General features: G+C 72.7%; 48 protein-coding genes. 31 read left to right on the plus strand and 17 right to left on the minus strand.

Annotated features, from left to right (window positions below):
- Positions 1 to 663: 663 nt before the first annotated feature.
- The 7 genes from ABT053_RS39845 to ABT053_RS39875 are packed head-to-tail and all read left to right on the plus strand — an operon-like array spanning position 664 to position 7746.
- The gene (locus ABT053_RS39845; RefSeq protein WP_350976612.1) at positions 664 to 1812 is read left to right on the plus strand and encodes an inositol-3-phosphate synthase; all 1149 of its coding nucleotides are present in this window, start codon (positions 664 to 666) and stop codon (positions 1810 to 1812) included.
- Positions 1812 to 2705 carry an SCO3242 family prenyltransferase gene (locus ABT053_RS39850; RefSeq protein ID WP_350976613.1) on the plus strand — a complete coding sequence of 298 codons (894 nt, stop codon included), beginning with the start codon at positions 1812 to 1814 and terminating at the stop codon, positions 2703 to 2705. Before ABT053_RS39845 ends, ABT053_RS39850 begins: the two co-directional genes overlap by 1 nt.
- On the plus strand, positions 2702 to 3634 hold the full coding sequence (locus ABT053_RS39855; RefSeq protein WP_350976616.1) for a sugar phosphate isomerase/epimerase family protein: 933 nt from the start codon (positions 2702 to 2704) through the stop codon (positions 3632 to 3634). Before ABT053_RS39850 ends, ABT053_RS39855 begins: the two co-directional genes overlap by 4 nt.
- Entirely contained in the window at positions 3631 to 4392 is a 762-nt protein-coding gene (locus ABT053_RS39860) for an EboA domain-containing protein (protein ID WP_350976617.1), read from the plus strand. The genes ABT053_RS39855 and ABT053_RS39860 overlap by 4 nt, the downstream gene beginning before the upstream one ends.
- Positions 4392 to 5246 carry a TatD family hydrolase gene (locus ABT053_RS39865; RefSeq protein WP_350976620.1) on the plus strand — a complete coding sequence of 285 codons (855 nt, stop codon included), beginning with the start codon at positions 4392 to 4394 and terminating at the stop codon, positions 5244 to 5246. Before ABT053_RS39860 ends, ABT053_RS39865 begins: the two co-directional genes overlap by 1 nt.
- Positions 5246 to 6373 (plus strand): metabolite traffic protein EboE, encoded by a 1128-nt coding sequence (gene eboE, locus ABT053_RS39870; protein WP_350976623.1) that lies wholly within the window; start codon positions 5246 to 5248, stop codon positions 6371 to 6373. Before ABT053_RS39865 ends, eboE begins: the two co-directional genes overlap by 1 nt.
- Positions 6370 to 7746: an alkaline phosphatase family protein gene (locus ABT053_RS39875; protein ID WP_350976625.1), complete on the plus strand. Its 1377-nt coding sequence runs from the start codon at positions 6370 to 6372 to the stop codon at positions 7744 to 7746. Before eboE ends, ABT053_RS39875 begins: the two co-directional genes overlap by 4 nt.
- A 108-nt stretch (positions 7747 to 7854) precedes the next feature.
- Here ABT053_RS39875 and ABT053_RS39880 read toward each other — a convergent pair whose 3' ends face one another.
- Complete coding sequence (locus tag ABT053_RS39880; protein ID WP_350976627.1) at positions 7855 to 8940, minus strand: Gfo/Idh/MocA family protein; 1086 nt, start codon at positions 8938 to 8940, stop codon at positions 7855 to 7857.
- Between the two features lie 154 nt (positions 8941 to 9094).
- Complete coding sequence (locus ABT053_RS39885) at positions 9095 to 9691, minus strand: CGNR zinc finger domain-containing protein (protein ID WP_350976630.1); 597 nt, start codon at positions 9689 to 9691, stop codon at positions 9095 to 9097.
- Positions 9692 to 9750: 59 nt separating this feature from the next.
- Between ABT053_RS39885 and ABT053_RS39890 the strand changes: the two genes are divergently transcribed.
- The 3 genes from ABT053_RS39890 (at position 9751) to ABT053_RS39900 (ending at position 11680) form a co-directional block, all read left to right on the plus strand.
- A complete protein-coding gene (locus ABT053_RS39890) occupies positions 9751 to 10176 on the plus strand; it encodes a nuclear transport factor 2 family protein (RefSeq protein ID WP_350976631.1) in 426 nt (141 codons plus the stop codon).
- A 128-nt stretch (positions 10177 to 10304) separates the two neighbouring features.
- Positions 10305 to 11315, plus strand: coding sequence for a hypothetical protein (locus tag ABT053_RS39895; RefSeq protein ID WP_350976634.1), 1011 nt, complete (start codon positions 10305 to 10307; stop codon positions 11313 to 11315).
- Positions 11315 to 11680, plus strand: a complete 366-nt coding sequence (locus ABT053_RS39900; RefSeq protein ID WP_350976635.1) for a GntR family transcriptional regulator — start codon at positions 11315 to 11317, stop codon at positions 11678 to 11680. The genes ABT053_RS39895 and ABT053_RS39900 overlap by 1 nt, the downstream gene beginning before the upstream one ends.
- Positions 11681 to 11756: 76 nt before the next feature.
- On the opposite strand, the gene ABT053_RS39905 is transcribed toward ABT053_RS39900, so the two are convergent.
- From ABT053_RS39905 to ABT053_RS39915, 3 genes are all read right to left on the minus strand, one after another.
- A complete protein-coding gene (locus tag ABT053_RS39905; protein ID WP_350976638.1) occupies positions 11757 to 12743 on the minus strand; it encodes a matrixin family metalloprotease in 987 nt (328 codons plus the stop codon).
- Between the two features lie 465 nt (positions 12744 to 13208).
- Positions 13209 to 13994 carry a hypothetical protein gene (locus tag ABT053_RS39910; protein WP_350976641.1) on the minus strand — a complete coding sequence of 262 codons (786 nt, stop codon included), beginning with the start codon at positions 13992 to 13994 and terminating at the stop codon, positions 13209 to 13211.
- A gap of 181 nt (positions 13995 to 14175) precedes the next feature.
- On the minus strand, positions 14176 to 17244 hold the full coding sequence (locus ABT053_RS39915) for an AfsR/SARP family transcriptional regulator (protein ID WP_350976643.1): 3069 nt from the start codon (positions 17242 to 17244) through the stop codon (positions 14176 to 14178).
- A gap of 356 nt (positions 17245 to 17600) precedes the next feature.
- Between ABT053_RS39915 and ABT053_RS39920 the strand changes: the two genes are divergently transcribed.
- From ABT053_RS39920 to ABT053_RS39955, 8 genes are all read left to right on the plus strand, one after another.
- Positions 17601 to 18038: an SRPBCC domain-containing protein gene (locus tag ABT053_RS39920; RefSeq protein WP_350976646.1), complete on the plus strand. Its 438-nt coding sequence runs from the start codon at positions 17601 to 17603 to the stop codon at positions 18036 to 18038.
- The gene (locus ABT053_RS39925) at positions 18031 to 18354 is read left to right on the plus strand and encodes an ArsR/SmtB family transcription factor (RefSeq protein WP_350976649.1); all 324 of its coding nucleotides are present in this window, start codon (positions 18031 to 18033) and stop codon (positions 18352 to 18354) included. Before ABT053_RS39920 ends, ABT053_RS39925 begins: the two co-directional genes overlap by 8 nt.
- 274 nt (positions 18355 to 18628) lie before the next feature.
- Positions 18629 to 18718: a K(+)-transporting ATPase subunit F gene (gene kdpF / locus ABT053_RS39930; RefSeq protein ID WP_344745511.1), complete on the plus strand. Its 90-nt coding sequence runs from the start codon at positions 18629 to 18631 to the stop codon at positions 18716 to 18718.
- 16 nt (positions 18719 to 18734) lie between these two features.
- On the plus strand, positions 18735 to 20396 hold the full coding sequence (kdpA, locus tag ABT053_RS39935; protein ID WP_350976652.1) for a potassium-transporting ATPase subunit KdpA: 1662 nt from the start codon (positions 18735 to 18737) through the stop codon (positions 20394 to 20396).
- Positions 20396 to 22540, plus strand: a complete 2145-nt coding sequence (kdpB, locus tag ABT053_RS39940) for a potassium-transporting ATPase subunit KdpB (protein ID WP_350976655.1) — start codon at positions 20396 to 20398, stop codon at positions 22538 to 22540. Before kdpA ends, kdpB begins: the two co-directional genes overlap by 1 nt.
- Positions 22541 to 23377 carry a potassium-transporting ATPase subunit C gene (locus ABT053_RS39945; protein ID WP_350976658.1) on the plus strand — a complete coding sequence of 279 codons (837 nt, stop codon included), beginning with the start codon at positions 22541 to 22543 and terminating at the stop codon, positions 23375 to 23377.
- Positions 23374 to 26145, plus strand: a complete 2772-nt coding sequence (locus tag ABT053_RS39950; protein WP_350976661.1) for a DUF4118 domain-containing protein — start codon at positions 23374 to 23376, stop codon at positions 26143 to 26145. The genes ABT053_RS39945 and ABT053_RS39950 overlap by 4 nt, the downstream gene beginning before the upstream one ends.
- Positions 26142 to 26810, plus strand: a complete 669-nt coding sequence (locus ABT053_RS39955; protein ID WP_350976663.1) for a response regulator — start codon at positions 26142 to 26144, stop codon at positions 26808 to 26810. Before ABT053_RS39950 ends, ABT053_RS39955 begins: the two co-directional genes overlap by 4 nt.
- A 20-nt stretch (positions 26811 to 26830) precedes the next feature.
- Here ABT053_RS39955 and ABT053_RS39960 read toward each other — a convergent pair whose 3' ends face one another.
- Positions 26831 to 27400: a TetR/AcrR family transcriptional regulator gene (locus ABT053_RS39960; RefSeq protein WP_350976666.1), complete on the minus strand. Its 570-nt coding sequence runs from the start codon at positions 27398 to 27400 to the stop codon at positions 26831 to 26833.
- 91 nt (positions 27401 to 27491) lie between these two features.
- Here ABT053_RS39960 and ABT053_RS39965 point away from each other — a divergent pair, with 91 nt between their 5' ends.
- Positions 27492 to 28418, plus strand: a complete 927-nt coding sequence (locus ABT053_RS39965) for an NmrA family NAD(P)-binding protein (RefSeq protein ID WP_350976669.1) — start codon at positions 27492 to 27494, stop codon at positions 28416 to 28418.
- A gap of 124 nt (positions 28419 to 28542) precedes the next feature.
- On the opposite strand, the gene ABT053_RS39970 is transcribed toward ABT053_RS39965, so the two are convergent.
- Complete coding sequence (locus ABT053_RS39970) at positions 28543 to 30072, minus strand: carboxylesterase/lipase family protein (protein WP_350976671.1); 1530 nt, start codon at positions 30070 to 30072, stop codon at positions 28543 to 28545.
- Positions 30073 to 30714: 642 nt separating this feature from the next.
- On the opposite strand from ABT053_RS39970, the gene ABT053_RS39975 reads away from it, so the two are divergent.
- Positions 30715 to 31098, plus strand: a complete 384-nt coding sequence (locus tag ABT053_RS39975) for a DoxX family protein (RefSeq protein ID WP_350976673.1) — start codon at positions 30715 to 30717, stop codon at positions 31096 to 31098.
- 269 nt (positions 31099 to 31367) lie between these two features.
- Positions 31368 to 32294: an RNA polymerase sigma-70 factor gene (locus tag ABT053_RS39980; RefSeq protein WP_350976675.1), complete on the plus strand. Its 927-nt coding sequence runs from the start codon at positions 31368 to 31370 to the stop codon at positions 32292 to 32294.
- Between the two features lie 214 nt (positions 32295 to 32508).
- On the opposite strand, the gene ABT053_RS39985 is transcribed toward ABT053_RS39980, so the two are convergent.
- From ABT053_RS39985 to ABT053_RS39995, 3 genes are all read right to left on the minus strand, one after another.
- Entirely contained in the window at positions 32509 to 34383 is a 1875-nt protein-coding gene (locus tag ABT053_RS39985; RefSeq protein ID WP_350976677.1) for a pentapeptide repeat-containing protein, read from the minus strand.
- Between the two features lie 314 nt (positions 34384 to 34697).
- Positions 34698 to 36047, minus strand: coding sequence for a cation:proton antiporter (locus ABT053_RS39990; RefSeq protein ID WP_350976680.1), 1350 nt, complete (start codon positions 36045 to 36047; stop codon positions 34698 to 34700).
- 667 nt (positions 36048 to 36714) lie between these two features.
- A complete protein-coding gene (locus ABT053_RS39995) occupies positions 36715 to 37275 on the minus strand; it encodes a TetR/AcrR family transcriptional regulator (protein ID WP_350976682.1) in 561 nt (186 codons plus the stop codon).
- 94 nt (positions 37276 to 37369) lie between these two features.
- On the opposite strand from ABT053_RS39995, the gene ABT053_RS40000 reads away from it, so the two are divergent.
- The 5 genes from ABT053_RS40000 to ABT053_RS40020 all read left to right on the plus strand — a co-directional run bounded on the left by ABT053_RS40000 (position 37370) and on the right by ABT053_RS40020 (position 41477).
- Positions 37370 to 38593, plus strand: coding sequence for an MFS transporter (locus ABT053_RS40000; protein ID WP_350976683.1), 1224 nt, complete (start codon positions 37370 to 37372; stop codon positions 38591 to 38593).
- A 49-nt stretch (positions 38594 to 38642) separates the two neighbouring features.
- Entirely contained in the window at positions 38643 to 39479 is an 837-nt protein-coding gene (locus tag ABT053_RS40005; RefSeq protein ID WP_350976686.1) for an aldo/keto reductase, read from the plus strand.
- A gap of 203 nt (positions 39480 to 39682) precedes the next feature.
- The gene (locus ABT053_RS40010; RefSeq protein ID WP_350976689.1) at positions 39683 to 39931 is read left to right on the plus strand and encodes a hypothetical protein; all 249 of its coding nucleotides are present in this window, start codon (positions 39683 to 39685) and stop codon (positions 39929 to 39931) included.
- Between the two features lie 45 nt (positions 39932 to 39976).
- Positions 39977 to 40405, plus strand: a complete 429-nt coding sequence (locus ABT053_RS40015) for an RrF2 family transcriptional regulator (RefSeq protein ID WP_350976690.1) — start codon at positions 39977 to 39979, stop codon at positions 40403 to 40405.
- A gap of 127 nt (positions 40406 to 40532) precedes the next feature.
- On the plus strand, positions 40533 to 41477 hold the full coding sequence (locus tag ABT053_RS40020; RefSeq protein WP_350976692.1) for a sulfite exporter TauE/SafE family protein: 945 nt from the start codon (positions 40533 to 40535) through the stop codon (positions 41475 to 41477).
- A gap of 235 nt (positions 41478 to 41712) precedes the next feature.
- On the opposite strand, the gene ABT053_RS40025 is transcribed toward ABT053_RS40020, so the two are convergent.
- From ABT053_RS40025 to ABT053_RS40040, 4 genes are all read right to left on the minus strand, one after another.
- Positions 41713 to 42783 carry a translation initiation factor eIF-2B alpha/beta/delta subunit family protein gene (locus tag ABT053_RS40025; protein ID WP_350976695.1) on the minus strand — a complete coding sequence of 357 codons (1071 nt, stop codon included), beginning with the start codon at positions 42781 to 42783 and terminating at the stop codon, positions 41713 to 41715.
- 210 nt (positions 42784 to 42993) lie between these two features.
- Positions 42994 to 43488, minus strand: a complete 495-nt coding sequence (locus ABT053_RS40030; RefSeq protein WP_350976697.1) for a DUF305 domain-containing protein — start codon at positions 43486 to 43488, stop codon at positions 42994 to 42996.
- Between the two features lie 241 nt (positions 43489 to 43729).
- Complete coding sequence (locus ABT053_RS40035; protein WP_350976699.1) at positions 43730 to 45625, minus strand: ABC transporter ATP-binding protein; 1896 nt, start codon at positions 45623 to 45625, stop codon at positions 43730 to 43732.
- Positions 45622 to 47478, minus strand: coding sequence for an ABC transporter ATP-binding protein (locus tag ABT053_RS40040; protein WP_350976701.1), 1857 nt, complete (start codon positions 47476 to 47478; stop codon positions 45622 to 45624). The genes ABT053_RS40035 and ABT053_RS40040 overlap by 4 nt, the downstream gene beginning before the upstream one ends.
- Before the next feature lie 421 nt (positions 47479 to 47899).
- Here ABT053_RS40040 and ABT053_RS40045 point away from each other — a divergent pair, with 421 nt between their 5' ends.
- Positions 47900 to 48973, plus strand: coding sequence for a GntR family transcriptional regulator (locus ABT053_RS40045; RefSeq protein WP_350976703.1), 1074 nt, complete (start codon positions 47900 to 47902; stop codon positions 48971 to 48973).
- Between the two features lie 173 nt (positions 48974 to 49146).
- On the plus strand, positions 49147 to 50451 hold the full coding sequence (locus ABT053_RS40050; RefSeq protein ID WP_350976706.1) for an MFS transporter: 1305 nt from the start codon (positions 49147 to 49149) through the stop codon (positions 50449 to 50451).
- A gap of 130 nt (positions 50452 to 50581) precedes the next feature.
- Here the strand turns inward: ABT053_RS40050 and ABT053_RS40055 are convergent, their stop codons facing one another.
- Together ABT053_RS40055 and ABT053_RS40060 are read right to left on the minus strand one after the other, a co-directional pair.
- Positions 50582 to 51544 carry an endonuclease/exonuclease/phosphatase family protein gene (locus tag ABT053_RS40055; protein ID WP_350976708.1) on the minus strand — a complete coding sequence of 321 codons (963 nt, stop codon included), beginning with the start codon at positions 51542 to 51544 and terminating at the stop codon, positions 50582 to 50584.
- Positions 51545 to 51695: 151 nt separating this feature from the next.
- Positions 51696 to 52754 (minus strand): LLM class flavin-dependent oxidoreductase, encoded by a 1059-nt coding sequence (locus tag ABT053_RS40060; protein ID WP_350976710.1) that lies wholly within the window; start codon positions 52752 to 52754, stop codon positions 51696 to 51698.
- A 283-nt stretch (positions 52755 to 53037) separates the two neighbouring features.
- Here ABT053_RS40060 and ABT053_RS40065 point away from each other — a divergent pair, with 283 nt between their 5' ends.
- The gene (locus ABT053_RS40065) at positions 53038 to 54021 is read left to right on the plus strand and encodes an NAD(+)/NADH kinase (RefSeq protein ID WP_350976713.1); all 984 of its coding nucleotides are present in this window, start codon (positions 53038 to 53040) and stop codon (positions 54019 to 54021) included.
- Between the two features lie 163 nt (positions 54022 to 54184).
- On the plus strand, positions 54185 to 54646 hold the full coding sequence (locus tag ABT053_RS40070; RefSeq protein WP_350976716.1) for a cupin domain-containing protein: 462 nt from the start codon (positions 54185 to 54187) through the stop codon (positions 54644 to 54646).
- A 206-nt stretch (positions 54647 to 54852) separates the two neighbouring features.
- Here the strand turns inward: ABT053_RS40070 and ABT053_RS40075 are convergent, their stop codons facing one another.
- The gene (locus ABT053_RS40075; protein ID WP_350976718.1) at positions 54853 to 55461 is read right to left on the minus strand and encodes a class I SAM-dependent methyltransferase; all 609 of its coding nucleotides are present in this window, start codon (positions 55459 to 55461) and stop codon (positions 54853 to 54855) included.
- 296 nt (positions 55462 to 55757) lie between these two features.
- On the opposite strand from ABT053_RS40075, the gene ABT053_RS40080 reads away from it, so the two are divergent.
- Positions 55758 to 56294: a hypothetical protein gene (locus ABT053_RS40080; protein WP_350976720.1), complete on the plus strand. Its 537-nt coding sequence runs from the start codon at positions 55758 to 55760 to the stop codon at positions 56292 to 56294.
- Positions 56295 to 56734: the final 440 nt, after the last annotated feature.

Genomic DNA, 56734 nt, shown 5'->3' on the forward strand with positions numbered 1-56734 from the left:
CGCCTGGACGGCGCCCCCGACGCGCTGGCCGTCATCCGCAAGCTCAACGCCATCACCCCGCCCACCGCCGCCTTCGACGCCGCCTTCTCCTCGGACTGAGGACCGAGGGCTGAGGACCGAGGGTGAGGACCGAGGGTGAGGACCGAGGGCCGAGGGCTGAAGCACCGAGGGCCGAACCCCGGACCGAGGTCCCGGGGCCGAACCTCCGGACCGAAGCCCCCGGACCGACCTCCCCGGACCGAACTCCCGGGCGGGGTCCCGGCCTGGAACCCCAGGTCGGGACCCGCCGGGAGACCCCGATCCGGAACCGAACCGAGACCCCGTCGGGGCGTACCTCCCGGCCCGGACTCCCCGGGCCGGGGTGCCTGACTGAGCCCGCTGACAGAATTTTCTTACGTTGAGCTGCTCTGACGGAAAAATATAGCCCTGAGACATATATCCGTAATATCCGCACAACGTACGATTCCTTGCACAAGCGGGTCGGACCTCCCGGCTCGACCCGCCGCGGGGTCGTCTCCTCCGTTTTAACGACCACGTAATGCCCGCCTGTGACATCCCCTCCGACCGGACGGCCGAAATGGTGATGTCATCGGCGCCGTCCGGCCCCGGCCGGGCGGATGAAGACCGTCATCCCCCAGGAGTCGACTCACCACAGGAGGCCAGATGCGTACGGGAGTGTGGCTGGTAGGAGCACGAGGATCCGTCGCCGTCACGAGTGTGATCGGAGCGCTAGCGGTGCGCGCCGGTCTCGCCCAGCCGACGGGCTGCGTGACGGAACTCCCCGAGTTCAGTAGTGCCGGGCTGCCGGGTCTGGGAGACCTGGTGTTCGGCGGGCACGACATCGTGCCGACCCCGCTGGAGAAGAAGGCGGCCGCGCTCGCCGGGGCCGGGATCGTCCCGGCCAGGCTGATCGAGCCGCTGCGCGACGAGCTCGCCCGGGTCGAGGAGAACCTGAGGCAGGTGCCGCTCGCCGAGAACCAGGCCGCGACCGCGGAGCTGATCAGCGCCGACATCACCGAGTTCCGGCTGCGGCACGGCCTGGAACGGGTCGTCGTCATCAACGTCTCGACCACCGAGCCGGCACCCGAGCCCCATCCGGCCTACGCTGACCTGGACCTGCTGGAGGCGGAGCTGGCGGTCTCCCAGGACCTGCTGCCGCCCAGCGCCCTGACGGCGTACGCCGCCTTCCGCGCGGGCTGCCCCTACGTGGACTTCACCCCCTCGACGGGCGCCCGGCTGCCCGCCCTGGACCGGCTCGCCGGCCTGGCGGGGCTGCCGTACGGGGGCCACGACGGCAAGACCGGCGAGACGCTCGTCAAGTCGGTGCTCGCCCCGATGTTCGCCCAGCGCAACCTGCGGGTCCGCACCTGGTCGGGGATGAACCTCCTCGGCGGGGGAGACGGCGCCAACCTCGCCGACCCCGCCGCCAACGCCGCCAAGGCCGCGAGCAAGCAGCGGGTGCTGGGCGAGACGCTCGGCTACACCCCGCAGGGCGAGACCCGCATCGAGTACGTGGAGGACATCGGCGACTTCAAGACCGCCTGGGACCTCGTCACCTTCGAGGGGTTCCTGGGCACGCCCATGCGCATGGAGTTCACCTGGCACGGCTGCGACTCCGCCCTCGCCGCGCCCCTGATCCTGGACCTGGCCAGGCTCACCGCGGCGGCGCACCGCTCCGGCCGCACCGGGCCGCTGGGCGAGCTGGCCTTCTTCTTCAAGGACCCGCTCGGGGTGGTGCCGCACGCGCTGGCCGACCAGTGGCGGACGCTCCGCGCGTTCGCGGGCACCCTCGGCGGAGAGGAACAGGTCTGATGCCGTCGCTGCGCGACCACGCGGAGCTCGTGCGCGCCCCCGCCGCCCTGTCCGTGCCCGGCGACGTCGTCGCCGGGGCCGCCGCCGGGCAGGTGCTCGGCGGCAGGACCCTCGGCCTGGCCTGCTCCTCGGTCTGCCTGTACTGGGCGGGGATGGCCGCCAACGACTGGGCCGACCGCCACCTGGACGCGGTGGAACGCCCCGAGCGGCCGATCCCGTCCGGCCGGGTGTCGCCCGGCGCCGCGCTCGGGATCGCCGCCGGGCTCACCGCCGCCGGTCTGGCCGCGGCCGGGCTCTCCGGCGGCCGGCGGGCCCTCGCGGTCGCCGTCCCGCTCGCCGCCGCCGTCTGGTCGTACGACCTGGTGGCGAAGAACACGGCGGCGGGGCCGCTGGCGATGGCGCTCTGCCGGGGCCTGGACGTGCTGCTGGGCGCCACCCCCGGGCGGAGCGTCGCGGAGGCGCTGCCCTCGGCGTTCACCGTCGCCGCCCACACGTACCTGCTCACCGCGCTGTCGCGCGCCGAGGTGTCCGGCTCCGACCGGAGCCTGCCGGTGGCGACCCTGGCGGGCACCGTCGCGCTCGCGGTGGCCACCGCCCTGGGACGCGGCGACGCCTCGCCGGAGCCGCAGACCGCGCGCGCGGCGCGGGTGGTGCGGGCCGTGCAGGCGGGGCTCACCGGCTGGTACGCCGCCAGGTTCGGCCTCTCCCAGGCCCAGGCGGTCGCCGAGCCGTCGGCCTCCCGGCTGCGGGCCGCCGTCGGCACCGGCATCGTCGCGCTGCCCGCCCTGCAGGGCGCGCTCGTCGCCCGCAGCGGCGCCACCCGCGAGGGCATCGCGGTCGCCGCCGCCGTCCCGCTCGGCCGGGCCCTCGCCAGGAAGGTGTCCCCCACGTGAGCCCCGGCGGCACAGGCCCGAGCGCCGGAAGCACCGGCCCCGGCACCGTCCCGAGTCCCGGCGGCACCGGCACCGGCACGGGCGCCGGGCCGAGGTTCGGCTACGGCACCAACGGGTTCGCCAACCACCGGCTCCCCGACGCGCTCCGGGTCATCGCCGACCTCGGCTACCAGGGGGTCGCGCTCACGCTCGACCACGACCACCTGGACCCGTACGAGGAGGGGCTGGCGGGCAGGGTCGCGGCCACGGCCGACCTGCTGCGCGACCTCGGGCTCGGCGTGGTCGTCGAGACCGGGGCCCGCTACCTGCTGGACCCGTGGCACAAGCACGCCCCCACGCTGCTGCACGACGAGCGCGAGAAGCGCCTGGACTTCCTGAACCGGGCGGTCGCCGTCGGCGCCGACCTGGGGGCCGAGGCGGTGTCGTTCTGGGCGGGGGTGCGCCCGGAGACGGTCGACGAGGCCACGGCCTGGGCCCGGCTCGTCGACGGCTGCGCCCGGCTCGCCGAGACGGCCGCCGCGGCGGGCGTGCCGCTGGGGTTCGAGCCCGAGCCCGGCATGCTCGTCGAGACGATCGCCGAATGGCGCAAGCTGCACGCGGAACTCGGCGAACCGGCGGCGTTCGGCATCACGCTGGACATCGGCCACTGCCGCTGCCTCGAACCCGACCCGGTCCCCGACTGCGTCACGGCCGTCGCCGGCCACCTGGTCAACGTGCAGATCGACGACATGCGCCGAGGCGTGCACGAGCACCTGGAGTTCGGCGAGGGGGAGATCGACTTCCCTCCCGTGCTGCGCGCCCTGGCCGAGTGCGGCTACCGGGGCCTCGTCGCGGTCGAACTGCCCCGCCACTCGCACGCCGCGCCGCAGGTGGCCGCCCGATCCCTGGACTTCCTGCGCGCCGCCGCCGCAGAAGGGACGAACGCATGACATCGGAACCGAGCACTCAGACGGACGCCTTGCTGGACGCGCTCGACCAGGAGTGGCTCGCCGGCGCCCGGGAGGGCGTCGCCGCCAAGCCCGAGAGCGTCACGCGGCACTTCGCCGCCGCCGGGCGGCGCGCCGGACGGGCGCCGCTGCCGGACGTCCCCGGCTGGACCGCCGACGAGGCCGCGCGGGCCGTCCTGCTCGCCGCGCTCCCGCCGGACGCGGTGGCCGGGCAGGTCGCCGACCTCTACCGGTACGGCGACGCCGACGAGAAGCGCGCCGTGCTCAAGGCCCTGCCGCTGCTGCCCGTCGGCGCGGAGGCGGTACCGCTGCTGCACGACGCGATCCGCACCAACGACACCCGCCTGGTGGCCGCCGCCCTCGGCCCGTACGCCCGCCACCTCGACCAGACCATGTGGCGGCAGGCGGTGCTCAAGTGCGTGTTCATGGGCGTGCCGCTCGCCGCCGTGGACCGGCTGGACGAGCGGGCCGACGCGGAACTGGCCGGGATGCTGGCCGCGTTCGCCGAGGAGCGCACCGCGGCCGGGCGCCACACCCCCGACGACGCGACCGCCCTGCTCGGCCGCCTGACCGGCGAGAAACCCGGCGCTCCGGCCGGTGAGAATTCCGGCGCTCCGGCCGGTGAGAATTCCGGCGCTCCGGCCGGTGAGAAGCCCGGCGACCTGTCTGGCGAGAAGCCCGGCGAGAAGCCCGACCGTCCGACCGGCGAGAACCGTCCGACCAGCGAGAAGGAGGCCTGATGCGGATCTTCGACCCGCACATCCACATGACGTCGCGCACCACCGACGACTACGCCAGGATGGCCGCCGCCGGGGTGCTCGCCATCGTGGAGCCCGCCTTCTGGCTGGGCCAGCCGCGCACCAACCCCGGCTCGTTCACCGACTACTTCGACTCGCTGATCGGCTGGGAGCCGTACCGCGCGGGGCAGTTCGGCATCCTGCACCACGCCACCATCGCGCTGAACCCCAAGGAGGCCGGGGACCCGCGCTGCCGGCCCGTGCTCGACCTGCTCCCGCGCTACCTGGAGAAGGACCGCGTCGTCGCGGTCGGCGAGATCGGCTACGACTCGATGACCCCCGCCGAGGACGACGCCTTCGAACGGCAGCTCGCGATGGCCGTCGACCACGAGCTGCCCGCGCTCGTGCACACCCCGCACCGCGACAAGGCCAAGGGCACCCAGCGCACCCTCGACGTCGTCGCCTCGTCGGGCATCGCGCCCGGCCTGGTCGCCGTCGACCACCTCAACGAGGTCACCGCCGGGATCGTGCACGACTCGGGCTGCTGGATGGGCTTCTCCATCTACCCCGAGACCAAGATGTCGCCGCCCCGCATGGTGGAGATCCTGCGCGAGCACGGCCTGGAGCGGGTGCTGGTCAACTCCGCCGCCGACTGGGGCGTGTCCGACCCGCTGCTCACCCTGGAGACCGGCAGGGCGATGCTGGAGGCCGGGTTCAGCGAGGACGACGTCGACCGGGTGCTCTGGCGCAACCCCGTGGAGTTCTACGGCCAGTCGGGACGCCTGGACCTGTCCGAGGTCGCCGGGGCGCGGGAGGCCACCTTCGAGGGCAGTTCCATCAAGCGCGGAGGGTCTTGATGCGGCTGCTTCACCCCGGCGGGCGGGCGCTGCACCTCAGCTACTGCACCAACGTGCACCCGGCCGAGGACCTCGACGGCATCGTCGGGCAGCTCGACACGTACGCGGTGCCGATCCGCGCCCGCCTCGGCGCCGAGACGCTCGGGCTCGGGCTCTGGCTGGCCGCGCCCGTCGCCGCCGCGCTCGCCGCCGACCCCGCGCTGCTGGCCGGGTTCCGCCGCGAGCTGGACGCGCGGGAGCTGGAGGTCGTGACGCTCAACGGCTTCCCCTACCGCTCGTTCCAGGACCCGGTGGTCAAGCACGCGGTCTACCACCCCGACTGGACCACTCCCGAGCGGCTCGCCTACACCCTCGACCTGGCGAACGTCCTGGCCGTCCTGCTGCCTGACGACGCCGCCAGGGGGTCGATCTCCACGCTCCCGCTCGCCTGGCGCGACCCCTGGGACGAGGAGATGTCCGGTCTCGCCATGAGCAGGCTCGACGAGCTCGCCACCGGGCTCGCCGCCGTCGAGTCCGCCACCGGCCGCGTCGTCCGGGTGGCGTTCGAGCCCGAGCCCGGCTGCGTGGTGGAGACCACCGGCCAGGCGGTACGCGCCCTGTCCGGCGTCGACACCGACCGGCTCGGGATCTGCCTGGACCTCGCCCACCTCGCGTGCGCCTGGGAGCGGCCCGCCGACGCGCTGCGCCGCTACGCCGAGGCGGGCCTGCCCGTCGTCAAGGTCCAGGTCTCCGCGGCCCTGGAGAGCGACGACCCGGAGACCCTGCGCGAGTACGTCGAGCCGCGCTTCCTGCACCAGACCCGCAACGCGGCCGGAGACGACGCCGACGACCTCGACGAGGCGTTCGAGCGGAAGCTGCCCGGACCGTGGCGGGTCCACTACCACGTACCGCTGCACGTCGCACCGCAGGCGCCGCTCGCCACCACCGTGCCGGTGCTCCGCGAGGCCCTCGCGGAGCTGGTCGGCGGTCCCGAGCCGCTCTGCGACCACTTCGACGTGGAGACCTACACCTGGGGCGTGCTGCCACCCGCGCTGCGCCCGCAGACCCCTGACCGGCTCGCGGCGGGCATCGCCGACGAGCTGGACTTCGCCCGCGCCGAGATGCGCGACCTTGGAGTGAAAGCATGACATCGTTGCTGGTCCTCGACGTAGTGGGGCTCACCCCGAGGCTGCTGGCCCACATGCCGAGGCTGCGCGCCGTCGCCGACGGAGGCTTCCAGGCCGAACTCGGCACCGTGCTGCCCGCCGTCACCTGCTCGGCCCAGTCGACCTTCCTCACCGGCGTCGCGCCCACCGAGCACGGCGTCGTCGGCAACGGCTGGTACTTCCGCGAGCTCGGCGAGGTCTTCCTGTGGCGCCAGCACAACGCGCTGGTCGGCGGGGACAAGCTGTGGCACGCCGCTCGCCGCGAGCGGCCCGGCTTCACCGTGGCCAACGTGTGCTGGTGGTACGCGATGGGCGCCGACGTCGACTGGACGGTCACCCCCCGGCCCATCTACCGGGCCGACGGGCGCAAGGACCCCGACTGCTACACCTACCCGCCGGAGCTGCACGACGAGCTCACCGGCAAGCTGGGCGAGTTCCCGCTGTTCACCTACTGGGGCCCGGGGGCGGGAATCGCCTCGTCCACCTGGATCTGCCGCGCCACCGAGCAGATCATGAAGGACCACGACCCGGACCTCACCCTGGCGTACGTGCCGCACCTCGACTACGACCTGCAGCGGTTCGGCCCGTCCGACCCGCGCTCGGCCGCCGCCGCCTCCGAGCTCGACACCGTGCTCGCCCCCCTGCTGGACGCCGCCGTCGCGCGCGGGACCACCGTCGTGGCCCTGTCGGAGTACGGGATCACCGACGTCTCCCGCCCGGTCGACATCAACCGGCTGCTGCGGACCGAGGGGCTGCTGGAGGTCTACACCCAGGACGGCATGGAGTATCTCGACCCCTGGACCTCCCGCGCGTTCGCCGTCGCCGACCACCAGGTGGCCCACGTCTACGTCGCCGACCCCGCCGACATCCCGGCCGTCGCCAAGCTCTGCGCGGGCCTGCCCGGGGTCGCCGAGGTGCTCGACGAGGAGGGCAAGGCGCGGAACGGCCTGGCGCACTCCCGCGCCGGGGAGCTGGTCCTCGTCTCCGAGCCCGACGCGTGGTTCACCTACTACTACTGGCTCGACGACGCCCGGCGTCCCGACTTCGCCAACCTGGTCGAGATCCACCGCAAGCCCGGCTACGACCCCGCCGAGCTGTTCTTTGACCCCGCCGCCCCCGGCGCCGCCAAGCGCAGGGCCGCCGTGGCGCTGCTGCGCAAGAAGACCGGCATGCGCTACACGATGAACGTCGTCGGCCTCGACGCGGGCGCCCGCGCCATCCGGGGCTCGCACGGCCGGCTGCCCGACAACCCCCTCGACGGGCCGGTGCTGCTCTGCTCCGACCCGTCCGTGGCCAGCGACCGGATCGCCGCCACCGAGGTGAAGGACCTGCTGCTCCAGCTGTCCCTGCGCTGAGCGGCTCCCCAACGGCGCCGCCCGTCTGTGCCCATCACCCCCCGGGCGGGCGGCGCTCTCCACCTTCCTCCGGCATGCCGTTCCGGAGACGGCCCGCTCCGGCGGGTGTCACCGCGCCCAGGCCTCGCGGCCGGTGGTCACGTCGGCGCCGGTACGCAGCGCCTCCCCGATCGCCAGGCCGATCAGGTGGTCCTGGCAGCCGTCGGCCAGGGAGTAGGGCTCCGGGGCCTCACCCCGGCACCAGGACGTCATCCGGCACAGGAGCGAGACGACGGCCAGGTCGTCCTCGGAGAAGTGCGCGCCCCGGTACTCGTTGCGGTAGACCACGCGCCCGTCGAAGCTGATGTGGTCGAGTTCGCGGCCCTCCAGGTTCAGGTCGATCCCGGTCTGGCGCCGGATGAGCCGCGACTCCACCGGGGTCCTCGGGTCGGCCAGGCGTACCACGCTGTCGTCCACGATCTCTCCCAGCGAGCCCCGGACGACGACGCGCCGGGCGCGCAGCGGGTTCCACCACTGGTTGTCGGTGAAGTCGTAGAGCCCCATCCCCTCGGCGAACCCCAGGGTGGCGATCGTGGTGGCCGCCTCCTTCGGCGTGGAGTCGCCCGTCCAGCCGTCCCGCGACAGCGGGTCGGCCAGCGGGGCGGCGAACGAGCGTGCCGTCACCGTGGTCTCCCCGAAACCGGCCCCGAGCAGGTGCCGGATCAGGGACACGGCGTGGTACAGGTGCGTCGAGGAGACCTGCGCGGAGGTCACCTGCCCGATGACCCCCTCGCGCACGAGCGCCAGCCTCGCCGCGTGCCCCGGCATGTACGAGTACTGCTCGGCGACCTGCACCAGGCCACTGGACCCGACGGCCGCCCACAGGTCGCGCAGCCCGTCCAGGTCGGCCGCCGGGGGCGTCTCCGCCAGCACCGGCACGCCGAACCCGGCCAGCTCCTTCGTCACCTCGGGGGTGACCGGCCACGGCACCGACGGGATGACGAACTCGGGCCGCCCGGCCGCGAGCATCTCCTCGACGGAAAGGAACGCCGGGACGCCCCAGGCGGCCTCGATCTCGGCGCCGCGCTCCCGCGACCTGGTCACCACGCCGGACACCGACAACCGCCCGGGCAGCTGCCTGGCCAGGCGGACGAAGAACTCCGAACGCCACCCGCTGCCGACCAGCCCGAAACGTCCCGCTGACTGTGAGGTCATCGCACATCCTTGAAAAGGGGGTCCGCGCCGTGGCCTGCCGGGACGGGCCCGTCAGGGCCCGCGTGTCACGACGCGGGTATCGGACAGGAGACTACCCGGACCGGCCTGCGCGCCCCCGGAGCCGTACCCCCTGAGCCGTACCCCCGAAGTGCCGTCAGCCCGCCGGGTGGCGGTCGCGGCGGGTGCGGAGCTTGTGGCGGTTGCCGCAGCGGTCCATCGAGCACCAGCGGCGCGCCCCGGGGCGTGAGGTGTCGAGGAAGAGCAGGGAGCAGCGCTCGCCCCCGCACGTCCTGATCCGGTCGAGGGCCGGTCCGCCGAACACCTCGACGGCGTCGCGGGCCACGGCGGAGAGGAACTGCGCCCCGGTGACGGGGGAGGCCCAGGAACGCTCCAGGGCGGGGCCGATGACCGGGACGGGCGGCGGCGCGGCGGCGGCCTCGTTCAGCGTGGCGAGGTCGGCCGCCGGGAAGGCGCGCGAGCCCGAGGCGGCGGCCGAGGCGAGCCGCTGCAGGGCGGCGCGCAGGCGAAGCGTGGCGGCGAGGTCGCCGGCGGAGACCTGGACGAGGTCGCCCAGGCCCGCCCTGGAGTGCGGGATCCAGGCGGCGAGGTCGCCGGGCGTGTGGAGCCGCTCCCACTGCGCGAGCTCTCCCTCGCCCCCGGTGACGAGAAGCTCCAGGCACAGCGTGCCGGCGTCGAACCTGAAGCTCCTCTTGCCGGGCGCGGTGAGCTCCATGCCGTTTGCCAGGGTCATGGATCAAGTGTAACACTGACACTGGTTAAACCGGTGTCAGCGATGGAGAGGGTACGGCGATGAGCCCTGAGCGTGAGCAGGCCGAGCGTGAGTCGATCGAGCGTGAGTCGATCGAGCGTGAGCTGGTCGAGCTGTCCGAGCGGGCCTGGGAGGCCAACAGGAACGGCGACGCGGAGTTCTACGACCGCTTCCTCACCGAGGCGCCGCTGAGCGTGTCGCAGTGGGGGATCGTGGACGACAGGAAGGCGATCCTGCGGGGGTTCGCCGAGAACCGGAACCCGTACACGCGCACGGACCTGAGCGACCACCGGGTGGTCGTGCTGGGTGACGGCAGCGCGACCCACACCGCCACCGTGGAGATCGACGTGCTCGTCGACGGCGCGGACAAGCGGACCATGAGGGTCTTCGCCACCACCGCGCTGACCCGCCGGGACGGCGAGTGGAAGGCCGCCCTGTTCCAGATCAGCCCGGCGCCCGCCGGGTGAGCCGCGTCCTCGCCGGGTGAACCATCGGAACGACGCGGAGTCCGCGAACCGGCCGGGGAAGCATCCTGTCACCTCTCGAGAGCTGTTTGCACTGTTATAGTCAAGAGCAAACAGTTGGAGGTTGCGTCATGGTCATCCCCCTGTCGCCCGCGTTACCCCGTTATCCCGACCACGCCGCGCCGGGCAGGCCGCGCCGGCTGCTCCTGACGGTCGCCGGCCCGCTGCTCCTGCTGGTCGTGCTCATGGTCACGGTCACGCTGTACGGCGAGCGCCTGCCCGATCGCGTCAACATCCAGAGCTGGGTGATCGACACCCAGCGCACGGCCACCTGGCGGGACTGGGTCTCGCAGCCCCTGTGGGGAGTGGTGGTGTGGCTCGAGGCGCTGTTCGTCGTCTCGTTCCTGTACCACTGGCACATACCTCAGGCCCAGCGGCTTCTGGTGGTCGGCAGTTCCATCGTCGGCGTGACCGTCCCGGTGTCCGGAGTGCTGTGGCTGCTGGAGCTGGCCGGCACCCCGGGTGCCGTGACCCGGCCCGCCTGGCACCTGGCGGTGGAGATCATCGCCACCGCGGGGGCGGCCGCCCTGGGCTGGGTGGCGGCCGGCCCGCTGCCGCCGGCGCCCGTGGTCACCGCCGCGCCGCCGCCGCACGCGCCGGCCATGGCACTCGGTCCGGCGCAGCGTGCCATGTTCGTGACCTCCACCTGGTCGGCGCGCAGGTCGCTGGTCGCCGTGGTGCTGGCCGCGCTCGCCGTGTGGACCGCGCTCGACGGTTCCGGCGCGTGGCAGGGGACGGCGATGCTGGCGTTGTGGGCGGTCTTCGAGGCGGCACAGGCGCGCACCCGCCTGCAGATCGACGACGCGGGGGTCACGGTGAGCACCCCCTGGCTGCCCAGCCTGCGCCGGACGGTGCCCTACCGGATGGTGCGGTTCGCCGAGGCCGGGAGCGAGGCTCCGGCGGGGAGATACAGGCTGGACGACGGGCGGCTGGGCTGGGGCGTCGTCGGCGGGAAGGGGCCGGTGCTCCTCCTGTCGCTCAGTGACGACCGGCGCTTCGTCTACTCCACCCGCGAGGCGGAGACGGCGGCCGCGCTGGTCAACGGATGGCTGGGCAGGGAACGACGAGCGGGGACGGCGTAGTGCTGATCACGGTTGACCCCTCCTCGGCACAGTCGCTCGCCGACCAGGTGGCGGGCTCCGTCCGCGCCGCGCTGGCCAGCGGCATGGCCGCCCCCGGAGACCGGCTCCCCTCCGCGCGCAACGTGGCCGCCACCCTCGGCATCAACCTGCACACCGTTCTGCGGGGCTACCAGCAGTTGCGCGACGAGGGGCTGGTGGAGCTACGCCGCGGCCGGGCGGCCGTCATCACCGGTACGGCCGACCAGTTCCGGCTCCGGCTCGCGGCGGCGGCCGAGGAGTTCGCCAGGGCCGCCCTGCACGCCGGAGCCTCCGACGAGGAGGCGCTCGCCGCGGCGAGGGAGGCGTTGCTCGCCGTGCGGGACTGATCGGCGGGCGAGCGACGCCTCCCTCGACGGCCGTCGCCGGACCGGTGGCCGTCGCCACGGCCGGGTGAGGCGCGCCCTAACGGTAGACGGAGTAGATCGACTGGAGCAGCGCCGAGTTCTCCCCGCCGATGTCCTGCCTGGAGGGCGCGTACGCGTACATGACGTCGCCGCTCCACATGTTGTGGCCCAGGCCCAGCACGTGTCCCAGCTCGTGGATGACGGTGCTGCCGCGCTGCGCGGCCGTCAGGTTGGGGGCGTCGTTGAGATGTACCTCCGCCCCGATGATGGCTCCGTGGTTCGGCGGGACGTAGTAGTGGGTGGCGCGTCCCCACCAGCCGGTGTCGCCGTAGTCGGCCGAGTAGACGTTGACGCAGAAGGCGTCGTTGAGCACGTCGCAGTGGCCCCCGTAGCGGTACCAGCTGTCGATGTTGGGGACGACGTTCCACTTGTACACGGCGGCGTCCGTCGGCCACGCCGCGCTCGAGTAGTCGCTGAACATCACCACCGGGTTCGACCGGCCCAGGTTCCGCCAGTACGAGACCGGGCAGGTGACCGTCCGCGCCTGGCCGTAGGCGCAGTCGCTCGCCGCCGCGGCCCCGACGCCGGGCTCCGTCCGGGACTCGGGGGCGTGCGAGGTCACCTTGACGTTCTTCTTCCCCTCCCTGCGCAGCGAGGCGGCGAGCCGCTCGGGGGCCACGCCCTGCGCGGGCGTGTAGGTGTCCACCCGCACGGTCCCGTCGGGAAGCGTCTCCGTGGCGGTCACGTCCATGACGGGAGTCGTGTTCGCCGGCGCCTTGGCCCGCTCCGCGCGTTCCCGGGCGACCTGCCCGGCGATCTGCTCGTCGGTCAGCTTCGGGTAGGCGGCCAGGTTCGTCTCCGGGCTGCCGGCCTTCGCCGGTGGTTTCTCGGCTTCCATCTTGCCGGGCGCCCCGGGGGAGGGGGAGCCGGGTCCGGTGACGGTCCTGTCGTGGCCGGGGTCGGCGTACGCGCCGGTGGTGGCAGTCGCGACGGCCGCCAGCGCGGCGGCCGAGGCGAGCATGGTACGAAGCCGAAGGGAAGGCATCCGAGTTCCTCTTTCTGAGAACCGGCGCGCGAGTCGATCGCCCTGGGCCGATCGAAGGTTCGTCGCCCGGTTCGGGTATTGGCGATGTGATTGCGGAAGGGATGACCGGAACTGCCGTGACGTGCGGGCATCGATGTCGTGAACCCTGTGCGGAAGGGGACGTGCGGGCATCGATGTCGTGAACCTTGCGTGGAAGGGGGCGTGCGGGCATCGATGTCGCGAACCCTGTGCGGAAGAGGGCGTGCGGGCATCGATGGTCGTGAATCCTGTGCGGAAGGGGGGCGGAAAGGCCGCGGTCGCCGTTCCGCCCGCCCGCAGGCCGGGACGTGCTCCTGCGGAGAGCTCCACCGGGGCGGCCGTTCGTCCGGGCCGCGCGGGAAGCCCTCTCTCGGCGAGGGTGCCGTCGTCCCCGTCGGCGGCGCCCTCACCCCGATTCGCCTGGCGGGTTCCTACCTGGTCCAGTTCCTACCTGGTCCAGGCCGCCTCGCCGTCGACGGTGCGGACGACGAGGTTGCCGTCGTCCTGGAGATAGAGCGTGCCGCCGGGGGCGCTCTCGCCGCTGCTCCACAAGGCCTTGCCCGAGGTGGAGCGGACGACGAGGTTGCCGTCCTTCTGCATGTACGCGAACGCCGAGGGGTTGCCGCCCGTCCCGGTGTGCCACAGCACCCGCTTCGCCTCGTTGAGGAGGACCAGGTTGCCGTCGGCCTGCATGTGAAGGAGATACTTGCGGTTCAGCGACCGGAGGTGGTCACCCGCCTTGAGCGACTCGTCGGTGGCAAGCCTCCAGGACGTGCTCTTCCAGGACCACAGCGCCTTGCCGGAACTCGACCGGATGACCACGTCGCCGTCGTCCCGCAGGGTCAGCCTGACGCCCGTGCCACTGGTCTTACTGGTCCACAGCGCCTTGCCCGAGGCGGAGCGGACGACGAAGTTGCCGTCCTTCTGCAGGTAGGCGAAAGCCCCCGCGCCCGCCGTCCTCGACTCCCACAGCGCCTGCTCCCCGTCACGGACGACGAGGTTGCCGTCCTTCTGCATGTAGAGCCTGAACCGCTGGTTCGGAGAGCGCAGGTAGTCGTCGGCCTCCAGCTTCTCGTCGACGTCGAGGCTGGAGCCGGGCAACGTGGGGGCCCCGACGGCACCGGCCGCCTTCTCCGGCGGCCCGGCCACCGCCTGAGCGGCTTGAGCCGCCGGCAGCACGGCGAGTGCCGCCACCGACGTGACCAGGACGACCCTGGAGAGGTTGAAAGACATGCGTTACTGCTCCTTCTGACCGATGGGATGTCGCCTCGTCCTCGCGGAGGCATGCCGGAGAGACCGCGCACGCGTCGTTCGACACGCGGAGACGTGCGTGGGGAAGACCGTAGGGCCGCGCGTCCACAGGTCACCGACAGGCCGCCGACGTATCACCCACGAAGCCGCCCGCGGGCGGCGGTCAGAGGTGGCGCTCGATGATCTCGGGGGTCGGCGGGTGGCCGGCGGCCGCTATGGCGTCCCTCTCCTCGGCGTCGATGAGGCGGAGGGTGAGGAGGATCTCGGCGGAGCGGCGCCAGCACCGCCTGGCCTCGTCGTCCTCGCCCAGGTCGTGCAGGGCTCGTCCGAGCCCCCACAGATGCTCGGCCTCCCAGTAGGTGCCCGCGAGCCCTTCCTGGTGGTCGAGGGCGAGGGTCTCCTCGAAGAGGACGGCCGACTGCTTCGCCTCGCCCGCCAGCCGGTGACCCTCGGCGAGGTTGCCCAGGGCGGCCGCCGCCGCCAGCCTGTCCCCGCTGTCGTGGAGGAAGGCGATCGAGCGGGTGTGGGCGTCGATCGCCTCCCGGTAGCGGCCGGCGTGCTGGTAGGTGACCCCGAGGTTGGACAGGGCCCCGCCCTGCAGGTAATGGTCGCCGTGCTCGCGGAACCCGTCGAGCGCCTGGAGATAGTGGCCGATCGCGTTGTCGAAGTCGCCCAGCCGCCGGTAGACGCCGCCGAGGCCTTCGAGCTGGGTGGCCGCGCGGTGGTGGTTGCCCATCCGGCGGTAGACCTCCAGCGACCGCCGCAGGTCGTCGATCGCCTCGTGCAGGTGGCCCAGCCGCGACAGGGCCCAGCCCCGGTCGCTGTAGGCGAGGGCGAGATGGTCCGGCTCGCCGGAGCTCTCGGCGGAGCGGACCGCCGTCGTGAAGAGTTCGAGCTGGTCCCCCCACCGGCCCCGGTCGTACAGCGGGAAGGCGAAGGCGGCGGCCAGCGCGGCGGCCACCTCGTGGTCGGACGCCCTGGTCGCCTGGGCGGCGACGGCGAGCACGTTGCACGTCTCCGCGTCGGTCCACAGGTAGACGTGCTCCTTGGTGGTCAACTCCGCGTCGGTGGTCAACCCCGTGTCAGTGGTCAACCCCGCGTCGGCGGTCAACTCCGCGTCAGTGGTCAACTCCGCGTCAGTGGTCAACCCCGCGTCGGCGGTCAACTCCGCGTCGGTGGTCGGTTTCGCGTCAGTGGTCTGTTCCGCGGCAGGGGCGGACGGCACCCGGGCGTCCGCGTCCCGGGGGGACGGCAGCCGGAGGCCCACCTCCGTACGCCATCTCGCCTTCGGGCGGACGAGGGCGGTGGCGGTGCGCGCGGTGGCGACGTAGTGGTGCCACACGCGTTCGACGGCCCGCGCCAGGTACTCCCGGCTCTCCTGCTCCGCGGCCCTCTCGCGGGCGAACAGGCGCAGCAGGTCGTGCATGGTGTACCGGCCGGGGGCGGGGGTCTCCACCAGTTGCATGTCCACGAGCCGGTCGAGGAGGGCCTCGGCCCGCTCGTCCGGGACGGCGGCGAGGGCCGCGGCCACCGGGACGGAGACGTCGGGGAGGTCGAGCACGCCGAGCAGGCGGAAGACGCGGGCGGCGTCGGCGTCGTCGTGGTTCGCCGTCAGGTCCCGGTAGCTGACCAAGAAACTCGCCCGGACGGCGTGGTCGTCCACCCTGAGCTCCGACAGGCGGCGGTGCTCGGCGGCGAGCCGGCCCGCGAGGGTGGAGATCCGCCAGGTGGGCCGGTTGGTGAGCCGGGCGGCGGCGATGCGCACGGCGAGCGGGAGGTTCCCGCACTGCCGTACGACCTCGGCGGCGGCTCCCGGCTCCTCGGCGACCCGGGCGGAGCCGACCAGGCGGGCGAACAGCGACAGCGCCTCCTCGTCCGGCAGCATGCCCAGCCGCTGGTGCGTCACCCCGTCCAGCGAGCCGAGCCCCCTGCGGCTGGTGACCAGCACTCCGCAGCCGTCGCCGCCCGGCAGCAGCAGCCGTACCTGCGCCGCGTCACGGGCGTTGTCCAGGACGACGAGCACCCGCCTGCCGCTGGTGAAGGACCGGAAACGCCCGGCGGCCTCCTCCGCCTCGGTGGGGATGGTGGAGTCGGCCGCGCCGAGGGAGCGCAGGAACCGCCGGAGCACCTCCTGCGGTTCCAGCGGCTCCGCGTTCGGGGTGGCGCCGTGCAGGTTGACGTAGAGCCGGCCGTCGGGGAACCGCTCGGCGACCCCGTGCGCGGCGTGCACGGCCAGCGCCGACTTGCCCGTCCCGCCCGCGCCGACGACGGCGACCCTCCTCGGCCCGTCTCCCGTGAGCACGTCGTGCAGAAGGCGCAGCTCGCTCCGGCGGCCGACGAACGTCGCCGCGTTCGCCGGAAGCTCCGAGGGGACCGGGGGACCGTCGCCACCGTCGCCGCTGCCGCCACCGTCGCCGCTGCCGTCCGCCCGCGCCGTCTCGCGCGCGGAGGGGGTGATCGCCGTCCTGGTCCCGGCGGGGGAGAGGGCCAGCTCCGGGTCGTCGGAGAGGATGGCCCGGTGCAGGCGGCGCAGCTCGCCGCCGGGATCGACGCCCAGCTCGTCGCGGAGCAGCGTGACGACGCTCTCGTACGCCCGCAGCGCCTCGGCCTGCCGCCCGGACCGGTGCAGGGCGAGCATCAGCTGGGCCCAGAACGGCTCGCGCAGCGGGTGGGTGGCGGTGACCGTCCGGAGTCCGGCGATCAGCTCGTCGTGGCGGCCGAGCCGGAGACCCACGTCGAACCAGCGCGCCTGCGCCCGCAGGTGCTCCTCGGTCAGCCACGCCACCTCGGCCTGGTGCAGGGAGGCCGACGGCACGTTGGCCAGGATGGGCCCCCGGCCCAGCGTGAGAGCCCGCCCGAGCAGGGCGCCCTCCTCCTCGGCGTCGCCCGCCTCCGCCGCGCGGCTCACGAGGTCCTGGAACCGGGCGACGTCAAGGGTGTCCGGGGTCGCCTCGATGCTGTAGCCGTGATCGCGGGTCCGGATCGGGGAGGGGCCGCCGAGACCGGCCTGGAGGGTGCCGCGCAGCCGGCCGACATGGGCCTGCACCGCCGCGCGCGCTCCCTCCCGCTCCGCGCCGCCGTCCCAGATCCGCTCGATCAGCAGGTCGAACGAGACCGGCCGGTTGGCGTGCAGCAGCAGCGTCGCCAGCACGACCCGCTGCTTGACCGCCGAGACCGGGACCACCAGGCCGTCGCGTGTCACCTCCAGCGGTCCCAGGACCCCGAATCGCACTTCTCCGCCTCTGGTCACCCGTTCCCCCGTCTGACCTGGTGTTTCGAAGCCGCTGTGGCGGCCGTCCCGTCACGGGCCACGCGCTCCCCGGGCCCGTCCGGTGCTCCCTCGTGCGCACCTTCAGGACCGGCACATGGCTCTGTTCCAGGACTCACCCCCGTATATCGGTGAATGTCGTACCACCTTAGGAGCGGGGCAGACGGCGAGAAGATCTTTCGCGGAAACCCGGGACGTCGCCCGCACGGGATCGGGCGGCGGGGCACCGCGCGGGGTCCGGCGGGCCCGCGGGTTGACGCAACCAATTGGTTGCCATATGTTGAGTAGCAACCAAGTAGTTGCTACTCAAGGAGATAGACATGACATTCCCCGACAGGATCGAGCGCACGGTCCAGCTGGCCCACCCGCCGGAGCGGGTCTGGGCGGCGCTGACCACCGCCGAGGGCCTGGGCACCTGGTTCGGGAACCGCGCCGAGGTCGACCTGCGCGTCGGCGGCGAGGCCAAGCTCAGCTGGGACAGCGGCGACACCGCCGTCCTCACCATCGAGCGCCTGGAGCCGCCGCGCGTCTTCGGCTACACCTGGCCGGTCGCCGGCCTTCCCGACGGCGACCCGAGGCGCACGTACGTGGAGTTCACGCTGGAGCCGACCGGCGCGGGCACCACGCTGACCATGGTCGAGAGCGGGTTCGCGCAGGTGCCGGACGCCGAAGTCCACAGGGCGGCCCACTCGGGCAACACCACGGGCTGGACGAACGAGCTGGGCGAGCTGGTCGCGTACCTCGACGGACATGCCTGACCTGGAGGCGGTGGCGCAGGAGGTCTTCACCGCCCTCGCCGATCCGAGCCGGCGGGGGATCCTCGCCGCGCTCGCGGCCGGGGGTCCGGCCACCGCGACGGATCTGGCCGCCCAGCTGCCGATCACCCGGCAGGCCATCGCCAAGCACCTCGCCCTGCTGGCCGAGGCGGGGCTGGTGGTGGCCGAGCCGGGGGAGCGGCGCCGGGTCCGCTACCGGCTGGACTCCGCGCCCATGAAGGTGGCGCAGCGGTTCCTCGCGGTGCTCGCCCGCGACTGGGACGGCCCGCTGGCCGCCCTGCGGGACGGATTGAAGTGAGAACCGTCTTCCCCTGGGCCGGCCCTTCCTCGGCCGGCCCTTCCCGGGCCGGGGCGTAGGGGAGGCGTCAAGCCTCGGGGCCGGGGCGTATGGGACCCGTCAAGACCCGCAAGAAGGGCGGAAAACGGCGGTTTCCTTACATATGCACCGCCCGTCGGGTGGTGACGAGTGAACCCCGGATTCGAGGAGTGGGGATGGCAGACGTCATCTTCGTCGCCCTGACGATCGCGATTTTCGCGATCCTCGGGCTGGTCGTCAGGACGGTGGAACGGTTGTGAGTGCCGTCAACGCCGTCGGTCTCGTCGTGGTCGCCGGTTTGGTGATCTTCATGGTCGCGGCCCTGCTCTTCCCGGAGCGTTTCTGATGAGGGAGCGCTCCTGATGTCCTCGACCATGGCCGGGATCCTGTTCATCGGATCCCTCGTCGTCGCCCTCGCGCTGGTCCACCGGCCGCTGGGCGACTACATGTACCGCGTCTACAGCGGTACGAGACACCTCGCCGCCGAGCGGGTGATCTACCGGCTCGTCGGTGTGCGGCCGGACGCCGAGCAGAGGTGGGGCGTCTACGCCCGCGCCCTGCTGGCGTTCTCGGCGATCTCCATTTTGTTCCTCTACGGGCTGCAGCGGCTGCAGGACAGGCTGTTCCTGTCGCTGGGGTTCGCCCCGGTGCCCGACCACGTCGCCTGGAACACCGCCGTCAGCTTCGTCACCAACACCAACTGGCAGGCGTACTCGGGCGAGTCGACCATGGGCCACCTGGTGCAGATGTCCGGCCTGGCGGTGCAGAACTTCGTGTCCGCCGCGGTGGGCATGGCGGTGGCGATCGCGCTGGTCCGCGGCTTCGCCCGTAAGAGGACCGACGAGCTCGGCAACTTCTGGGTGGACCTGGTCCGCGGCACCGTCCGCATCCTGCTGCCGCTCGCCGTCGTCGGCGCGGTCGTGCTGCTGGCGGGCGGCCTGATCCAGAACTTCGCCTCCCCGCACGAGGTGACCACCCTGACCGGCGGCACCCAGGCGATCACCGGCGGCCCGGTGGCGAGCCAGGAGATCATCAAGGAGCTGGGCAACAACGGCGGCGGGTTCTACAACACGAACTCGGCCCACCCGTTCGAGAACGCCACCTCCTGGACCAACTGGGTCGAGATCTTCGCGATCTTCCTGATCCCGTTCGCGCTGCCCCGCACGTTCGGCCGCATGGTCGGCGACACCCGGCAGGGCTACGCGATCGTCGCGATCATGGGAACCCTGGCGCTCGCGAGCGTCGCGCTGCTGACCGGGCTGGAGATCGCCCACGGCGGCACGGTCCCGCAGGCGGTCGGCGCGGCGATGGAGGGCAAGGACGTGCGCTTCGGCGTGCCCAACTCCGGCACCTTCGCCGCCGCCACCACGCTCACCTCCACCGGCGCGGTCAACTCCTTCCACGACTCGTTCACCGCGCTCGGCGGCATGCTCACGATGTTCAACATGATGCTCGGCGAGGTCGCCCCCGGCGGCGCGGGCGCGGGCCTGTACGGCATGCTCGTCCTCGCCGTGATCACGGTCTTCGTGGCCGGGCTCATGGTCGGCCGCACCCCCGAGTACCTGGGCAAGCGGATCGGCTCCCGCGAGATCAAGTTCGCCGCGATGTACTTCCTGGTCACGCCGCTGCTCGTGCTCACGGGCACGGCGCTGGCGATGGGCTCGGCCGAGCAGCGGGCGAGCATGCTCAACGGCGGCCCGCACGGCTTCTCCGAGGTGCTGTACGCCTTCACCAGCGCGTCCAACAACAACGGCTCCGCGTTCGGCGGCATCACCGTCAACACGCCGTGGTACGACGTGGCCCTCGGCCTGTGCATGGCCTTCGGCCGCTTCCTGCCGATCATCTTCGTTCTCGCCCTGGCCGGGTCCCTGGCCAGGCAGGCGCCGGTGCCCGTCTCCGCGGGCACGCTGCCCACGCACCGCCCGCAGTTCGTCGGCATGGTCGTCGGCGTGACGGTGATCCTCGTCGCGCTGACCTTCCTGCCCGCCCTGGCGCTCGGCCCGCTCGCGGAAGGAATCCAGTGATGCCCACCCAGACGCTCGAAGCGCCGGGCCGGCCCCCCGCCCCCAAGGACGATAAGAAGGACGGAAAGGTGGGCGGCGGCCTCCTCGACCCCAGGCAGCTGGTCACCTCGCTGCCCGAGGCGGTCAGGAAGCTGAACCCGGCCACGCTCTGGCGCAACCCGGTGATGCTGATCGTCGAGATCGGCGCGGTGTTCACCACGGTGCTCGCCGTGCTCACCCCGTCGTTCTTCGCCTGGGCCACCGTGGTGTGGCTCTGGCTGACGGTGATCTTCGCCAACCTGGCCGAGGCCGTCGCCGAGGGGCGCGGCAAGGCCCAGGCGGCCACGCTGCGCGCCGCCAAGCGCGACACCACGGCGCGGCGGCTGCGCGGGCGCGACTCCGCCGAGTGGGACGTCGTCGGAGCCCCCGAACTGCTGCGCGGCGACTTCGTCGTCGTGGAGGCCGGGGAGATCATCCCCGGTGACGGCGACGTGGTCGACGGCATCGCCTCGGTGGACGAGTCGGCCATCACCGGCGAGTCCGCGCCGGTCATCCGCGAGTCGGGCGGCGACAGGTCGGCGGTGACCGGCGGCACGAAGGTGCTGAGCGACCGGATCGTCGTCCAGATCACCCAGCGGCCCGGCGAGAGCTTCATCGACCGGATGATCGCCCTGGTCGAGGGCGCCGACCGGCAGAAGACGCCCAACGAGATCGCCCTCAACATCCTGCTCGCCGCACTGACGATCATCTTCCTGGTCGCCACCGCGACCATGCAGCCGCTGGCGATCTACGCCAAGGCCCAGAACCCCGGCGTACCGGACTCGCTCGCCCTGACCGGGGACGGCGTCACCGGCATCGTGCTCGTCGCGCTGCTGGTCTGCCTCATCCCGACCACCATCGGGGCACTGCTGTCGGCGATCGGCATCGCGGGCATGGACCGACTCGTCCAGCGCAACGTCCTCGCGATGAGCGGCCGCGCGGTCGAGGCCGCCGGGGACGTCAACACCCTGCTGCTGGACAAGACCGGCACCATCACGCTGGGCAACCGGCAGGCGTCGGAGTTCCTCACCGCCCCCGGCGTCTCCGCCGACGAGCTGGCGACGGCCGCGCAGCTGGCCAGCCTCGCCGACGAGACCCCCGAGGGCCGTTCCATCGTGGTCTACGCCAAGCAGGCGTACGGCCTGAGGGAGCGCGAGCCCGGGGAGCTCGCGCACGCCGGGTGGGTCGGGTTCACCGCGCAGACCCGGATGAGCGGCGTCGACCTCGACGGCCGCCAGGTCCGCAAGGGCGCCGCCACCGCCGTGATGAAGTGGGTACGCGAGCACGGCGGCCACCCCACCGACGAGGTGGGGAGCATCGTCGACGCCGTCTCCGGCTCCGGCGGCACCCCGCTGGTCGTCGGCGAGGTCGTCGAGGGGAAGGCGCGCGTCCTGGGCGTCGTCCACCTCAAGGACGTCGTCAAGCAGGGCATGCGCGAGCGCTTCGACGAGATGCGCAGGATGGGCATCCGCACCGTCATGATCACGGGCGACAACCCGCTGACGGCGAAGGCCATCGCCGACGAGGCGGGCGTGGACGACTTCCTCGCCGAGGCCACGCCCGAGGACAAGCTCGCCCTGATCAGGTCGGAGCAGGAGGGCGGCAGGCTGGTCGCGATGACCGGTGACGGCACCAACGACGCGCCCGCGCTCGCGCAGGCCGACGTCGGGGTGGCGATGAACACCGGCACCTCGGCCGCGAAGGAGGCCGGCAACATGGTCGACCTCGACTCCAACCCGACCAAGCTCATCGAGATCGTCGAGATCGGCAAGCAGCTGCTCATCACCCGCGGCGCGCTGACGACCTTCTCGATCGCGAACGACGTCGCCAAGTACTTCGCGATCATTCCCGCGATGTTCGCGGCGGTCTACCCGGGCCTGGACGCGCTGAACGTGATGCGCCTGTCCAGCCCGCAGTCGGCGATCCTGTCCGCGGTCGTCTTCAACGCGCTCGTCATCGTCGCGCTGATCCCGCTCGCCCTGCGCGGCGTGCGCTACCGCCCCTCCAGCGCGTCGAAGCTGCTCAGCCGCAACCTCTACGTCTACGGCCTGGGCGGCATCGTCGTGCCCTTCGTCGGCATCAAGCTGATAGACCTTCTCATCCAGTTCCTTCCGGGGATGTCTTAAATGGAACGCCTGCCCAGCTGGATCCGCCAGCACCTCGCCGCGCTCCGCGCGCTGCTCGTCCTCACCCTGGTCACCGGGGCCCTCTACCCGCTGGTGATCACCGGCGTCGCCCAGGCCGTGTTCAACGGCGGGGCCAACGGCTCCCTCGTCCGGAAGGACGGGAGGAACGTGGGCAGCGCGATCGTCGGCCAGAGCTTCACCGACGCCGACGGCAGGCCGGTCGGCAGGTACTTCCAGAGCCGGCCGTCGGCGGCCGGTGACGGCTACGACATGCTCTCCACCGCCGCGAGCAACCTCGGGCCCGAGGACGTCGTGGACATCCCGGGGCCCGACGGGAGACAGAGCCTGCTCACCCAGGTCTGCGCCCGCTCCAGGGCCGTCGGGGAGCTGGAGGGGGTGAGCGGCGCCCGGCCGTACTGCACGCCGGACGGGGTGGGCGCCGTGCTGAAGGTCTTCCCGGCCGTCGGCACCCCCACCAGGGCCGTCAGCGTCAACCAGGCCTGCCCCGCGACCCCGTTCGTCGCCGAGTACCTCGGCGTGAGGGTCGAGTGCGGCACGCCCGGCGAGGACTACGCGGCCGGGCGCACCGTCCCGGTCCGGGGCACGGCGAGGGCCGTGGTGCCCGCCGACGCGGTCACCGCGAGCGGCTCCGGCCTCGACCCGGACATCTCCGTCGCGTACGCCGACCTCCAGGCGGCGCGCGTCGCCAGGGAGCGCGGCATGCCCGTGGAGACGGTGCGGCGGCTGATCGCGGCGAACACCACCGGCCGCTCCCTCGGTTTCATGGGAGAACCGGCGGTGAACGTCCTCGAACTCAACCTGGCCCTCGACCGATGAGCAGGGGGCGAGGGCGGCTGCGCATCTATCTCGGAGCCGCGCCGGGTGTCGGCAAGACGTACACGATGCTCTGCGAGGGCCGGCGCCGCCTCGCGAGGGGCACCGACGTCGTCGTGGCCTTCGTCGAGACCCACGGCCGCCCTCGCACCGCGGAACTCCTCGACGGCCTGGAGGTCGTCCCGCGCGCGAGCATGATCCACCGGGGGAGCGCGTTCACCGAGCTCGACGTGGACGCCGTCGTCGCCAGGAGGCCCGCGGTCGCCCTGGTCGACGAGCTCGCCCACACCAACGTGCCGGGCTCGCGCAACGCCAAGCGCTGGCAGGACATCGAGGAGATCCTCGACGCGGGCATCGACGTCGTCTCCACCGTCAACATCCAGCACCTGGAGTCGCTCAACGACGTGGTCGAGGAGATCACCGGGGTGGTCCAGCGCGAGACGGTGCCCGACGAGGTGGTGCGCCGCGCCGACCAGGTGGAGCTGGTGGACATGGCCCCCGAGGCGCTGCGGCGGCGGATGGCCCACGGCAACGTGTACGCGCCGGAGAAGGTCGACGCGGCCCTGTCGAACTACTTCAGGGTCGGCAACCTGACCGCGCTGCGCGAGCTGGCGCTGCTGTGGGTGGCGGGCAAGGTCGACGACCAGCTCGACCGCTACCGCGCCGAGCACGGCATCGCGGGCACCTGGGAGGCGCGCGAGCGCGTCGTGGTCGCGCTCACCGGCGGCCCGGAAGGCGACACGCTGGTACGGCGGGCCGCCAGGATCGCGGGCCGGAGCAAGGGGGCCGACCTGCTGGCCGTGCACGTCACGCGCGCCGACGGCCTCGCCGGGGCCGACCCGGCGAGCACGGCCCGCCAGCGCACGCTGGTGGAGGACATGGGCGGCACCTACCACCAGGTCGTCGGCGACGACGTGCCGGGCGCCCTGCTCGACTTCGCGCGCGGCGTCAACGCCACCCAGCTGGTGCTGGGGGCCTCCCGGCGCGGCCGGTTCGCCCAGATCCTCTCCCGGGGGGTCGGGGTGACCACGACCGCGCGGTCCGGGTCCATCGACGTCCACATGATCACCCACGACGGGGTGCGGCGGGGGCGCGACCGCGCCCCGTCGCGGGCCGCGCTGACCCGCACCAGACGGGTGGCGGGCTGGGTCCTCGCGATCCTCGGGCTGCCGCTCCTCGCCCTGGCGCTGCTCCCCTTCCGCGACAACGTGAACCTGCCGAGCGACATACTGCTCTTCCTGCTCATGGTGGTGGTGGTCGCCCTGGCCGGAGGCATGTGGCCGGCCGTCACCGCCGCCGTCCTCGGCTTCCTGCTGCTCAACTACTTCTTCACGGCGCCGGTCGACCGCTTCACCATCGCCGATCCGGAGAACCTGTTCGCGCTGAGCGTCTACGTGCTGGTGGCCGTCATGGTGAGCGCGGTGGTGGACGTCGCCGCCCGCCGTACGCGGGAGGCGGCCCGCGCCCGCGCCGACGCCGAGGTCCTCTCCACCCTGGCCGGGCACGTGCTCCGCGGCGAGCACGCGCTCGCCTCGCTGCTCGCCCGGCTGCGGGAGACCTTCGGGCTCGCCTCGGTCACCCTGCTGGAACGCACCGGCGAGCAGGGGCCCGACGACCAGTCCGACCCCGAGGCGTGGCGGATCGTGGCCACCGCCGGTGAGACGCCCTGCACCTGCCCGGGGGGCGCGGACACCGACGTGGTCATCGACGAGCGGCTCGTCCTGGCCATCCGGGGCAGGCTGCTGGAGGCGTCCGACCGGCGGGTGCTGGAGGCGTTCGCCGCCGAGGCGGCGGTGGCGCTGCGCCAGGACCGGCTCGCGGCGGAGGCGGAGCAGGCCAGGCCGCTGGCCGAGGCCGACAGGATGCGCACCGCGCTGCTCGCCGCCGTCAGCCACGACCTGCGCACCCCGCTCGCCTCGGCCAAGGCGGCCGTGGAGAGCCTGCGCAACACCGGCATCGACTGGTCGCCGCAGGACAGGGAGGAGCTGCTCGCCACCGCCGACGAGTCCCTCGCCAAGCTGGACCGCCTCGTCGCCAACCTGCTCGACATGAGCCGCCTGCAGGCCGGGGTGCTCGGGCTGAGGCTGGAGCCGACCGCGCTGGAGGAGATCGTGCCGCGCGCCGTCGACGACCTCGGCCCCCTGTCGTCGCGGATCGAGGTGGACCTCTCCGTCGAGCTGCCCGAGGTCGTCGCCGACCAGGCGCTGCTGGAACGGATCCTGGTCAACCTCATGTCCAACGCCGTCCGCTACAGCCCCGAGGACCGGAAGGTCCTCGTCATGGCCGGGGAGTACGAGGACCACGTGGAGATCCGCGTCGTCGACCGGGGCACGGGCATCCCGCGCGACGCCTACGACCGGGTCTTCATGCCCTTCCAGCGGCTCGGCGACCGCGACAACCACACCGGCGTCGGCCTGGGCCTCGCGCTCTCCCGGGGGCTCGCCGAGGCGATGGCCGGAACCCTGCTACCGGACGAGACACCAGGGGGTGGTCTCACCATGATCCTGACACTTCCCGTTTCCTCCCGCGCGCGTGCGCGCCCCGCGGGGGAACCTTTCTCTCGTGGGCGCCTTGCGGGGGAACTTTCCTCCCGGGAGCGTCCCGAGGTGGAACTTTCCTCTCGTGAGCACCTCGCGGGGGGACCTTCCTCCCGGGAACGCCCCGCGGGGGAACCCTCCTCTCGCGAGCGCCTTGCGGGGGAACCTTCCTCCCATGAGCGTCCCGCGGGGGAATCTTCCTCCCGTGAACGCCCTGCGGGGGAACGGCCATGACCCGCGTCCTCGTCGTCGACGACGAGCCCCAGCTCCTGCGCGCCCTGCGCATCAACCTCGCCGCGCGCCACTACGACGTGGCCGTGGCCCCCGACGGCGGCGGGGCCCTGCGCCAGGCCGCCGACTGGCACCCCGACCTGGTCGTGCTCGACCTCGGCCTGCCCGACCTCGACGGGATCGACGTCATCCACGGCCTGCGCGGCTGGACCACCGTCCCGATCATCGTGCTCTCCGGCCGTACGGGGGGATCCGACAAGGTCGACGCGCTGGACGCCGGGGCCGACGACTACGTCACCAAGCCGTTCGGCATCGACGAGCTCCTCGCCCGCATCCGGGCCGTCTCCCGGCGCAGCGCGCTGCACGACGCGGAACTCGCCGAGATCCACGTCGGCGACCGGGTCGTGGACCTGGTCGACAAGACCGTCTCCGGCGGCGTACGGCTCACACCCACCGAGTGGCACCTGCTGGAGATCCTGGTCCGCAACCCCGGCAAGCTCATCACCCAGCGGCAGCTGCTGACGGAGGTCTGGGGGGCCAAGTACCTCAGGGAGACGCACTACCTGCGGCAGTACATGGCCCAGATGCGCAAGAAACTGGAACGGGACCCGGCCCGCCCGGTCCACCTGCTCACCGAGCCCGGCATGGGGTACCGCTTCCAGCCCTGACCGGTCATGAGGGCCTTCGGTCAGGGCCGGCGAGGGCTGACTCCCGTCACGGCCAGGGCGAACAGGCGGCCCGCCTCGGCGGCGGGGTCGGGGTGGTGCTCCGTGGCCAGGGCGATCCCGGTGATCAGGGCGAGCAGGTCGTCGATGGTCACCCCCGGTGCCAGCGCGCCGTCGTCCGCGGCGCGGCGCGCCAGCGGGCCGCCCGCCGCGGTGAGCTGCGCCGAGCAGCAGTTGTCCTGTGCCGCGCCGGGCTCGGCCGACGGGTCGCGGGTCAGCGCGATGGCCAGCCCCCGGATGGTCGCGGCGTCCGCGGTGACGGCGCCCAGCCACTCCAGCAGCGCGGCCCGGGTGTCGGCCCTGGCGGTCAGGTCGCGGGCGTGGGCGCACAGGGTCTCGACCCGCTCGCGGAAGACCGCCTCCAGCAGCGCGCGGCGGGTGGGGAAGTGCCGGCGCACGGTCGCGGACCCGACTCCCGCGACGCGGGCGATCTGCTCCAGGGACGCGTCGGCGCCGTGCGCGGCGATCTCCTCCTCGGCCACGGCGAGCAGGAGCGCGTAGTTGCGCCGGGCGTCCGCGCGCTGGACCGGCATGGCGTCACCTCACATTTGCTAAGTGGCGGGGTCCGCCGTATCTTACCCGAGTATAAACGGCGGGCCCCGCCGTTTAATTAGGGGAGGCTTCATGTCCACCGATCCCGCACCCGTCCTGGTCACCGGCGCCACCGGGCAGCAGGGCGGCGCCACCGCCCGTGCCCTGCTCGCGGCCGGCGTCCCCGTCCGGGCACTCGTCCGCGACCCCGCGACAGACCGGGCGAGGGCCGTCGAGGCGCTCGGCGCCGAACTGGTCACCGGCGACCTCCACGACCGCGACTCCGTGACCAGGGCCGCGGAGGGAGCCCGAGCCGTCTTCTCCGTGCAGATGCCCCCGATGAGGGAAGGCGTCTTCGACTTCGAGGGCGAGCTGACCCAGGCCGCCAACCTGGTCGAAGGCGCGCTGGCCGCGGGCGTGCCGCAGTTTGTGCACACGTCCGTCACCGGCGCGGGGCACCACACCGAGGCCCCCGGCTGGGCAGAGGGCCGCTGGGAGCAGATGGCACCCGTCTTCGCCGCCAAGTCCGGAGCCCAGGACCGGGTGCGCGAGGCGGGCTTCACGCACTGGTCGATCATCAAGCCGGGCTTCTTCATGGAGAACTTCCTGCCGTCCGCGGCGTACCTGCTCCCCCGGGGTGTCGAGGGCGGCCTGGTGACCGTGCTGAGGCCCGAGACCCGGCTCTCCCTCGTCGCGGTCAAGGACATCGGCGTGGCCGCCGCCGCGGCCATCGCCGCACCGGAGCGGTTCCACGAGGTCGAGCTGGAGCTGGCCGGGGAGCATCTGGCGCTGACGGACATCGCCGAGGTCCTCTCCGGCGCGCTGGGCACCGAGCTGGCCGCGCCCGACATGACCGCGGAGGAGGCGATCGCCGCGGGAATGCCGAGGTGGGGCGTCACCTCCCACGAGTTTCTCAACGCGGCCGGTCAGCGCGCCCGCCCGGAGTACGCGCGGGCCCTCGGCATCCCGCTCACGACCTTCGGGGAGTGGGCGAACGAACACCTGCGGGCCGCGGCCTGACGCCGGCCGGGCGGGCGCGAAAGGTCTCCCCGGGGCGCGCCTGACGGCGATCCCCGGGGGTCTCACGCCGCGTGTCGCTCCGGCCTGGCCACGCCGTGAGCCCCCGGCCTCTCTCCGCCGCTCCTCACCGCGCGAGCAGCGGGAGCGCGGGGAAGGTGTGGTCCCGCCACAGCAGCCGCGAGGCCTCCTCCGGGTAGGCGGTGACCGTCGAGGGCGTGTCGAAGAGCTGCGCGAGGCGGTGGCCGGCGTCGTACGGAGGCCAGCCCGGGTCGCCGTGGGCGGCGAACGCCGTCCACGCCCCGCGGATCCGCGCGGACAGCTCCTCCGCCGCGGGGGAGGGCGGGTCGCCGATCAGCGCGGCGGGCTGGCCGCTGCCCAGGTTGCCGAAGACGAGCGGCACGTCCAGGCCGTGGCAGGAGCCGAGGGCGCCGTCCAGCCCCGGGGCGGGCCAGGTCAGTTCGTAGAGGTGGGCCCGGCCACCTCCGGCGATCTGCGCGTCGGCGAGATGAAGGCTCGGCATGCGGAACAGCCAGTCCGCGTTGACCAGCTCGTACAGCTCCTCGTCGGTCGCGGCCGGGAACGCCTCACGGTACCGGCGCGCGCCGTCCGGGCCGGGGGCGAGCGTGCGCAGGGCGGTCTCGGCCCGCTCGTGCGTGACCTGGCCGAGCACGCCGTCGATCAGGCTGAACAACCGGTGCTCGTCACGGGTGTGCCCGACGAGAAGCCCGACCTCCCGGGCGGCGCCGTCGGCCAGCGCCCGCCACGGGGTCACCGGCAGGACGTCGCCGTCGACGACCGGCGCGAACGGGATCGGCCGGTGCGTGATCCGCCCCCAGCGCTCCCGCCGCTCGGCCGTCTTGGCGAAGACCGCGTCGCCCGCGGCGGGCAGCAGGGCCGGGGCGACCGCCGACAGGCCGGACACCGTGGGCCGCACCCCCAGCTCGGCGGCGATGTCGGCGGCGATGTCGGCGGCGAGCTCGGGGGAGAAGAACGTCCCCGGCACGCTCTGCGCGACCGCCCGGTGGAAGAGCCCGGCGGCGCGCGGCATGGCGAGCAGCGCGGCGACCGATCCGCCGCCCGCCGACTGGCCGAAGACCGTGACCCGGTCCGGGTCGCCGCCGAACGCCCGGATGTTGTCGCGCACCCATCGCAGGGCCTCGACCTGGTCGAGCAGGCCCCGGTTGGCCGGGGCTCCGCCGATCTGAGCGAAACCCTCGACGCCGAGCCGGTAGTTGAGGGTCACGACCACGGTCCCGCTCCCGGCCAGGTGCCCGGCGTCGTACTCCGGGAGGCCGGAGTCGCCCATGGCGTAACCGCCGCCGGGGATCCACACCATCACCGGCAGCCCCGCCGCCGGATCCGGTGCCGGAGTCCAGACGTTGACCGTCAGCCAGTCGTCACCGGTGCTGTCCTGGGACCTCCCGAGCACGCCGGACTGCGGGGGCGGCGGGCCGTACGTGACCGCCGGGCGCACGCCGTCCCAGCCGCGCGCCGGTCGCGGAGCGGCGAAACGGAGGGGGCCGACCGGCGGCTCGGCGAACGGGATGCCGCGGAAGACCGCCAGGCCCGCCTCCCGGCCACCACGCAGGACACCGGCCACCGTACGGACCTCCGGCGCGGACTCGGACGGCGTGCTGGATGCGGTGACGGCCATTTCGCGGTTTCCTCTCCGTGCCGGACCGGCCGAGCATCTCAGGGGCCGCCGTCCGCGGGCAAAGCATTTAGCGGGCGGCCCGCGTTGGGTTGATCATGAACGTTTTCCGGGAACGGGTGCGCCGATCGGCGGATCCGGCGGATCCGGCGGACTCGGTCGCGGACGAGCGCCAACATTCTCCGGCGGGCCCACGCACCTGTATGCCGATGCCGGGACCGATGCGACTTGTCGCCGCTGCGTCACTTCCCGATCCGGCAGGCCCGTGCGGGCCCATGCGACGAGGTCGGCGGACTCGACCGTGCTGTCGGTGATCCGGTAGCGGACGTCGAGGTTCGTGCCGGTGCCGGTGCCGGTGCCGGTGGGCCGGAGGACGAGGTCGAGGTGGGCGGTGAAGGCGAGGCCGCCGCCGGGAAGCAGCGAGGAGAGCCGGTAGGCGAGGCGCTCCCCTGTTCCTCATGGCGAGTATTCGCGTCAAGGAATAGTTGTGGACGTGATCGCTGTGGCCCGCGCGACGCACGCCTCGCCGGGGATCCCGGGGAAGGTCGCGGGTCCTTTCCCGGCCCGGGGTGGCCGGAGATGTCACAGGCGGGGCCGCTGTCTCGTCATACGCGGTGCGGGCTACCTTCGATCAAGGAGTGGATGATGAACCTCGCGTTGTGGATCGCCGCCGGACTGCTGGCCGCGGTGGCCCTGGCCGGTGGCGTCAGCAAGACGTTCGTGCCCAAGGAGAGACTGGCCGCGATCCATGGCGGGGGATGGACCGAGGACGTCGGCGTCACCTTCGTCAAAACCCTCGGCGTCCTCGAACTCCTGGCCGCGCTGGGCCTGATCCTGCCCGCCGCGCTCGGCATCGCACCGGTCCTGGTGCCGGTGACCGCGGCCTGCTGGGTGGTGCTGATGGTCGGCGCGATGATCACCCATGGCCGCCGCGGCGAATTCGGTTTCGTGATGCTGAACCTGACCTATCTCGCACTCGCGGCGTTCATCGCGTGGGGCCGCTTCGGCCCCGAGTCCTTCACCGGCTGACCGGTGGTCGATCATCGGGCCCCGGCTCGCCCGGGACCGAGGCGAACGGACGGCCGGGTCGTCTTGTCCCGGGGGTCGGGAGTCGATTGTCGATCATGGAGGGTGATGGGTTGTGAGAATGTTCGCGCACGGGGGCATCGGCGGGAGCGTCAGGTGATGGCGGCGACGAGCGCGGTCAGGCTGGACGTGGACAGGGGGCTGACGCGGTGCCGGCCGGTGAGGCGGCCGTGCCGTCTCTCGTGGTGTCAGGGTCTCAGAGAGGAACCGGCGTGAGCAGGACCGAGGAGTTCCAGGAGCTGCGGCCGCTGCTGTTCTCGATCGCCTACCGGATACTGGGCGGCGTGAGCGAGGCCGAGGACGCGGTCCAGGAGACCTGGCTGCGCTTCGAGGCCTCCCCGGCACACCCCAGGTCGGCCAAGGACTTCCTCGCGGCCACGGTGACCCGGATCTCGATCGACGTGCTGCGCTCGGCCCGCGTCCGGCGGGAGGAGTACGTGGGACCGTGGTTCCCCGAGCCGCTGCTCACCGATCCCTACGAGGACCCGGCGCGGTCGGCGGAGCTGGCCGACTCGGTGTCGATGGCGGCCCTGTTGCTGCTGGAGCGGCTCAGCCCGCTGGAGCGGGTGGTCTTCGTGCTGCGGGAGGTGTTCGACTTCGGCTTTCCCGAGGTCGCGGCGGCGGTGGGGCGCTCGGAGGCGGCGTGCCGCCAGCTGGCGGTGCGGGCGCGGCGCCACATGGCCGCGGGCCGGCCCCGCTTCGAGGCGGACCGCGAGGAGCGGGAGAAGCTGGCGTCGCGGTTCTTCGACGCCCTCCGCGAAGGCGACGTCGCGGGCCTGCGGGAACTGCTCGCCGCCGACGTGTCGATGGTCGGCGACGGCGGCGGCAAGGCCCCGCAGCTGGCCAGGGCCATCGTCGGCGCCGAGAACGTGGCCCGGCTCGCGGCCTCCGTCTTCCCCCGGATGGCCCGGGTCGACGTGACGTTCGAGCGGCACGAGGTCAACGGTCAGCCTGGCGCGATCTTCCGCGACCGGGACGGCAGGGTGCTCCACACCCTGGCGCTCGACGTGCTCGACGGGCGGATCCAGGCGATCCGCCTGGTGATCAACCCCGACAAGCTCGGGCACGTGGGCCCGGTGGCGGACGCCTGGGCGGTCGCCCGCGAGGTGAGGGGGGCACGCCGACCCGGCGAGGTGTGATCGCGCGTGCCCGGTCGCCGCTTCGTCGGCGGCGAGTCGCGTTCCGGCCTCATGTCGCTCCCGGTCGTGTGGCGTGTTCCGATCTCGTGCCGTTCCCGGTCGTATGTCGCGTTTCGGCCTCGTGCCGTTCCCGGTCGTGTCCGGGCCGTCGGCCGTCCCGGTGTTCTCCGGCGCGCGGGTCCCTCACGACATCGTGACGGGGCGGTGCCGGTTTCTACCTCGTGGTGCGTCGGCCCCTCAGGGCGTCGCGTCCCCGCGCCACGATGACGTCGACGGCCTTGACGTCGTCGATGTCGCGGGCGTCGGCCAGCGCCTGCTTGGCCGCGTCGTAGGCGTCCAGGGCCCGGTGCCAGTTGACGTCGTCCCCGGAGCCCTCCACGTCGGCGAGGCGGTCGATCTCCTCGCCCAGCCGCGTCACGTTCTCCTCCTGCGCCCGCCTGAGCTTCTCCAGGCGGGCCGCCCGCCCGGCCGCCTCCAGCCTGGCGGCCTTGCCGCGCCGGCGCCGGCGCGCGACCACCACGACCAGCACCCAGAGCGCGACCAGGCCCGCCAGCGAGAAGAAGATCACCCAGCCGATCCCGAGCCGGCTGGACGACCCCGACAGGTCGGCGTCCTTGGCGAAGTCGGTATCCACGCCAGTGACCTCGGCGTCCACGAAGGTGGCGCCGCGCAGCTCCGTGAAGCTCAGGTCGGCGTCGGTCAGCGTCGCCCCGCGGAAGACCGCCCCCTGGAACTTGCCGCTGCTCAGGTCGGCCCGCTCCATCCTGGCGCCGGTGAAGTCGGCCTGGTCGGCCCTGGCGCTGCCGAACTCCGCGTCGCGCAGGTCGGCGCCGTTCAGCTTCGCCTCCGTCAGGTCGGCGCTGCCGAACTCCGCCCCCGACAGGTCCGCCTTCGACAGGTTCGCCCCGGCCAGCTTGGCGCTGCCGAGCGCCGCCCTCGCCATGCGCGCCCCCGTCAGGTCGGCCCCCATCAGCTCGACGCTGCCGAGCTTGGCCCGCTCCAGGCGCGCACCGCGCAGGTCGGCGCCCTTGAGGTAGCGGATCGTGGCCCCGACGGCCGAGACGTCGCGCAGGATCGCCCGGTCCAGCTTGACGAGGCCCAGATTGACCCCGTCCAGCTTGGCGCCCGTCAGGTCGGCGCAGCTCAGGTCGCGGGGGAACTCGGCGACCGAGGTCAGGTCCCAGCCCGCGTACTTCTGCCCGCTGCCCGGCTCGCACGCCGGGTCGGGGGCCGGCAGGTCCCTGGGCACGCCCTTGCTGCCCGCCAGCCGCGCGCCCGTGACGTCGCCCAGCTCGGCCCCGCCGAGGTCGGCGCCCCGGAAGGTCGCGCCCTCCAGCACCGAACCGCGCAGCTGCGTGCCCCGCAGGTCGGCGTCCCGGAACACGGTCTTGATCATCGTGGAGTTGTACATGCGCGCCTTGGGCGCCTTCAGGCGGGTGAGGTCGGCCCGGCGCATGTCCGTGCCGTAGGCGTCGGCGTCGGTCAGGTCGACGCCGATCAACTTCGCGTCGTCGAACTGGGCCGAGTACGTCTTCGCGCGCACCATCGTGGCCCCGCTCAGGTCGGCCCCCTCGAAGTGCGCGTTGTAGGGGGTCGAGTCGTCCATGGTCGCCTCGCGCAGGTCGGCGCCGCGCAGGTTCGCGTAGTACAGCTCCGCCTCCGTCAGGTCGGCCCCGCGCAGCCTGGCCCCGGCCATCTCGGCGTTCCCGAGGCGGGTGCCCTTGAGCGAGGCGCCCCGCAGGTCGGCCCCGGTGAGGAGGCTGCGCACGAGCACGCCGTCCAGCTTGGCCCTCCGCAGGTCGGCGCAGGACAGGTCGGCGGGCAGCGCGACCCTGGTGAGGTCCCTGCCGGCCAGCCTGGGACCGCTGCCGGGCCTGCACCCGGCCCCGGTGCTTCCCGCCCGGCTGTTCCCCGCGCTCCGCGGGTCTCGCGCGGTCCGGCTGTTCTGGACGGCCCGCGTTTCCTGGACGGCCTTGACGGCCTGGACGGCCCGGGTGTCCTGGGTGGTGTGGGCCGACGCCGCGGGGGCGGGCAGCAGGGCGGCCGACAGGATCACGGTCCCGGCGAGCAGGCGGGTAAGGCTGGACATGTCTCTCTCACTGTCTCCCCCGAGGCGCGCGGATCCGGCCGGCGGGGGAGAGCGGTGCCGGGCGGGAGTTCGTGGACAGGCCGGTGCGGGTGACACCCCGAGGGGAGGGGCCCGCCCGATGGACCATACGGGAACGCGCCCCTTTATAGGAGGGCCCGGTTGCGGCCCGCTTGCGAACCGCCTTCCGCGCACGCCACCGTGTGAACCCGTGTGAACCGCCGTGCCGCGAACCGCCTTCGGCGTACTCCCGGTGACGCGTACGCACCGGTGAATCGCCGTACCGCGAATCGCGGTACGGCGGCAGCGCGGCGCCGCTACAGCGGTTCCGAGTCGTTCGTCCGGGACTGCCTCGCCCAGGCGAGCTGCTCGTTCCCGCGCAGCTCCTCCTCCGCGGTCTGCTCCACCCTGGCCATGGACCAGCGCAGGATCGGCGGGGCCATGAGCGAGGTCACGATCGCCACCAGCACGATGATCGTGTAGACCTCGACGCTGAGGATGCCCAGCCGCAGGCCCACCATGGCCACGACCACCTCGATCACGCCCCGCGCGTTGAGCCCCGCGCCCAGGGCGAGGGCCTCCCACTTGTTGAGCTTGCTGGCGCGCGCTCCCGCGTACGCCCCGACGAACTTGCCGATGATGGCCACGGCCAGGATGGCGAGCCCGGCGAGCAGGACCATGGGGTCGGCCAGGGACGTCAGGTCCATGCGCAGACCGGCGGTGGCGAAGAAGATCGGCGCGAAGCCGGAGAGCACCACCGTGCGCAGCGGGGCGAGCCGCGCCGGGTCGATGCCTCCCGCGGAGCCGATCAGGATGCCGCACACGAAGGCGCCGAAGACGGCTTCCAGGCCCATCGCGTGCGTGGCGGCGGCGGCGAGGATGAGCAGGACGGCCGCGGTCGCGACGGACGGGCCGGCGTCCTCCTCGTTCCGGGAGGTGAGCCGGAACGCGTGCCGTACCAGCGGACGGCCCACGGTGAGCGCGAAGACCACGACGGCGATCAGGCAGGCGAGCGAGACCAGCACGTTCCCGGCGCGCAGGCCGGTGGTGGCCATGGCCGACACGATCGACAGCATGAACCAGCCGAACGCGTCGTCGATCATGCCCGCGGCCAGCGTGAGCTGCCCGACGTTGCGGTGGAGCAGCCCCATGTCCATGAGGGTCTTGGCGATGACCGGGATGGCGCTGACGCACATCGCCACGCCGAGGAAGAGCGCGAAGACCAGCGTCTCCGTCCCGGCGGGAATGAGCGTGGCCGGGAGCAGGAAACCGGCGCCGACGCCGAACGCGAGCGGCACCAGCAGCCCGCCCGCGCTGACACCGGCGGCCGTGGCGCCCCTGCGCCGGATCAGCCCCATGTCCATGTGGATCCCGGTGATGCCGACGAGCAGCAGCACGCCGATCTGCCCGACCGCGTCGAGCAGGTGGAACTGGGCGCTGTCCTGTGGGAACAGCCAGGTGGACAGGCCCGGCGCGACGTGCGCGAGGAACGACGGTCCCAGGAGCACACCGACGAAGAGCTCGCCGACGACGGCGGGCATGCCGAGCCGCCTGGCGAGGCGGCCGAAGACGAGGGCGAGCAGCAGGAGCAGCCCCACCTGGAGTAAGAAGATCAGTAGTTGGTGCGCGGCGATCGGCGCCACCGGCGCCGCGAGCGAGACGTGCACGACAGACCCCTCCGGTCTCTCACAAGGCACCACCCTGTCTCCCCAGTCAGGACGGTACGACGTAGAGCCTGACAAAACGAAGATCGGCAATCAATCCTTGAAGAGTTACCCGAAATGTGCGTTGACACGTGGGTCACATGTTCTGTGGGGGACATCACATGGCCAACCATGTTTCACTCGCGCGAGTCAGCCGAGGTGAGAGGGTTGGCGGACACGGAACCGCCGTGACGGCGAATCGACATCTCCCATCCCGCCACCTATCCCGCCACGCGGGAGGTCCCGTTTCTCACCCCGTCACGCCTGTCACGCGGGGGTCCGCTTTCTGTCCCGCCACGTGGGGGTCCGCTTTCTGTCCCGCCACGCGGGGGCCGCGCCTCGTTTCCCCTCTCGGGGAGGAGTCGGGGAGGGGGCGCGGAGTAGTCGGGGAGGGTTCGTTTCCGGTCCCGCCGTCCGGGGTCCGCTTCTCGTTCCACCGCTCCGGACGGTTCGTCTTCACCGCCCGGGAGAATCCGCTTCCTGCCCCGCGACACGGGGAGGTGTCTCGTCTCACCGTTCGGGAGGGTTGGCCTCCCGCCAGGTAGCCAGGTAGGAGGGGTCGCTCCGTCTCCGGCGTGTACGCCGCGACGCCAAGACGCGACGGACGAGTCCGGCGACCCCCGTTCGACCGCTAGCGGGCGTCCAGCAAGCTGTCGACCAGGGCACGGCCGTATCCGGGAGCGAGGGAGTCGCTCATGAAGAGGACCCGGTACGTCATCGGCGCGAGCACGTGGTCCAGCACCGCGTCCAGCGTGGGCACGTCCTCGCCGCGTCCGGCGGAGCGGGTGAGGATGGCCTGGATGCGGCCGCTGGTGTACGCGCAGCACTGCCCGGTGCTCCTGCCGCCGTCGTCGCCGGCGACCACGTCGCGGATGAACGCGCGGCCGGTGGGGGAGGAGGTCTCCTCCAGCCACTCCTCCGCCCATGCCGCGAGGTCGTCCCGCAGGCTCCCGAGGTCGGTGGGGGGACCGTCGGGCCGCATGTGCTCAAGGGCGACGTCGGCCAGAAGTTCCTGCAGGTCACCCCACCTGCGGTAGACGGTCGAGGGGGTCACGCCCGCGCGGGCGGCGACGAGCGGCACGGTCAGGTCGGCACGGTCGCGCTCGGCCAGGAGGGCTCGTACCGCCTCGTGGACGGCCTGCTGCACCCGCGCGCTCCGTCCGCCGGTGCGTACCGCCTGCCTCGTACCCATGGGCCGAGCTTAACGCAAAATATTTGCTTCAGTGGTCCGGGGTGTGTACGTTGCTAACGCAAATCCTTTGCTTTAAAGCTTCGGGAGTTTCTCCATGTCCTCCGTGACCTCGACGTTGCCCGCCCAACGGATCCGCCTGGGGGCCGGCGCGGCCGTGGTGCTCCTGGCGACGACCCTGACCACGTTCATGGCCGCCGCCAGCGCGCCCACCCCGCTCTACGCCGTGTACCAGGGCAACTGGGGTTTCTCCTCCAGCGTCCTGACCACGGTGTACGCCGTCTACGCCGTCAGCCTGCTGGTGGCGCTGCTCACCGTGGGCTCCCTGTCGGACCACGTCGGGCGCCGCCCGGTGATCCTCGGGGCGGTGGCGCTCGAGACGGTCGCGATGGCGGTCTTCGCCTTCGCCGACGGGGTGCCCGCCCTGGTGGCCGCGCGCGTCCTGCAGGGTTTCGCCACCGGGGCCGCGTCCGGCGCGCTGGGAGCGGGCCTGCTGGACGCCGACCGGACGCGCGGCCCGCTGATCAACAGCGTGACGCCCGCCCTGGGCCTGGCGGCGGGTGGCCTGGGGTCGAGCCTGCTCGTGCAGTACCTGCCCGCGCCGACGCGGACGGTGTTCGTCGTCCTGATCGTCGCGTTCGTGCTGCAGGGCCTCGCCATCCTCCTCCTGCCCGAGTCCGTCAGCCGCCGGGCGGGAGCGCTCGCCTCGCTGCGCCCGCACGTCAGCGTGCCCGCCGGGGCGCGCCGGGTCCTGCTGCTGGTCACCCCGATCACCGTGGCCGGGTGGGCGCTCGGCGGGTTCTACCTGTCGCTGGGGCCGTCCCTGGCGCGCGACGTCACCGGCTCGGGCTCGGTCGTGGTGGGCGGGCTGCTGGTCTTCGCGCTGACCTTCAGCGGCACCGTCGCGATCCTCGCGCTGCGGGCGGTGCCAGCCCCGCGCACCATGCGGCTCGCCTCCGTGCTGCTGGCCCTCGGCGTCGTCGTGACTCTGCTCGGCGTCAACGCCGGCTCGGGAGCGCTGTTCTTCGCCGGTACGGTCGTCGCCGGGCTGGGCTTCGGCGCGGGCTTCCAGGGCGCCGCGCGCACCCTGCTTCCGGCCGCGGCCCCGCACGAGCGGGCCGGGCTGATGGCCGCCTTCTACGTCGTCAGCTACGTCGCGATGAGCATCCCCGCCACCGCCGCCGGGATCGTCGCGGGCCACCTGCCCCTCACCGAGCTCACCACCTACTACGGGATCGTCCTCGTGCTCCTCGCCCTCGCCGCCCTGGCCGGGACGTTCCTCGTCCGCGAGCGTGCCGCCGAGGTGGCGCCCACGGCGTGACCGCTCCCCGGCGGCGGCCCGGCGGATCCGGCGTGGAAGGCTGTCGGTCATGACTGTTCTGGACATTCCCACCTTGAAGCTGGTCAACGGCGCGGACATCCCGCAGGTCGGCCTGGGCACCTGGCCCATGTCGGACGACGAGGCGGAGGTCGCGGTCGCCGAGGCCGTCGAGATGGGCTACCGGCTGGTGGACACCGCCTACGCGTACCGCAACGAGACCGGGGTGGGGCGCGGGCTGCGGGCGAGCGGCGTGCCGAGGGAGGAGCTGTTCGTCACCACCAAGCTGAACGGCGAGTGGCACGGGTACGACGCCGCGCAGGAGGCGTACCAGGCCAGCCTGGACCGGCTCGGACTCGACTACGCCGACCTCTACCTGATCCACTGGCCGCTGCCGCGCAAGGACCGCTACGTGGAGGCGTGGAAGGGCATGGTCAAGCTGCTGGAGGACGGCCGCGTGCGGGCGATCGGCGTGTCGAACTTCAAGCCGGCCCACATCGACCGGCTCCTGGCCGAGACCGGCGTGGTGCCCGACGTGAACCAGATCCAGCTCAACCCGTTCTTCACCCGCGACGAGACCCGCGCCTACGACGCCGCCCACGGGATCGCCACCCAGTCCTGGGGGCCCATCGGGCAGGGAGGCGACCTGCTGGAGCAGCCGGTCGTCACCGGCGCGGCCGAGCGGCACGGCAGGACCCCCGCCCAGATCGTGCTGCGCTGGCACATCGAGCTCGGCCTGATCACCGTGCCGAAGTCGTCCAGCCCCGAGCGGATGAGGTCCAACGCCGACATCTTCGGCTTCACCCTCACCCCCGAGGAGGTCTCCGGGCTGTCCGCCCTCGACCGGGGCGAGGCCGCCGCGACCGACTCCGACTCCACCGGCCACTGACCTCTCCCGGAACGACCTGCCCGGCCCCCGTGCCTCTCCGCGAGACGGCGGAGCGGCGGGGCCGTGCCGCACCCGGTGGATCTGACCCGCGAACCGCCGTCCGCCGTCGCCGCCGTCGCCGCCTTCGCGACGCGGGACGAGATCCGCCCCGAGGCCCGCCCCGCCGTCGAGGGGCTTCGTGCCGAGGGGGAACGGCGATCGTCATGGTCACCGGGGACGCCCGGCCCGTGGCCGGCAGCGTCGCGGCCGAGCTGGGCATCGGCGAGGTGTTCGCCGAAGTGTTCGCCCAGGTGCTGCCCGGCGACAAGGACCGGATCGTCGCCGCCCTCCAGGAGCGCGGCCGTTCGTACGGGGGAGGGATGAGCGGGGCTCTCGCGGGCACACCTGACCGTGAGAATAATTCACAGTTAACCTATAGAGATAGTAGATTTAAGCGAGACCAGCCCACATGAGGCCATCGGCCAGCGGCAGAGGCGCACCGTCGGGGGGACTTTCGGATGCACATCACGGCCCGGAGCGACTACGCCATAAGGGCGATGCTGGTCATCGCGCTGAGCGATCCCGCCCCGGTCAAGTCGGAGACGATGGCCCAGGCGCAGGAGATCCCGGCCAGTTTCCTGCGCGGCATCCTGACGGACCTGCGCCGCGCCGACCTCGTCTTCGCCCAGCGGGGCCACGAGGGCGGTTTCACGCTCACCCGGCCGCCCGTCGACATCTCGGTCGGTGACGTCCTGCGCGCCGTCGCCGGAGAGCTGACCTCGGTACGGGGGCTGCCGACCGGCGACGTGGCCTACTTCGGGGAGGCGGTGCGGCTGCGTACGGTATGGCTGAACATCGAGACCTCGATAACCGCCATCGTCGACACCGTCAGCCTTGCCGCCCTGCTGTCGCCGGTGGCCGAGGCCGGCAGGCGGCGGAGGGCCTGACACCGTGTGTGGGATGAAGATTCCCATACCTTGAGACGCCTTGCTCGAAACGTGACTTGACGTCGCCTTGGCATTCAATCACGATAATTCCTATCAACAGAGTAGGAAAAACAGGAAGGGGGGCGTTGTGCGTGCGCTCATCCTCTTAGGCCTGGTCGGCTTCGCGGCACAGCTCGTCGACGGCAGCCTCGGCATGGCCTACGGTGTCACCTCGACGACGCTGCTCCTGGCCATCGGCACCAACCCCGCCGCCGCCTCGGCCACCGTCCACCTCGCCGAGATCGGCACGACCCTCGCCTCGGGCATATCCCACTGGCGCTTCAACAACATCGACTGGAAGGTCGTCGCCAAGATCGGTATCCCCGGCGCCGTCGGCGCGTTCGCGGGAGCCACCTTCCTGTCCGGCCTCTCCACCGAGGTCGCGGCACCGGTCATGTCGATCATCCTGCTCGTGCTAGGGCTCTACGTCCTCATCCGCTTCACGGCCTTCGGCCTGCCGCGCGGCAACCTGGGCAAGCCGCTGCGCAAGCGCTTCCTCGCGCCCCTCGGCGTGGTCGCCGGATTCGTCGACGCCACCGGCGGCGGCGGCTGGGGCCCGGTCGGCACCCCGGCGATCCTGGCCAGCGGCCGTCTGGCGCCGCGCAAGGTGATCGGTTCCATCGACGCCAGCGAGTTCCTGGTCGCCATCGCCGCCAGCATCGGCTTCTTCTTCGGCATCGGCTCGGAGAACATCAACTTCTCCTGGGTCGCCGTGCTGCTGATCGGCGGCGTCATCGCGGCACCCATCGCCGCCTGGCTGGTCCGGCACATCCCGCCGCGCATCCTGGGCTCCGCCGTCGGCGGTGTCATCATCCTGACCAACGTCAGGACCCTGCTGCGCAGCGACTGGATCGACGCCTCCAGCGGCGTCCAGACCATCGCCTACATCACCATCGCCGTCATCTGGGCCGCCGCCATCGCCTACTCGGTCCGCGAGTACCGCCGTGACCGCGACAACGAGACGGTCGAGGCGATCGAGGAGGAGGAGAGGCGCCGCGCCGCGGAGCAGGAGACCGCCGGCACCGCCAGCTAGCCGGATCCGGCACGCCCTCCGGGGCCGCCACCTCGTACGAAGGCCCCTCCCGCCCAGGCGGGAGGGGCCTTCGCGCTGTGGCGGGACGCGATGCGCGAGAACGGGGGCCGCGTGCCGTTCCCGCCGGTGGGTGGCCTCCCGGTGTCACGGGGCCTTCTGTAGTTGATCAACCTCTTCGTCTGTCGCGAAATTCGTCTTCGCGAAAGACGTACACCACCGCGCCGCTGCCCGGCCGTCACGCGCGGGCGGCGCCGTTCGGAGGTCCGGAGCCCTCCGCGGGCCCGAAGTGCTCCGACACGCGCTCGGCGGGGTAGGCGCCGCGCTCGGTCACGATCCTCGTCACCAGGTGCGGCGGGGTGGCGTCGAAGGCGGGGTAGTGGCCGGTCACGCCCTCGCCCGCGGTGCGCGTCCCCAGGACGTGCAGGACCTCGTCGCCGTTCCGCCGCTCGATGACGACGTCGTCGATACCCGGCGCGCGCGGGTCGGGCGCCGGGATTATCACGTAGTACGGGACGTCGAAGGCGCGGGCGGCGAGCGCCACCCCGAGCGTGCCGACCTTGTTCACCACGTGCCCGTCCATCGTCACCCGGTCCGCCGCGGTGAGCGCCACGTCGGCGAGCCCGTCGGACAGCACCGAGGCGACCATCCCGTCGGTGATCAGGGTGGGCCGGTAGCCCATCTCCACCAGCGTCGGCGCGGTGAGCCGCGCTCCCTGCAGGTAGGGCCGGGTCTCGGTGCAGACGAACTCCAGCCGCTTGCCCGCCTCCTGCGCGGCCTCGACGGTCGCGATCAGGTAGGCGTCGGCCCAGCAGTGGGTGAGGACGCGGGCGCCGTCGTCGAGCAGCGCCGCCGCGTGCCTGCCCATGGCCGCGCTGCTCGCCAGGTAGGCCGCGTCGTGCTCGGCCCCCGCCCGGGTCACGGCCTCCACCAGCTCGTCCCCGTACGCCTCGGGCAGCGGCCCGTCCACCGTGGCGGCCAGGACGGCCTCCACGGCGTCGCGGATGTGGTTGTTCGTGGGCCGGGTCGCGATCAGCCGGGCGCCCGCCCCGCGCAGCCGCGCCGCCGCCGGGCCGGGCGGCTCGCCCCGCGCCTCGCGGGCGGCCAGCGTCATCCCGGCGGTCGCCGCGAACGAGGGGCCCGTGCTCTGGGTCACCATCCGCTCGATGGCCACCGCGACGTCCTCGCTGGTGACACAGCGCACCCAGCGGTGCTCGAACGGGTAGACGCGGCGGTCGAGGATCTCCACGGCGTCCTCGGTGATCCGGACGGAGTCCGCGAGGACGGGGCGCCTGCGGGTCGTGCTCATGAGACCTCCAGCGGGGGAGCGGGGGATCGGCCGGCCCGCCTGCCGGCCGCACCGGGTGCCGTCCGGCGTCACCGCCGGCACCGCGACCCGGCGATGCCTCGCGCTTATGCCCCTTTTGGAGGATCTCGTACCTCAGGGTGGCGGGCCGCTCCTGGACGGCCCGCCACCCGGAGGTACGACAGGTGCGACAGATGCGACAGGTATGACGGCTCAGGCGAGCTTCTCGCCGATCTCGGCGATCTGGGCGCGCTGCGCGGTGACCATCTTCTCCGCCAGCTGGGTGGTGGGCCGGTGCCTGCCCAGCGCGATCGCGACCTGGGCCATCTGGACACCGCTGTTGAGATGCTTGCCCAGCACGCTCAGCCACAGCTTGTCGAAGGCGGCACCCGAGCGTCTCTCCAGGGAGGAGATCTGGGTGGCGGACAGCATGCCGGGCATGTCGTGCACGGCCCGGTCGTTCTCCGCCGGCACCTCGACATCCCACGACTGCAGCCAGCCGGACATCAGGTCGATGTCGTGGGACTCGTCCTTCTTGATCTTCGCGGCCAGGTCGCGCACGTACGGGTTCTCGCTCCGGCCGTCCACCAGGCCGGCGAGCTGGATCGTCTGGCGGTGGTGCGGGATCATCTCCTGGGAGAAGCGGACGTCCGCGTCCGCCCGGTCGCCGGCCAGCCCCACCGCCTGGACGGAGGTCCCGGTCGTCACGGCCGCTGACGAGCACCCGGCGACCAATATGGCGGAGACCAGCAAGGTGGCGGTCAGAGACCGTCGGTTGCGCGACCGCCGGGTGCTCATCGAGATCACTGCCCCTTTCCTGCGGGTGGGAAGGATCATTCGTGCCGTTCCGCCCTGAGATACGCGGACCCCGCCGCCGGGGTTCAGGGGCGGCCGGAAATCGGTGCCCGAAATTTCGGGCCCCGATTCCCGGGCACGGCCGCCCGCGGGGTCAGCCGGGGACGTCGCGGTGGTCGGAGATGCTGTCGAGCCAGGCGCGGTGCAGGTCGGCGTAGCGGCCCGCCCGCCCGGCGAGCTCGCCGGGCGGGCCGTCCTCCATGATCCTGCCGCCCTCCATCACCAGCACCCGGTCGGCGATCTCGACGGTCGACAGGCGGTGCGCGATGATGAGGGCCGTCCGGTCCGCCAGGACCGTCCGCATCGCTCGCTGCACCAGCCGCTCGCTGGAGACGTCCAGGCTGGACGTCGCCTCGTCGAGGATCAGCACCGCAGGGTCGGCCAGGAACGCCCTGGCGAACGCCACCAGCTGCCGCTGCCCGGCCGACAACCGGCCACCGTGCTTGCCGACCTGGGTGTCGTACCCCTCGGGAAGCGCGGAGACGAACGCGTCGGCGCCGATCGAGCGGGCCGCCGCCACCACGTCGGCCATGCTCGCTCCCGGCCGGCCGAATTCGATGTTGTCCGCCACGGATCCGCTGAACAGGAAGTTCTCCTGGGTGACCAGGACCACCGCGGCGTGCCGCGACTCCTCGCCGAGGTCGCGCAGGTCGATGCCGTCCAGCAGCACCCGGCCCGCCACCGGGTCGTAGAACCTGGAGACCAGCTTCGCCAGCGTGGTCTTGCCCGCCCCGGTGGTGCCGACCAGCGCCACGGTCTGCCCGGCGGGGACCGTCAGGTCCAGGCAGGGCAGCACGGGGGTGCCGTCCAGGTAGGAGAACTCCACGCCCTGGAACTCGATCCTCCCGCGTGGCCGCTCCAGCGTCACCGGGTCGCCGGGCTCGGCCACCACGGGACGCTCCTGCAGCACCCCGGAGAGCTTCTCCAGCGCAGCCCCGGCGGACTGGAACGTGTTGTAGAACTGCGAGATCTCCTGCATCGGCTCGTAGAACTGGCGCAGGTAGAGCAGGAAGGCGGCCAGCACGCCCACCGTGACCTCGCCCTGGATCGCCAGCGTGCCCCCGTAGAGCAGGACGGCCGCGACCGTCACGTTCCCGATCAGCTTGACGCCCGGCGAGAAGATCGCGATCAGGTGCATGCTCCGCTGGTTGGCGTCGCGGTAGTCGGCGTTCAGCCGGGCGAAGATCTCCTGGTTGCGGGGCTCCCTGCGGAACGCCTGGACCGCGCGCATCCCGGCCATCGACTCCACGAAGTGCACGATCACCAGGGCCACGGTCTCCCGGGTCCTGCGGTAGACGATGCTCGACTGCCGCCGGAACCAGCCGGTGAACAGCATCAGCACCGGCAGCGGCAGCAGCGCGACCACGCCGAGGTGGACGTCCAGGACGAGCAGCAGGACCGCCGTGCCGACCAGCGTCAGCACCGCGGTGACGAGGTCGTCGAACCCCGACTGCAGCATCTCGGAGATGGCGTCGATGTCGGAGGTGAGCCGGGAGACGACCCGGCCCGAGGTGTAGTCCTCGTGGAACGACAGCGACAGCCTCTGGAAGTGGGCGAACACCCGCCGCCGCAGCTCCAGCAGGATGCTCTGGCCGATGCGCCCGGCCATCCTGAGGAAGATCCGCCGGGTCACCAGCTGGACGGCCGCCGCCGCCAGGATCGCCGCGACGACCGTGAGCAGCGTCCGCGGCCCCGCGCCCGCCACCATCGGCGGGATGCCCGCGTCGATGCCCACCTTGACCAGGTACGGGATGGCGAGCGAGGCGACGTTGCAGGTCACGATGATCGCGACGAGCAGGACGATCTCCCTGCGGTACGGGCGCAGCAGGTCGCCGAGCAGCCGCCTGGACCTGTCGCGCAGCAGGAACGACACCCGCGCCGACAGCTCGTCCTGGTTCTCCGCCGCGACCCCCCGCCACTCCAGGGAGCCGTTCGCGGTTTCTTCGACGGGCGGTGCGGATGGCTGGGTGGAAGGTTCGGTCACGCTCACAGCCGTGCCTCCTCGGTGTCCGGGTCGGCCGACAGCAGCGCGCGGTACTCGGGCACGCTCGCCATGAGCTCGTGGTGCCCGCCGACGTGCGCGATCGTGCCGTCCAGCAGCAGGGCCACCCTGTCGGCGAGGAGCACGGTGGAGGCCCGGTGGGCGACGACGATCCCGGTGGCCTCGCGCAGCACGTGCCGCAGCGCCTCCTCCACCAGGGCCTCGGTCTCGACGTCCAGGGCCGACAGCGTGTCGTCCAGCACGAGGATCCTGGGACGGCTGAGGACCGCGCGGGCCAGCGCGAGCCGCTGGCGCTGGCCGCCGGACAGGGACATGCCCTGCTCGCCGATCCTGGTCTCCAGCCCCCACGGCAGCGTGTGGACGAACCCGGCCTGGGCGATCCGCAGCGCCTCCTCGATCTCCTCCTCTCCCGCGTCGTGCCGCCCCAGCGTGAGGTTCTCCCTGACGCTCATCGAGAACAGCGTCGGCTCCTCGAAGGCCGTGGCGACCATCGAGCGCAGCTCGGGCAGCGGCAGGTCGCGGACGTCGACCCCGTCGATCGTGACCCGGCCGGCGCCGACGTCGTACAGCCGGGGCACCAGGGAGGTCAGCGTGGTCTTGCCGGAACCCGTCGCGCCCACGACCGCCACCGTCTCTCCCGGCCGCACCTCCAGCCAGACGTCGCGGAGCACCGGTTCGCCGGCGCCGGGGAAGGTGAAGCACGCCCCCTCGAAGCGCAGGTGCCCCCGGGGCCGCTCGATCGCGCCGGTGCCCCCGACGATGTCCGGCTCGGTGTCGAGCACCTCCATCACCCGGTCCGCCGCGGTCATCGCCTCCTGGCCCATCGTCAGGATGAAGCCGAGCGCGGAGACGGGCCAGACCAGCTGCAGCATCAGCGTGGCGAAGGCCACCAGCGTGCCCAGCGTCAGCGTGCCGGAGCCGACCGCGAGGGCGCCGAGCAGCAGCACGAGCGCGAGGGTGATGTTCGGGATCACCTCCAGGAAGGTGAAGAACCTCGCCGACAGGCCGACCTTCTCCATCGAGGTCCGGTAGACCTTCAGCGCCCCCTTCTCGAAGATCCCGGAGACGTACCGGCCGCGGCCGAACGCCTTGATCGTACGGATGCCGGCCGCCGCCTCCTCGACGACCGTGGCGAGGTCGCCCTGCTCGTCCTGGACCCGGCGGGAGATGGTGATGTACGTGCGCTCGAAGCGCAGGGTGGTGACCGTGATCGGCACCGCCGAGGCGACGACCAGCAGCCCGAGCGGCCAGTACATGTGGAGCAGCAGCCCGGTCACCGTCGCGATCTGGACGGTGGTCAGGACGAGGAAGAGCAGGCCGAAGCCGAGGAAGCGCCGGATCGTCGACAGGTCGGTCGTCGCCCGGGACAGCAGCTGGCCCGACTGCCAGGAGGCGTGGAACCCCATCGGCAGCCGTTGCAGGTGGGCGTAGAGGTCGTCGCGGATGCGGGTCTCCAGGCCCAGGACGGCGACGGCGAGCAGCCACCGCCGCAGGAAGACGAGCAGCGCCTCGACCACGCCCAGTCCCAGGGCGAGCAGCGCGAGGGGAGGCACGGCCCCGGTGTCGCCCCGGGCGACGGGGCCGTCGATGATCTCCCTGCCGATCAGCGGGATGGCGATGCCGATCGCGACCGCGGCGAAGGACAGCACCCAGATGGCTATCAGGCGGACGACGTACGGGCGGAGGTAGGACTTCAACCGCCACAGGGAGCCCGCCCTGGCACGGCGGGAGGGAAGGGGCCGCGGGGCCGTGGGGTCCGGGTCGGCGGCGGGGGCGTTCGTGTCGTTGTTGTCTGTGTTCCTGTCCTTGCTGGCTGTGGTGGCTCCGGTGTCGGGGGGCATCGGCAGGCGGCACGCTCCTCACGGTGTTCTGACGGGGTGAGAGCCGTCCGGGGCATGGCAGGCCGGAACGCCATCCCCTCGTAACCGGTCTCTCCCGCGCCACCGCTCCGGTGGCCGCCCCGTCGGATCACCGCCACCCGCGTGACACGGGCGACCATCCAATTTCCGCACCGCGGCGCGGCGTCGGCAACTGATTTGACGGTCGTCATGCTGTAACCGGCAGGCCAGGGTGCCCGTTGACCGGGCGTTCTCCCCCGGAGTGAACGGCCCGTGTTTCCGGCCGGCGCGCGCGACGGCGCGGGGGCCGTCGCCGGACGGCCCTCCGGTTCCCTTTCCGGCCCGTCCGCGCGGGCATCGGCCCGGCGCCGAAATAGGGGGACTAAAATCCCCGGTGGCGTCGAGCGCGAGGAGGCGGACCCCGATGGATCTGGAGACGTTGCGCGAGGTTTCCGGGCTGAGCGACCCCATCGAGCGCGCACGCGTGCTGAGCCGCCTCATCACCGAGGAGCAGGGACTCGTCGCGGAGGCGGCGAAGATGCGCCGCCAGGCGATCGCCGAGGCCCGTGACTCCGGGATGAGCCTGGAGGAGGTGGGGACGCGCCTGGGCGTGTCCCCCGGCCGCATCTCCCAGATGCGAAAGGGGCCGTCGGCCCGCGCCCCCGAGGAGTCCACGGCCCGCGCCCCCGAGGAGTCCGCAGCCCGCGCCCCCGAGGAGTCCACGGCCCGCGCTTCGGAGGGGCCCGCTCCTCGCACCTCCGGGGAGTCCGCGGCACGCGCCCTCGACGAGCCCGCGCTCCGTGCCTCCGAGGAGTCCGGGGACCGTTTCCCCGAGGAGTTCGCGACAGGCGCCTCCGAGGAGTCTGCGGACCGCGCCCCCGGGGAGTCCACGCTCCGCGCCCCCCGAGGGTCCGCGCTCCATGCCGCTTCCGGGGGGTCCCCGGTCCGAGCGCCCAGGGTCCTGGTGCGGCGGGCGCTGCCGACCGATCCCGCCGTACGTGCCTCCGCGTCCCTGTTCCTCGCCGAGGCCGAGAGGCAGGGCGTCACGCCGGGCCGCAGGATGCTCTACGTGGGCCCGGAACCGGCCGGTGACCAGGTGGCCGCCTGCCTGCGTGTCGAGCCCGGCGCCGAGGTGATCGCCCGCCGGAAGATGATGACGGCCGACGGGGTCCCGGTGCGCGTCGCCACCAGCTACTTCCGGGCGGACCTGTTCGCGGGCACCCGTCTCGCCGCACCCGGGTTCGTCGAGCCGTCGCTCCAGTCGGCACTCGTCGCCCTCGGCCACACCTTCGGCCACGCCGAGGAGAACCTGACGGCCCGCCCGCCGACATCCTTCGAGTACGAGACCCTGGAGCTCGAACCGGGGGAGTGGGTCGTCCAGGTCCTGCGCGCCGGCTACTCCGACGAGGACGTACCCGTCCACGTCCTGGAGACCATCTGCGCCGCGAGCAGGCACATCTTCCCGATCGGCCAGGTCACCGGGCACGACGAGTTCTGACCGCCTCCCGCCTGGAAAAAAGGGGAGGCCGTGGCGGGCGGCGCGGTTGTATGGTCTGCCTTATGACCTGGCGACATTGATCCTCAACGATAGGTCGGTCCGGCGCGAGCTGCCGTGGACCTCCGGAGATGCCGAGCATCCCGAGTCCGCACAGTCCCCGCGAGAAGGACCCCATGACCACTTCTTTCCACCGCGCGCCCGACGGGCGTGCGAAGCGCTTGGCCGCGACGCTCTACGCCTACACGCTCCTTGACGAGTTCGTCCTGCTCTACCCGTTCTACGCGTTGCTGTTCGTCGACACGGGTCTGTCGACCGCCGAGATCTCCTCGCTCCTCGCGATCTGGTCGGTCACCTCCGTCGTGCTGGAGGTCCCCTCGGGGGTGTGGGCCGACGCCGTCTCCCGGCGCGCGCTGCTCGCCCTGGCCCCGCTGCTGGCCGCCGTCGGCTTCGGCCTGTGGGTCGCGGCGCCCTCCTACTGGGTGTTCGCCGCGGGCTTCGTCCTGTGGGGCGCCTCCGGAGCGCTGCAGTCGGGCGCGCTGGAGGCGCTGGTCTACACCGAGCTCGACCGCCTGGGCGCGGCCGGCCGCTACGCCGCCGTCATGGGCCGCACCCGCGCGATCGGTACGGGCGCCGCGGTGCTGTCCATGGCGGTGGCCACCCCGGTGTTCGCCCTGGGCGGCTACCCGCTGGTCGCCGCGGGCAGCGTCCTGGCGTGCGTGCTCGCCTCGATGGCCGCGCTGGCCTTCCCCGAACACCGCGCACGCGCCGGACAGGAAACCGGGCGGGAAACCGGACAGGAGACCGGGCGCGAGGGCGAGGGGCTTTCCGAGGGATCCGGTGACGAGGAGGCGCCCGCGGGCGGCTACGCCGCGATCCTGCGCGAGGGGCTGCGGGCGGCACGCGCCGACCGCCCGACGCGCCGGGCGCTGCTGCTGGTGCCGGCGGTGACCGCCCTGTGGGGCTCGCTGGAGGAGTACACCCCGCTGCTCGCGATCGGCACCGGCGTCGCCACGCACGTCGTGCCGCTCCTGGTGGTTCTGGTCTCGGTGGGGATCGCGGCCGGTGGCGTGCTCGCGGCGGCCGGTCGGAGCTTCACGGACCGGGAGTTCGCCGCGCTCCTCGCGTTCGGGGCGCTGGCACTCGGCGCGGGCGCGGCCAGCGGGGTCGCGGCGGGCTTCGTCGCCCTCGCGGTGGCCTTCTGCGTCTTCCAGATGGCGAGCGTGCTGGCCGACGTGCGGTTGCAGGAGAGCATCACGGGCCCGGCGCGCGCCACCGTGACCTCGCTGGCCGGGCTGGGCACCGAGCTGGGCGCCGTCCTCGTCTACGGTGGCTACGCCGCGGCCTCGGTGCTGACCGGCCACGCCGCGATCTTCACCGCCGCCGCGGTGCCGTACGCCCTCCTCGCCCTGGTCCTGTTCCTCGGAGGGGCCCGCTCGCGAAGGTCCACGGTTGCGCGGGCCCCGCTCGGCGGCCCGTGAGACGAACCGCGAGCGAACCGTGGCGAACCGTGAGAGGGGGTGAGAGGAGTCGTCCCGGGCCGGGGTCAGCGCTTCGTGGTCCGGTCCCGGGCTCGGGCCAGCGCTTCGTGGTCCGGTCCCGGGCCCGGGGTCAGCGCTTCGTGAAGCGGGGCAGGCCCAGCTCGGCGAAGACCGGGCGGTGGTCGGTGTCCGGAAGGCGGTGGACGCCGAAGCTCCTCACCGCCATGCGCGAGTCGGCGAGCACGTGGTCGATCGTCACCCCGGGGACGGGCTCCCAGCCCTGCTGCGGCCAGGTGGGTGTCAGCCCGTTCCCGGTGACGTCGGCCGCGTCGCGGTAGCCGCTGTCGAGCAGGTCGCGTACCAGCCGGTGGTCGAGGGTGGCGTTGAAGTCGCCCGCGAGCACCCGCAGCTGCCCGCCCGCCCTGGGCAGCGCCCGCAGCCCGTCGCCCCAGCACGGGACCCTGTCGCCGTACCGGGGCGCGCAGGGGTGGACCGAGACGACCTCGATCTCGTGGCCGCTCGGGTGCTTGACCACCCCTCGCGCCTGCCGGAACCTGCCCAGCGCGATCAGCGGCCTCTCGGTGACGGGATGCTTGGAGTAGACGCCCGAGCCCCACACCCCGTCGACCGCGCGGTCCACGACGTGGGGCATGCGCTCGCGCAGCCCGGCCGCCTCCAGGCGGTCGCGCGCGGCCGGGGTGACCTCCTGGAGGGCGAGCACGTCCGGGTCGAGGGAGCGTACGAGCCTCATCAGAGCGTCGGTGTCACCCGCGCCGACGGCGAGGTTCGCGGCGAGCACCCGCAGCCGCCCCCCGTCGGCGGCGGGCTGGGGGCCGTCGCCGAAGTGCCGGGGGAGTACGGCCGTCGCCAGCACCGCGCTCGTGACCAGGGCGAGGGCCGCGGCCGCCCAGCGGCGCAGCCCCAGGGCCAGGAGCAGCGGGACCACCGAGGCCACCGCCACGTACGGCGTGAACGCCACCAGGGCGACCCACTGCCAGACCGGGGTCCATCCGCCGGCCCTGAGCACCGCCCAGGCCGCGAACGGCAGCACCAGCAGCCAGACCAGCAGGTTCACCCATCTCGATCTGATCATGCACCCGGAGCGTAACGGTCTTCTGTGCAGATTCGGTGGAGATCAAGGTCTTTGCCGGAGTAGTCATGCGATATCCGGCCAGGCACCCCTCGCTGGATGACGGAACGAGGACCGTGGCGATCAGCCGGGACGCGGGCGGCGGGCGCCCGGGTCAGGAGCCGGTGGTGAGGTCGTACGCCTGGGCGATGAGCTCGAAGGAACGGGCCCGGTCGGCGTGGCTGTGCACCATCGTGGTGATCATCAGCTCGTCCGCCTCGGTGCGCTTGCGGAGATCCTCCAGCCCCTGCCGCACCCCGGCGGCGTCCCCCAGCACCACCCTGGACAGGTGGTCGTCGAGGAAGTCCCGCTCCATCGGGCTGTACGGGTAGCTCTCGGCCTCCTCGGGCGTGGGGATCGGCTGCGGGGCCCCGCGCCGCAGCCGCAGCATGGACAGCCCGCCGGAACGGGCCAGGCGCAGCGCCCGCTCGGGGGTCTCGGCCGCGATCGCGGAGACGCCGATCATCGCGTACGGCCGGTCGAGGACGGCGGAGGGCTCGAAGGACGACCGGTACAGCTCCAGGGCGGGGATGGTGTTGTTCCCGCTGAAGTGGTGCGCGAACGCGAACGGCAGGCCGAGCATCCCGGCGAGCTGGGCGCTGAAGCCGCTGGAGCCGAGCAGCCAGATCGGCGGGCGGCCAGACTCGGGCGAGCGGGGCACCGCGACGACCCGCTCCAGCGGGTGGCCCTGCGGGAACGAGCCGTCGAGGAAGGCCGTCAGCTCGGCCAGCTGCTCGGGGAAGTCGTCGGCGTCCAGGCCGTGCCGCCCGCGCAGGGCCCTCGCCGTGCCGGGGTCGGTGCCGGGGGCCCGGCCGAGCCCGAGGTCGATCCGGCCCGGGTGCAGCGCGTGCAGGGTGCCGAACTGCTCGGCGACGACCAGCGGGGCGTGGTTGGGCAGCATGACGCCGCCGGACCCCAGCCGGATGCTCCTGGTCGCGGCGGCCAGATGAGCGATCAGCACGGCGGGCGAGGAACTCGCCACGGACGGCATGCCGTGGTGCTCGGCCACCCAGATCCGGTGATAACCCCACTCCTCCGCCCGCCTGGCCAGCTCGGTGCTCGCCCTCAGGGTCTCGGTGGGCGTCACCCCCGAACCGACGGTCGCCAGTTCGAGGATCGACAGGGGTACCTCGGAGGAGCCGCGGACCGTCCCGCGGATGTCGTCATCAGCCATGCAGGCGGCAACCAGGCCGGACGGAGGTTTATTTCTGCCGGCCCCCGGGTTGATCTTGCTGGAGTCGACAGTCATGAGTCAGGATTTGTCAGGAAACCTGAAATCCGCCCGGCCGGGGGTGTCACTTCCAGCCGCCAGGGCCCCGGCCGGGACGGTGCCCTCCACGGCCGCGGGGTCTCACCTCCGGCGTACTCGCGGATCTCGCCGGGAGCCGGGCTCCCGCCGTCCGGGGCGCGGGCGCCTCGGCCGATCGCCGCGCGCGGGGCCGACCTAGAGTGAGGGCATGGATCCGGAACCAAGGGTGAGCACGGTCGGTCTGGTACTGCATCCGACCAAGCGGGTGGACCGGTCGGTCGGCGCGATCGTCGAGACCTCCCGGAGCCGGGGCTCCCGGGTGCTCGCCCGCGAGGCCGACCGGGACCGCGTACCGGCCGGGGTCGAGGTCGTCCCCGAGGGCCGGTTCGTGGCCGAGGTGGACGGTCTCGTCGCCCTGGGCGGCGACGGCACGATCCTGGGGGCGATGCGGCTGGTGATCGGCCGGCCCGTGCCCGTGCTCGGGGTCAACCACGGCAACCTGGGCTTCCTCGCCGAGGTCCACCCGGCCCAGCTGCCCTCGGCGCTGGCGCGGCTGACGGCCGGAGACTTCACCGTCGAGCAGTACGCGGCCCTGCGGGTGGACGCCGGCGAGACGCCGCTGACGACCCGGTCCGGCTTCAACGACCTGGTGCTGGGCCGGTCGTCCCGCGCCGGGGCCGCCTCCCTCGACCTGGCCGTCAACGGCCTGCGGTACGGCTACTACCGGGCCGACGCCGTGGTCGTCTCGACCCCCACCGGCTCCACCGCCTACAACTACGCGGCCGGCGGCCCGGTCCTGTCCCCGTCGTCCGGCGCCCTGGTCATCACCCCGGTCGCCCCCATGTCCGGTGTGAGCCGGCCGGTCGTGCTGGGCGCGGCCGATCACGTCCGGCTCACCGTGGCGGACGACAGCGCGCCCGTCACCGTCGACGTCGACGGGACCCCGTCCGGCGAGCTCGGGCACGGCGAGAAGGTGAACGTCACCCTGCGCGCCGAGGCCGGGCAGGTGGTGAGGCTCTCCGCGAGCGAGCACACCAGCCGCAGCCGGGTCAAGCTCAGCCTTCTCGACCTGCCCCTGCGCCCGGATCAGCTGCTGGAGCTGATCCCGCCCGAGCTGCGCCGCAGGGCCGAGGCCACGAGCGGCGGACACCGGGCCACCGCGCCGCCCGACGAACCGGCACCCTCCGCCTGACCGCCGGGCGGCGCGGTGGCCCGGTTCACGAACCGCGTCGGGACGTGCCGTCCCCCGGCTTCGACGTGACGGGAGCCCCGGGGCGCCCGCGCCCCCCGACCGAACCAAGCCGAGCCGAACCAAGCCGAACCGAGCCGAACCGCACCGCACCAAGGAGCGACCGATGCCGATCGTCCTTCCGGAAGACCCGTTCCACCGCCGCCTGCACCACATCGCGCCCGGCGGTCTCACCTCCGAGACCGCCCAGACCGGCGGCATGCGCCGCCGCGCGGCCATCAGCGGCGCCACCGTCGGCTCCAGCCGCCTGTGGATGGGCCAGACCCACGTGGCGCCCGCCACCGTCTCGGCGAACCACCACCACGGCGAGTCCGAGACCGCCATCTACGTCGTCAGCGGCAACCCGTCGTTCGTCTTCGCCGACGTCGAGGGGGAGGAGCCCGTCGAGGTGCGCATCGACACCGAACCGGGCGACTACATCTTCGTGCCGCCCTTCGTCCCGCACCGCGAGGAGAACCCCGACCCCGAGCTGGAGGCGATCGTGGTCATCGCCCGCAGCACCCAGGACGCCATCGTGGTCAACCTGGACGACCTCACGTGGACGGGGCCGGTCCTGACCTCACGATGACGGCGGACCTCGCCGCCGTCGCGAGGCCCGTAACCGCCCTTCGGTCTGTCAGGTCTGTCAGGTCTGTCAGGTCTGTCAGGTCTGTCTGGCCTGTCCGGTCTGCTCAGTCTGTGCGGTCCGGGGGGAGGAACCCCGGCCGATCACCCCCGACTTCGCTCTTCGCTCGTCCGCCCGCCGGGTGGCTCCCCGGCGGGCCGTTCAGCCGTTCACTCGCCGCCGGGGTCCCCGGTCACCCGGCCGCCGGCCGTCTCCCCGGCCAGCCGGTCGCCCGCCACGACTCCGGCGTACACCAGGGCGGGCGGTACGTTGCGCCAGATCGGGCCCAGGGTGTCGACGGTCTCGAACGTGTCGTTCATGAGACCGCGGAAGTGCCGGAAGCGCCGGAACGGCATCACGGTCAGCGTCGTGATGGTGCTGAAGGCACCACCGGGGGCGAGTGAGGACGCGATCTCCTCCAGGACGCGCTTCTGCTGGGCGTCCTCGAACAGGGTCCAGGGAAGGGAGGAGACGATCGCGTCCGCGTGGGACAGGCCGGCCTCCCGCAGCAGCTTGCCGAGGTCGCCCGCGTCGCCGGGGATCACCTCCAGCCAGGGCCTGCTGCGCCGCAGGTGGTCCACCATGCCCTCGTTGACCTCGACGGCGAGCTGCCGTCCGCCCGGGGGCAGCCGGTCGCGGATCGCGTCGCTGATCACTCCGCCGCCGGCGCCGAGTTCGACGACCACGGCTCCGGGGGTCGTGGGGACGATCGAGGCCACCAGTCGGGCGACGGCCTTCGAGCTGGGAGCGATCGCCCCCAGCTGGTGGGGGTTACGCATGATCGCGCCGAGGAATGTGAGCGTGTCACTACCGGCAGGACGAGTTTGAGAGAGCATCGACAGCTTATTCCCCCTGTTAAGGGGGTTATGCCAGTTTGACGGGCTTTGATGATCGGGCCTTGTCACCGTTCGGCCGCCGTACCACCGCCGTACCGCTGCCGTACCGCCACTGTACGGCCGCCGGTCGGGATATCGGGGAACGACACCACGGTGACGGGGACCCACCCGCCCCTGCCCGGGGGCGGCGGGGAGAGGTACCGTCGTCTTATCGGATCCCGGTCATGAGGGGAGCCGCCATGCCAGACGATTCCGATCACGTGCTCGACTCCATCGACGGCGCCGTCGACGAATGGCTCGCCATGAGCGACGACTCGATGCGCTGGACGCCACCGGAGAAGGCGCGGCCGAAGCCCCAGTTCGGCCTGCCGGTGCCGCCGCTGCCGCAGGTGCTGGAGGACTTCCTCCAGGAGGTCGGCACCCGCCTCGGCCCGCCCGCCCAGGCCGTGGTCGACGTGTTCCGCCCTCTGGGGGAGGGGGTGGTCGACGCGGTCTCCACGTTCCTGGACAGCCCGCCCGTCCGGCAGCTCCTCGACCCGCCCGATCCGTCGGGCGAGCGTCCGGAGACGCTCGGGATCCACGCGTTTCCCGACACGTTCGGGCCGCCGCCGGACGACGCGCCCCGGCCGCCGCTCATGATCGAGTCACGGCCGGACGAGGCCGAGCCGCTCCCCGGCCCATCAGGCTCATCGGATCCATCGGATCCATCGGATCCATCGGGCCCGTCCGGCCCGTCAGGGCGTGACGAGTCCCCGGCGGGGGAGCCGCCCGGGTAGGCTCCGGCCACCGAGCCGGGCACGGCGGAGGGCGCCCGGCCGGGATCCTCGCCGTGAGCGAGGGTTGTCACGGGTTCCCGCCGTGACCGGGGACCATCACGTCGTACGAGACGTGACGGGCCCGGAGACGATCACGCCGCGCCAGGTGTGACGAGGCCAGGAGGATCATGCCGGGCCGGGCGTGACGGTCCATTAACTCTCAGTGCCTCCGGATGGGGCTCCGCCGGAGGGCGCCCGTCCCGCTCACCGATGACCGTCGATGCCCTGTTCGAAACCCGCGTGAAGATCTCCCGGCCGGAAAAGGTGAGTCCGCGCGCCGTAAGGGAAGCGGGTCTGTCCCGCGACAGGGAGCGCTCGCACGGCCTCACTTTCCCCCAAAGTGCCCCGTGAAGTGCGGAACTCCTTTTTTCGGGCAAAGAATAAAAAACCCCATGAACCGG

Origin of the sequence: Streptosporangium sp. NPDC002524 (assembly GCF_040295985.1) — a bacterium.
Classification (GTDB): Bacteria; Actinomycetota; Actinomycetes; order Streptosporangiales; family Streptosporangiaceae; genus Streptosporangium.

Bases quoted from the DNA above. Each gene is read 5' to 3' on its own strand.
- ABT053_RS39845 (WP_350976612.1), top strand. From the start codon at position 664: ATGCGTACGGGAGTGTGGCTGGTAGGAGCACGAGGATCCGTCGCCGTC.
- ABT053_RS39850 (WP_350976613.1), top strand. From the start codon at position 1,812: ATGCCGTCGCTGCGCGACCACGCGGAGCTCGTGCGCGCCCCCGCCGCC.
- ABT053_RS39860 (WP_350976617.1), top strand. From the start codon at position 3,631: ATGACATCGGAACCGAGCACTCAGACGGACGCCTTGCTGGACGCGCTC.
- ABT053_RS39865 (WP_350976620.1), top strand. From the start codon at position 4,392: ATGCGGATCTTCGACCCGCACATCCACATGACGTCGCGCACCACCGAC.
- eboE (WP_350976623.1), top strand. From the start codon at position 5,246: ATGCGGCTGCTTCACCCCGGCGGGCGGGCGCTGCACCTCAGCTACTGC.
- ABT053_RS39875 (WP_350976625.1), top strand. From the start codon at position 6,370: ATGACATCGTTGCTGGTCCTCGACGTAGTGGGGCTCACCCCGAGGCTG.
- ABT053_RS39880 (WP_350976627.1), bottom strand. From the start codon at position 8,940: ATGACCTCACAGTCAGCGGGACGTTTCGGGCTGGTCGGCAGCGGGTGG.
- ABT053_RS39885 (WP_350976630.1), bottom strand. From the start codon at position 9,691: ATGACCCTGGCAAACGGCATGGAGCTCACCGCGCCCGGCAAGAGGAGC.
- ABT053_RS39890 (WP_350976631.1), top strand. From the start codon at position 9,751: ATGAGCCCTGAGCGTGAGCAGGCCGAGCGTGAGTCGATCGAGCGTGAG.
- ABT053_RS39895 (WP_350976634.1), top strand. From the start codon at position 10,305: ATGGTCATCCCCCTGTCGCCCGCGTTACCCCGTTATCCCGACCACGCC.
- ABT053_RS39905 (WP_350976638.1), bottom strand. From the start codon at position 12,743: ATGCCTTCCCTTCGGCTTCGTACCATGCTCGCCTCGGCCGCCGCGCTG.
- ABT053_RS39910 (WP_350976641.1), bottom strand. From the start codon at position 13,994: ATGTCTTTCAACCTCTCCAGGGTCGTCCTGGTCACGTCGGTGGCGGCA.
- ABT053_RS39920 (WP_350976646.1), top strand. From the start codon at position 17,601: ATGACATTCCCCGACAGGATCGAGCGCACGGTCCAGCTGGCCCACCCG.
- ABT053_RS39925 (WP_350976649.1), top strand. From the start codon at position 18,031: ATGCCTGACCTGGAGGCGGTGGCGCAGGAGGTCTTCACCGCCCTCGCC.
- kdpA (WP_350976652.1), top strand. From the start codon at position 18,735: ATGTCCTCGACCATGGCCGGGATCCTGTTCATCGGATCCCTCGTCGTC.
- kdpB (WP_350976655.1), top strand. From the start codon at position 20,396: ATGCCCACCCAGACGCTCGAAGCGCCGGGCCGGCCCCCCGCCCCCAAG.
- ABT053_RS39945 (WP_350976658.1), top strand. From the start codon at position 22,541: ATGGAACGCCTGCCCAGCTGGATCCGCCAGCACCTCGCCGCGCTCCGC.
- ABT053_RS39950 (WP_350976661.1), top strand. From the start codon at position 23,374: ATGAGCAGGGGGCGAGGGCGGCTGCGCATCTATCTCGGAGCCGCGCCG.
- ABT053_RS39955 (WP_350976663.1), top strand. From the start codon at position 26,142: ATGACCCGCGTCCTCGTCGTCGACGACGAGCCCCAGCTCCTGCGCGCC.
- ABT053_RS39960 (WP_350976666.1), bottom strand. From the start codon at position 27,400: ATGCCGGTCCAGCGCGCGGACGCCCGGCGCAACTACGCGCTCCTGCTC.
- ABT053_RS39965 (WP_350976669.1), top strand. From the start codon at position 27,492: ATGTCCACCGATCCCGCACCCGTCCTGGTCACCGGCGCCACCGGGCAG.
- ABT053_RS39970 (WP_350976671.1), bottom strand. From the start codon at position 30,072: ATGGCCGTCACCGCATCCAGCACGCCGTCCGAGTCCGCGCCGGAGGTC.
- ABT053_RS39975 (WP_350976673.1), top strand. From the start codon at position 30,715: ATGAACCTCGCGTTGTGGATCGCCGCCGGACTGCTGGCCGCGGTGGCC.
- ABT053_RS39985 (WP_350976677.1), bottom strand. From the start codon at position 34,383: ATGTCCAGCCTTACCCGCCTGCTCGCCGGGACCGTGATCCTGTCGGCC.
- ABT053_RS39995 (WP_350976682.1), bottom strand. From the start codon at position 37,275: ATGGGTACGAGGCAGGCGGTACGCACCGGCGGACGGAGCGCGCGGGTG.
- ABT053_RS40000 (WP_350976683.1), top strand. From the start codon at position 37,370: ATGTCCTCCGTGACCTCGACGTTGCCCGCCCAACGGATCCGCCTGGGG.
- ABT053_RS40005 (WP_350976686.1), top strand. From the start codon at position 38,643: ATGACTGTTCTGGACATTCCCACCTTGAAGCTGGTCAACGGCGCGGAC.
- ABT053_RS40010 (WP_350976689.1), top strand. From the start codon at position 39,683: ATGGTCACCGGGGACGCCCGGCCCGTGGCCGGCAGCGTCGCGGCCGAG.
- ABT053_RS40015 (WP_350976690.1), top strand. From the start codon at position 39,977: ATGCACATCACGGCCCGGAGCGACTACGCCATAAGGGCGATGCTGGTC.
- ABT053_RS40025 (WP_350976695.1), bottom strand. From the start codon at position 42,783: ATGAGCACGACCCGCAGGCGCCCCGTCCTCGCGGACTCCGTCCGGATC.
- ABT053_RS40040 (WP_350976701.1), bottom strand. From the start codon at position 47,478: ATGCCCCCCGACACCGGAGCCACCACAGCCAGCAAGGACAGGAACACA.
- ABT053_RS40045 (WP_350976703.1), top strand. From the start codon at position 47,900: ATGGATCTGGAGACGTTGCGCGAGGTTTCCGGGCTGAGCGACCCCATC.
- ABT053_RS40050 (WP_350976706.1), top strand. From the start codon at position 49,147: ATGACCACTTCTTTCCACCGCGCGCCCGACGGGCGTGCGAAGCGCTTG.
- ABT053_RS40055 (WP_350976708.1), bottom strand. From the start codon at position 51,544: ATGATCAGATCGAGATGGGTGAACCTGCTGGTCTGGCTGCTGGTGCTG.
- ABT053_RS40060 (WP_350976710.1), bottom strand. From the start codon at position 52,754: ATGGCTGATGACGACATCCGCGGGACGGTCCGCGGCTCCTCCGAGGTA.
- ABT053_RS40065 (WP_350976713.1), top strand. From the start codon at position 53,038: ATGGATCCGGAACCAAGGGTGAGCACGGTCGGTCTGGTACTGCATCCG.
- ABT053_RS40070 (WP_350976716.1), top strand. From the start codon at position 54,185: ATGCCGATCGTCCTTCCGGAAGACCCGTTCCACCGCCGCCTGCACCAC.
- ABT053_RS40075 (WP_350976718.1), bottom strand. From the start codon at position 55,461: ATGCGTAACCCCCACCAGCTGGGGGCGATCGCTCCCAGCTCGAAGGCC.
- ABT053_RS40080 (WP_350976720.1), top strand. From the start codon at position 55,758: ATGCCAGACGATTCCGATCACGTGCTCGACTCCATCGACGGCGCCGTC.